Annotated in this window: 46 protein-coding genes; 25 read left to right on the forward strand and 21 right to left on the reverse strand. The window is 62.5% G+C overall.

Features of this window, described 5'->3' with window-relative positions; all coding sequences use genetic code 11:
* Positions 1-202 precede the first annotated feature (202 nt).
* From E7T06_RS14645 to glgP, 3 genes are all read right to left on the reverse strand, one after another.
* Positions 203-1,384 (reverse strand): acetyl-CoA C-acyltransferase, encoded by a 1,182-nt coding sequence (locus tag E7T06_RS14645; protein ID WP_136366521.1) that lies wholly within the window; start codon positions 1,382-1,384, stop codon positions 203-205.
* A 257-nt stretch (positions 1,385-1,641) separates the two neighbouring features.
* The gene (locus E7T06_RS14650; RefSeq protein ID WP_240741084.1) at positions 1,642-2,763 is read right to left on the reverse strand and encodes a glycosyltransferase family 4 protein; all 1,122 of its coding nucleotides are present in this window, start codon (positions 2,761-2,763) and stop codon (positions 1,642-1,644) included.
* A gap of 99 nt (positions 2,764-2,862) precedes the next feature.
* Positions 2,863-5,379 (reverse strand): alpha-glucan family phosphorylase, encoded by a 2,517-nt coding sequence (glgP, locus tag E7T06_RS14655; protein WP_136366522.1) that lies wholly within the window; start codon positions 5,377-5,379, stop codon positions 2,863-2,865.
* Positions 5,380-5,717: 338 nt separating this feature from the next.
* On the opposite strand from glgP, the gene E7T06_RS14660 reads away from it, so the two are divergent.
* Complete coding sequence (locus tag E7T06_RS14660; protein WP_136366562.1) at positions 5,718-6,188, forward strand: hypothetical protein; 471 nt, start codon at positions 5,718-5,720, stop codon at positions 6,186-6,188.
* Positions 6,189-6,673: 485 nt separating this feature from the next.
* Here the strand turns inward: E7T06_RS14660 and E7T06_RS14665 are convergent, their stop codons facing one another.
* The 6 genes from E7T06_RS14665 to E7T06_RS14690 form a co-directional block, all read right to left on the reverse strand.
* Complete coding sequence (locus E7T06_RS14665; RefSeq protein ID WP_136366523.1) at positions 6,674-8,359, reverse strand: bifunctional metallophosphatase/5'-nucleotidase; 1,686 nt, start codon at positions 8,357-8,359, stop codon at positions 6,674-6,676.
* 429 nt (positions 8,360-8,788) lie between these two features.
* Positions 8,789-9,334 (reverse strand): DUF99 family protein, encoded by a 546-nt coding sequence (locus tag E7T06_RS14670; RefSeq protein WP_136366563.1) that lies wholly within the window; start codon positions 9,332-9,334, stop codon positions 8,789-8,791.
* A gap of 17 nt (positions 9,335-9,351) precedes the next feature.
* Entirely contained in the window at positions 9,352-10,572 is a 1,221-nt protein-coding gene (locus tag E7T06_RS14675; RefSeq protein ID WP_136366524.1) for an aminotransferase class I/II-fold pyridoxal phosphate-dependent enzyme, read from the reverse strand.
* Positions 10,573-10,871: 299 nt separating this feature from the next.
* Positions 10,872-11,972 carry a M23 family metallopeptidase gene (locus tag E7T06_RS14680; RefSeq protein WP_136366525.1) on the reverse strand — a complete coding sequence of 367 codons (1,101 nt, stop codon included), beginning with the start codon at positions 11,970-11,972 and terminating at the stop codon, positions 10,872-10,874.
* 153 nt (positions 11,973-12,125) lie between these two features.
* Positions 12,126-12,569: a D-aminoacyl-tRNA deacylase gene (gene dtd, locus E7T06_RS14685; protein WP_136366526.1), complete on the reverse strand. Its 444-nt coding sequence runs from the start codon at positions 12,567-12,569 to the stop codon at positions 12,126-12,128.
* Positions 12,569-12,880, reverse strand: coding sequence for a DUF1844 domain-containing protein (locus E7T06_RS14690; RefSeq protein WP_136366527.1), 312 nt, complete (start codon positions 12,878-12,880; stop codon positions 12,569-12,571). The genes dtd and E7T06_RS14690 overlap by 1 nt, the downstream gene beginning before the upstream one ends.
* Before the next feature lie 306 nt (positions 12,881-13,186).
* Between E7T06_RS14690 and E7T06_RS14695 the strand changes: the two genes are divergently transcribed.
* The 6 genes from E7T06_RS14695 to E7T06_RS14720 all read left to right on the forward strand — a co-directional run bounded on the left by E7T06_RS14695 (position 13,187) and on the right by E7T06_RS14720 (position 19,137).
* Positions 13,187-13,975, forward strand: coding sequence for a molybdenum cofactor biosynthesis protein B (locus E7T06_RS14695; protein WP_240741086.1), 789 nt, complete (start codon positions 13,187-13,189; stop codon positions 13,973-13,975).
* A complete protein-coding gene (locus tag E7T06_RS14700) occupies positions 13,968-14,774 on the forward strand; it encodes a hypothetical protein (RefSeq protein WP_240741087.1) in 807 nt (268 codons plus the stop codon). The genes E7T06_RS14695 and E7T06_RS14700 overlap by 8 nt, the downstream gene beginning before the upstream one ends.
* Positions 14,775-15,200: 426 nt before the next feature.
* Positions 15,201-16,307 carry a tRNA pseudouridine(13) synthase TruD gene (locus E7T06_RS14705; protein WP_136366529.1) on the forward strand — a complete coding sequence of 369 codons (1,107 nt, stop codon included), beginning with the start codon at positions 15,201-15,203 and terminating at the stop codon, positions 16,305-16,307.
* The gene (locus E7T06_RS14710; protein WP_136366530.1) at positions 16,304-16,672 is read left to right on the forward strand and encodes a hypothetical protein; all 369 of its coding nucleotides are present in this window, start codon (positions 16,304-16,306) and stop codon (positions 16,670-16,672) included. Before E7T06_RS14705 ends, E7T06_RS14710 begins: the two co-directional genes overlap by 4 nt.
* Positions 16,669-17,232 carry a DUF3293 domain-containing protein gene (locus E7T06_RS14715; protein ID WP_136366531.1) on the forward strand — a complete coding sequence of 188 codons (564 nt, stop codon included), beginning with the start codon at positions 16,669-16,671 and terminating at the stop codon, positions 17,230-17,232. The genes E7T06_RS14710 and E7T06_RS14715 overlap by 4 nt, the downstream gene beginning before the upstream one ends.
* Positions 17,233-17,292: 60 nt before the next feature.
* Positions 17,293-19,137, forward strand: a complete 1,845-nt coding sequence (locus E7T06_RS14720) for a helix-turn-helix domain-containing protein (protein WP_136366532.1) — start codon at positions 17,293-17,295, stop codon at positions 19,135-19,137.
* 2 nt (positions 19,138-19,139) lie between these two features.
* Here the strand turns inward: E7T06_RS14720 and E7T06_RS14725 are convergent, their stop codons facing one another.
* Complete coding sequence (locus E7T06_RS14725) at positions 19,140-19,928, reverse strand: methyltransferase domain-containing protein (RefSeq protein ID WP_136366533.1); 789 nt, start codon at positions 19,926-19,928, stop codon at positions 19,140-19,142.
* A 143-nt stretch (positions 19,929-20,071) separates the two neighbouring features.
* Here E7T06_RS14725 and E7T06_RS14730 point away from each other — a divergent pair, with 143 nt between their 5' ends.
* From E7T06_RS14730 to E7T06_RS14765, 8 genes are all read left to right on the forward strand, one after another.
* Positions 20,072-20,989 carry a CoA ester lyase gene (locus E7T06_RS14730; protein WP_136366534.1) on the forward strand — a complete coding sequence of 306 codons (918 nt, stop codon included), beginning with the start codon at positions 20,072-20,074 and terminating at the stop codon, positions 20,987-20,989.
* Entirely contained in the window at positions 20,982-21,455 is a 474-nt protein-coding gene (locus E7T06_RS14735; protein ID WP_136366535.1) for a MaoC family dehydratase, read from the forward strand. Before E7T06_RS14730 ends, E7T06_RS14735 begins: the two co-directional genes overlap by 8 nt.
* Before the next feature lie 222 nt (positions 21,456-21,677).
* Entirely contained in the window at positions 21,678-22,289 is a 612-nt protein-coding gene (locus E7T06_RS14740) for an NADPH-dependent FMN reductase (protein WP_136366536.1), read from the forward strand.
* On the forward strand, positions 22,286-23,056 hold the full coding sequence (locus E7T06_RS14745) for an RluA family pseudouridine synthase (protein WP_136366537.1): 771 nt from the start codon (positions 22,286-22,288) through the stop codon (positions 23,054-23,056). Before E7T06_RS14740 ends, E7T06_RS14745 begins: the two co-directional genes overlap by 4 nt.
* A gap of 134 nt (positions 23,057-23,190) precedes the next feature.
* Entirely contained in the window at positions 23,191-24,069 is an 879-nt protein-coding gene (locus E7T06_RS14750) for an alpha/beta hydrolase (protein ID WP_136366538.1), read from the forward strand.
* A 316-nt stretch (positions 24,070-24,385) separates the two neighbouring features.
* A complete protein-coding gene (locus E7T06_RS14755) occupies positions 24,386-24,907 on the forward strand; it encodes a hypothetical protein (RefSeq protein WP_136366539.1) in 522 nt (173 codons plus the stop codon).
* Positions 24,908-25,111: 204 nt separating this feature from the next.
* The gene (locus tag E7T06_RS14760) at positions 25,112-25,789 is read left to right on the forward strand and encodes a response regulator (RefSeq protein ID WP_136366540.1); all 678 of its coding nucleotides are present in this window, start codon (positions 25,112-25,114) and stop codon (positions 25,787-25,789) included.
* A gap of 7 nt (positions 25,790-25,796) precedes the next feature.
* A complete protein-coding gene (locus tag E7T06_RS14765; protein ID WP_240741088.1) occupies positions 25,797-27,119 on the forward strand; it encodes an ATP-binding protein in 1,323 nt (440 codons plus the stop codon).
* Positions 27,120-27,129: 10 nt separating this feature from the next.
* Here the strand turns inward: E7T06_RS14765 and E7T06_RS14770 are convergent, their stop codons facing one another.
* Entirely contained in the window at positions 27,130-28,698 is a 1,569-nt protein-coding gene (locus E7T06_RS14770) for an NFACT family protein (RefSeq protein ID WP_136366541.1), read from the reverse strand.
* A 445-nt stretch (positions 28,699-29,143) separates the two neighbouring features.
* On the reverse strand, positions 29,144-31,750 hold the full coding sequence (locus E7T06_RS14775) for a POTRA domain-containing protein (protein ID WP_168733561.1): 2,607 nt from the start codon (positions 31,748-31,750) through the stop codon (positions 29,144-29,146).
* A 450-nt stretch (positions 31,751-32,200) separates the two neighbouring features.
* Here E7T06_RS14775 and E7T06_RS14780 point away from each other — a divergent pair, with 450 nt between their 5' ends.
* The 5 genes from E7T06_RS14780 (at position 32,201) to E7T06_RS14800 (ending at position 36,283) form a co-directional block, all read left to right on the forward strand.
* Positions 32,201-32,839, forward strand: coding sequence for a YggS family pyridoxal phosphate-dependent enzyme (locus tag E7T06_RS14780; RefSeq protein ID WP_136366542.1), 639 nt, complete (start codon positions 32,201-32,203; stop codon positions 32,837-32,839).
* A gap of 31 nt (positions 32,840-32,870) precedes the next feature.
* Complete coding sequence (locus E7T06_RS14785) at positions 32,871-33,620, forward strand: DivIVA domain-containing protein (RefSeq protein WP_136366543.1); 750 nt, start codon at positions 32,871-32,873, stop codon at positions 33,618-33,620.
* 160 nt (positions 33,621-33,780) lie between these two features.
* Entirely contained in the window at positions 33,781-34,278 is a 498-nt protein-coding gene (locus tag E7T06_RS14790; protein WP_136366544.1) for a winged helix-turn-helix domain-containing protein, read from the forward strand.
* 242 nt (positions 34,279-34,520) lie between these two features.
* Entirely contained in the window at positions 34,521-34,841 is a 321-nt protein-coding gene (locus E7T06_RS14795; protein ID WP_136366545.1) for a transposase, read from the forward strand.
* Between the two features lie 185 nt (positions 34,842-35,026).
* Entirely contained in the window at positions 35,027-36,283 is a 1,257-nt protein-coding gene (locus E7T06_RS14800) for a cytochrome P450 (RefSeq protein WP_136366546.1), read from the forward strand.
* On the opposite strand, the gene E7T06_RS14805 is transcribed toward E7T06_RS14800, so the two are convergent.
* Genes E7T06_RS14805 through E7T06_RS14815 form a run of 3 tightly spaced genes read right to left on the reverse strand, consistent with a single transcriptional unit; the run spans position 36,243 to position 37,991 of the window.
* Entirely contained in the window at positions 36,243-36,959 is a 717-nt protein-coding gene (locus E7T06_RS14805) for a hypothetical protein (RefSeq protein WP_136366547.1), read from the reverse strand. The two genes, E7T06_RS14800 and E7T06_RS14805, sit on opposite strands and share 41 nt — an antisense overlap.
* The gene (locus tag E7T06_RS14810) at positions 36,956-37,750 is read right to left on the reverse strand and encodes an alpha/beta hydrolase-fold protein (protein ID WP_136366548.1); all 795 of its coding nucleotides are present in this window, start codon (positions 37,748-37,750) and stop codon (positions 36,956-36,958) included. Before E7T06_RS14810 ends, E7T06_RS14805 begins: the two co-directional genes overlap by 4 nt.
* 37 nt (positions 37,751-37,787) lie before the next feature.
* Positions 37,788-37,991 (reverse strand): helix-turn-helix domain-containing protein, encoded by a 204-nt coding sequence (locus tag E7T06_RS14815; protein ID WP_136366549.1) that lies wholly within the window; start codon positions 37,989-37,991, stop codon positions 37,788-37,790.
* 324 nt (positions 37,992-38,315) lie between these two features.
* On the opposite strand from E7T06_RS14815, the gene E7T06_RS14820 reads away from it, so the two are divergent.
* Complete coding sequence (locus tag E7T06_RS14820; RefSeq protein WP_136366550.1) at positions 38,316-39,089, forward strand: DUF554 domain-containing protein; 774 nt, start codon at positions 38,316-38,318, stop codon at positions 39,087-39,089.
* 94 nt (positions 39,090-39,183) lie between these two features.
* Here E7T06_RS14820 and E7T06_RS14825 read toward each other — a convergent pair whose 3' ends face one another.
* Positions 39,184-39,594 carry a hypothetical protein gene (locus E7T06_RS14825; RefSeq protein WP_136366551.1) on the reverse strand — a complete coding sequence of 137 codons (411 nt, stop codon included), beginning with the start codon at positions 39,592-39,594 and terminating at the stop codon, positions 39,184-39,186.
* Positions 39,595-39,835: 241 nt separating this feature from the next.
* Between E7T06_RS14825 and E7T06_RS14830 the strand changes: the two genes are divergently transcribed.
* Positions 39,836-41,134: a DUF4384 domain-containing protein gene (locus E7T06_RS14830; protein ID WP_136366552.1), complete on the forward strand. Its 1,299-nt coding sequence runs from the start codon at positions 39,836-39,838 to the stop codon at positions 41,132-41,134.
* Between the two features lie 334 nt (positions 41,135-41,468).
* Here the strand turns inward: E7T06_RS14830 and nspC are convergent, their stop codons facing one another.
* From nspC to E7T06_RS14850, 4 genes are all read right to left on the reverse strand, one after another.
* Positions 41,469-42,674, reverse strand: coding sequence for a carboxynorspermidine decarboxylase (gene nspC, locus E7T06_RS14835; protein ID WP_136366553.1), 1,206 nt, complete (start codon positions 42,672-42,674; stop codon positions 41,469-41,471).
* Positions 42,675-42,763: 89 nt separating this feature from the next.
* Positions 42,764-43,489 (reverse strand): 2-phosphosulfolactate phosphatase, encoded by a 726-nt coding sequence (locus tag E7T06_RS14840; protein WP_136366554.1) that lies wholly within the window; start codon positions 43,487-43,489, stop codon positions 42,764-42,766.
* Positions 43,486-44,172 (reverse strand): ribulose-phosphate 3-epimerase, encoded by a 687-nt coding sequence (rpe, locus tag E7T06_RS14845; RefSeq protein WP_136366555.1) that lies wholly within the window; start codon positions 44,170-44,172, stop codon positions 43,486-43,488. Before rpe ends, E7T06_RS14840 begins: the two co-directional genes overlap by 4 nt.
* Before the next feature lie 126 nt (positions 44,173-44,298).
* Positions 44,299-44,961 carry a YbhB/YbcL family Raf kinase inhibitor-like protein gene (locus E7T06_RS14850; protein WP_136366556.1) on the reverse strand — a complete coding sequence of 221 codons (663 nt, stop codon included), beginning with the start codon at positions 44,959-44,961 and terminating at the stop codon, positions 44,299-44,301.
* 245 nt (positions 44,962-45,206) lie between these two features.
* Between E7T06_RS14850 and scpA the strand changes: the two genes are divergently transcribed.
* The 3 genes from scpA to meaB all read left to right on the forward strand — a co-directional run bounded on the left by scpA (position 45,207) and on the right by meaB (position 48,970).
* Positions 45,207-47,357 carry a methylmalonyl-CoA mutase gene (scpA, locus tag E7T06_RS14855; protein WP_136366557.1) on the forward strand — a complete coding sequence of 717 codons (2,151 nt, stop codon included), beginning with the start codon at positions 45,207-45,209 and terminating at the stop codon, positions 47,355-47,357.
* Positions 47,358-47,433: 76 nt separating this feature from the next.
* Positions 47,434-47,946, forward strand: a complete 513-nt coding sequence (locus E7T06_RS14860) for a hypothetical protein (RefSeq protein ID WP_136366558.1) — start codon at positions 47,434-47,436, stop codon at positions 47,944-47,946.
* A 55-nt stretch (positions 47,947-48,001) separates the two neighbouring features.
* Positions 48,002-48,970, forward strand: a complete 969-nt coding sequence (meaB, locus tag E7T06_RS14865) for a methylmalonyl Co-A mutase-associated GTPase MeaB (RefSeq protein ID WP_136366559.1) — start codon at positions 48,002-48,004, stop codon at positions 48,968-48,970.
* A gap of 127 nt (positions 48,971-49,097) precedes the next feature.
* Here meaB and E7T06_RS14870 read toward each other — a convergent pair whose 3' ends face one another.
* Positions 49,098-50,114 (reverse strand): SDR family NAD(P)-dependent oxidoreductase, encoded by a 1,017-nt coding sequence (locus E7T06_RS14870; protein ID WP_136366560.1) that lies wholly within the window; start codon positions 50,112-50,114, stop codon positions 49,098-49,100.
* Between the last annotated feature and the right edge of the window lie 233 nt (positions 50,115-50,347).

A 50,347-nucleotide genomic window follows, 5' to 3' on the forward strand; every position in this document is an offset into this window, starting at 1 on the left:
CTTTCAGCGTAATCAAAAGCGATATTACGCCAATAGGCTTAACCCGAACTCACGTTTAGAGGGGAGGACAACTGCTTGTGCGCTCCCCTTAAGGGGGCTGGCTGCGCAGCAGACTGGGGGGTTCACCTTCCAAGCCAGCCGTAACCACACAGAAAAAGGCGGAAAGCACCAAGCTTCCCGCCCTCCTCTCCATCAAACTTCTTTACAACACCTCGAACAGGCCCGCTGCGCCCATGCCGCCACCAACGCACATGGTCACCACCACATGCTTTGCGCCCCGGCGTTTGCCTTCTATCAGGGCGTGCCCGGTCAGGCGTGCGCCGCTCATGCCGTAGGGGTGGCCCACGCTGATGCTGCCGCCGCTGACGTTGTATTTTTCGGGGTCGATGCCCAGTTGGTCACGGCAATAGATCGCCTGCACCGCAAAGGCTTCGTTCAGTTCCCACAGGTCGATGTCGGCCACACTCAGACCATGCCGCTTGAGCAGCTTGGGCACGGCGAACACGGGGCCGATGCCCATTTCGTCGGGTTCGCAGCCATGCACGGCAAAGCCCTTAAACAGTCCCAGCGGTTGCAGGCCACGCTCGCGGGCAAGGTCACTGCTCATGACCACGCAGGCCGACGCGCCGTCGCTGAGTTGCGAGGCATTGCCCGCCGTGATGACGCCGCCCTCAATGACGGGTTTGAGCTTGGCAAGTCCTTCCAAGTTGGTGTCAGGACGGTTGCCTTCATCCTGCGTCACAGTCACTTCACGGCTGGAAATCTCGCCGGTGGCCTTGTCCTGCACCTTCATCGAAGCGGTCATGGGCACGATTTCGGCGTCGAATCGGCCTTCACGCTGGGCGGCGGCGGTGCGCTGCTGGCTTTGCAGGCCGTATTCATCCTGCACCTCGCGGGAAATGCCGTAGCGTTTGGCCACCACTTCGGCGGTTTGCAGCATGGGCATATAGATTTCGGGCTTGTGTTGTTGCAGCCACTCCCCGATCAGGCGGTACTTATTGGCGTGCTCGTTTTGCGTCAGGCTGATGCTTTCCATGCCGCCCGCCACGTACACGTCGCCCTGCCCCGCCATGACGTGATTGGCCGCCAGAGCGATAGTTTGCAGGCCGCTAGAGCAAAAGCGGTTAACCGTAACGCCCGAGACGCTCACCGGAAAGCCGCTTCGCAGCGCAATTTGGCGGGCGATATTGCTGCCCGTCGCACCTTCGGGATTGCCAGAGCCGAAAATAATGTCTTCAATTTCGGCAGGGTCAATTCCGGCCCGTTGCACGGCGTTCGTCACTGCATGTGCGCCGATGTCGGAACCGTGAGTGTCGTTCAGGTAGCCCCGGTAGGCTTTGCCGATGGGCGTGCGGGCCGTAGAAACAATGACGGCTTCTGGCATGGGAGAACTCCTTGAAATGCATAGCTGGGCAAAGTTGCCCGTGAGGGGCGAGGAGTGGATTTGGACTGAGTTCAGTTTACGGCTTTTGGATGCAGAACTGGTGCGGTAACGCTGCGGCAGTTCAACCCCCCGTTGCTGGCGCAACGCCCCCCCTTAGACTTGAAAAGCTCCGCAGGAGAGGTGGGGACTTCACAGCTTTTGCACTCTCCTCAAGCGGCGCGGAATCGTCCACCCCACATGCTTGCCAAACCGTGAAATCAATGCAAGTTGGTTTCTGCTGAAATTGCCCCACGCAACACCTCCGCCAACCGCTGCGCCGTAGCTTCCAGCGTGTGCCGCTCCAGCACCCGTGCGCGGGCGGCGGCTCCCAACTGCTGGGCGCGGTCTGGGTGGTCAGCCAGTCGGCGCAGCGCCAGTGCCAGCAGCGGCGGTTGCGGCGATATCAACAGGCCATGCACGCCCTGTTCGATCAGTTCGGCCTGTGCGGGAATATCGGTAGTGACCACAGGCAGGCCCGACGCCATAGCTTCCAGCGTCACCAACGATTGGTTCTCGGCCAGCGTGGGTTGCAGCAGGGCGTCCGAGGCCCGGTACAGTTCGGGCATCTCCCAGCGGCGGCCCAGAAAGCGCACATTCTTTAGCCGCAGCGTGCGCTGAAGCCGGGTGACTACACTCCCCAGCGGCGAATCCATATCGCCCACGAACACGAAGTCTAGGCCGGGAGCATGACGGGCCGCCCGCAACGCCGCCAACTGGTTTTTTTCGGGCGCAAACCGCCCCGGCACCAGCACCGTAAAGCGCGTAAACCCGAATTCTGCCCGCAAGATGGCGCGTTCATCGGGTGTGGCAGGCCGATACCGCTGAGTATCTACGCCGTTGGGCACGTATCCGGCCACCGGGAGGCCCAACTGCTCGGATAAAAAGGCTTGCCCCCACGCCGACACCGTGAGCAGGCCATCGGCCCCGCGGAGGCCCCGGCTCTTTGTGTGGCGGTACACTGTGCGGTACCAAGGGCGCAGGCCCAGCGGATAGTGGTAGTCCAACTGATCGTGAATCATCACCACTTTTGGCTGGGCCAGTGCAGGCAGCACGCGGGTATAGGTTCCGGCATCCCATGCCTGCACCACACGCAGGGCAGATGGGCGGGTCAAGTCGGGTAAGTGGGCCGGGTCGCTGTAGCGCGTAGTCGGCACGCCCGCCGCCCCGAACCGCGACGCCAATTCATTCAACGCCGCGTGTTGGGGCAAAAACACCGCTGGGGCTATTCCAAGTGCCCCCAAACGCGGCAGCACTTCCAGCAGCCACACCTCACTTCCGGCCACGCGGGGAGCGTCGGTGAGGAAGGCAACAGTAAGGGCAGGCAGGGCAGCAACGGACACCGGGCCAGTGTAGGCGAAGAGAAGAAACCGGAGAGGCAGGCTCGTTCGCCCACTTCTCCGGTTCGTTCCTGCTTTGACTCTTAACTCACGCCCACTTGATTAAGCCCATTTAATTAGGCCCAGTTCCAACTCGTTGCTCAGGCCAGCGATTTCGGGCACCATGCGGACGCCGATGGAATACAGGCCGCTGTCTTTCAGGGGCACCTGCGCCGTGTAAGTGTTGTTTTGGGTGTAGGTCAGCGGCACGCGGATTCGGTGTTCGCCCCGCGACAGCACGGCTTCTACCTTCAGTTCTTCGGGGTGGATGCCCGCCGGGTTCACGTTGGCGGTCACGGTGACGGTTTGGCCGGGTTGCGCGGTGGTGGGCAGATCGGCGTTGGCCGTGATCTGGGTATGGGGCCACTGCTGGCGCACCCACGTCTTCCAACCGGCGATTTGGCGGGCACTGGCGCTATTGTCGGCGGCCACTGCTGCGCCGCGCACGCTGAGGGGAATGTAGTACTGGCGCACATAATCGATCACCTGACGCTGCATAGAAAAGCGCGGGCTACAGGTTTCGATGGCGCGGCGAACGGTGTGCGCCCAAGAGTCGGCTCCGGCCAACGTGCCGTAATAGCGGGGCACGATGTCGTTCTCGAGGTGGCTGTACAGGCTGTAGGCGTCGGCGTCGTCTTGCAGGTTCAGGTCGGCGTATTCGCGCTCATCGCCAATGGGCCAGCCGTTGGTGTTGTCGTAGCCTTCGCGCCACCAGCCGTCCAGCACGCTGAAATTGGGGCTGCCGTTAAAGCTGGCCTTCATACCGCTCGTGCCCGACGCTTCCAGCGGGCGGCGAGGGTTGTTCAGCCAGATGTCCACGCCCTGCACCAAATGACGGGCCACATTCATGTCGTAGTTTTCCAGAATCACGATCTTGCCCCGGAATTCGGGTTCCTGCGACACGCGGTAGATTTCTTGAATAAAGGCCTTGCCGGGGTTGTCGGCGGGGTGGGCCTTGCCTGCAAACACGAACTGCACCGGGCGCTCCGGGTTGTTGATGATGGCGTTCAGGCGGGCCTTGTCTCGGAACAGCAAGGTGGCCCGTTTGTAGGTGGCAAAGCGGCGGGCAAAGCCGATGGTCAGGGCGTTTTCGGAGAGCAGGTTCTCGGTGGCGGCCACATCTGCCGCACTGGCCCCGTTTCTGAGCATCTGCTCACGCTGGCTGCTCCGCACGAAGGCGATCATTTCGCGCTTCATGGTGCGCTGCACGTCGCTGAGTTGCGCATCGCTCAGGCCGTCTACCGCCTTCCACATGTCTTCGTCTTCTAGGCGCTCCGTCCAGTCGGCGGGCAGCACGGTTCCCAACAGGTCGCGCATGGCCTGAGAAGTAAAGGTCAGGTTGTGCGCCCCGTTGGTGACGTGGCCGATGGGGACTTCTTCGGGGGTGGCCCCTTCGTACAGGAAATTCCACATTTTGCGGCTGACTTCGCCGTGCAGTTCCGAAACGCCGTTGGCAGCGCGGCTCATATTCAGGGCGAACACGGTCATGGAGAAGCTGGGAACCCAGTGGTTGTCCCAGAACTGATCGTGGCGGGCCAGGCCGTAGAGGTCGTCGCGGCCTGCGTTCATCAGCGCGGGCCACTTGCCGATGTACTTGTCCATCAATTCGTAGGTAAAGGCGTCGTTTCCGGCAGGCACGGGCGTATGGGTGGTAAACAGCGTGCTACTGGCTACCGTTTCTACGGCGCTGCGGAAGTCTAGGCCGCCTTCCACGAATTCCCGAATACGCTCCAAACCCATCAGGGCGGCGTGGCCTTCGTTCATGTGATACACGCTGGCGGGCACGTTCAGCACGCGCAGGGCACGGATTCCGGCTACGCCCAGCAACACGTACTGCTGAACGCGCAATTCCTGATTGCCGCCGTACAAGCGTGCCGTGAGCTTGCGGTCATCTTCGCTGTTTTCGGGCACGTTGGCGTCCAGCAAAATCACGCGGATTCGGCCAATTTGCAGGTTCCACAGGCGCACATGCACGTCGCGCAGGCCAATGTTGACCTTCACGCGGGCCTGCGTGCCATCGGCCACTAGGGCGGGCGTGATGGGCAGCGTGGTCAGGTCAAGCTCATCGTAGGCTTCTTCTTGCCAGCCGTCTTTATTGAACAGTTGCCGGAAATAGCCCTGATGAAACAGCATGCCCACCGCCGTAAAAGGCAAATCGAGGTCAGACGCGCTCTTGCAGTGATCGCCCGCCAACACGCCGAGGCCGCCCGAATAGATCGGCAAAGACTCGTGATAGGCATACTCCATGCTGAAGTAGGCCACCGGCTTCAGGTTCGTGGCGTTTTTGGTGGCCCACGTGTCCTTCTTGTTCATATAGGCGTCAAAATCGGCCATGACCTGCGTGTAGCGGGCCACATAGGCAGGATCGGCGGCCACTTCCAGCAGGCGCTCCTGCGGGACTTCCAGCAGGGTACGAACCGGGTTGCGCTGGAAGCGCTCCCAAGTGGCGGCGTCCAGTTCCGAATACAGGGCTTGGGCGTGCGGAGTCCAAGACCAGTACAGGTTGTAAGCGAGTTCTGAAAGCCGTGCGATGGCCTCCGGCAGTTGAGGCAAGACGGTCACTTTCCCGATAACGTTCATACACTCTGAGCTTACACCATTCCCACCCATTCTCCTGTTTTGCCCAAGCCCGTACCAGACGCATAAAATACACGCTGTCCATACATCTTGGGCTACATGAGGAGATGACCGGGTGTGAAAAACCTCACTGAACTTTGGGGTGTGTCAATTGGCCCCGGCATGACCTTCACTGAGAAACAGCAAGCGCGGTTTGGATTGAGGCCATTTGCTAGGCTATGGGTCATGCGAACTGTTGGGACTCACGGGGAAGGAGCGCAGGTCAGGAGTGATCTGCTTTGCCTGTGTTCCACGCTAGAACGGTGGAATCTTGGGCCGCTCCCCTTGCACACGGGCCGAGCATGACCGCTGCTGGCCCGCCAGACCCCCAAGCCGCCCTGATGCAGGAAGGAGACCGGCTGGCGCAGCAATTGACGCAAACGCTGCGAATTCAGAACGGCGATCAGGAACGGCTGTCGCTGGTGGGCCGTAGCCTCGCCGTGAATCTGATTCAGTCGCTCATTCCCACCATCGAACAAATTACGCGCCATGCGGGGAAACCGCTGCACGCCGTACTGACCACCGACGAACGGGGGCGGGCGTTGGTGCAAACCATAACCCCAGACGGAGAAATCCGCGCCCGCTTGCCCGCCGAAGACCTCTTGGAAGACTTGCTGTACACGCGGGGCCGCCTGCATCCGGTGGTGCAGGCCCACTTACAAGACGCCCTGAGCGGCAGCGAGCATCACGCGACCCGCGCCCTTGCCGACGCCCTCAGGAGCAAAGTGGTGCTGGAGGCGCTCCGGCGCACGTTGACCCGGCTGATGCGGTGAGGTAAGGGTCTAAGGAAGGGCAATCGCTTCGCTCACTTCCCCTCACCCCGCTACTATCGTAGCGCCCCTCTCTGCTGTGCAGCTCTGCGAGTCCCACTAGGGGCGAGGGCTAACGGCAAAAGCCAGAATCTGGTGCTTTTTGCTCCTCACCCTTGAGGGGGGAGGGGGTGAATGAGCAACGCGATTACCCTACCTCCACCTATTGATTCCTGTATATCTGAGCAACAGCCACTGACCGCTAAGCTCGGCAAGCTTTGAGCGTTGGCGATGGCGCGTAAACCCCCCAGTCTGCTGCGCAGCCAGCCCCCCTTGAGGGGAGCGCAAATGCTTTAGTTCCCACCTCTGAGGGGGGCGTTGCAAAGCAACGGGGGGGGTTCACCTTCCGGCTTAACAGTTCAAAGTGTTGCGCAACGAGGCAGGAATCAATAAAAAGAAGGCGAAGGCCTCAGCCCCCGCCCCTTAATTACCCAACTCTTGTCTAACGCTTACTTGGTTTTGATAATCCGGTTCTGTGCGCCGCCCGCCAACGCAGGGTTGGCTTTCACGTAGGCCACAAAAGCGTCCACGTCTACCAAGTTGGGCAACTGAAGCACGTTGGTGCCACTCTTGAAGATGAGGAACGAGTCGCCGCCCGCGCCGAGGAAGGAGTTGGCAACCACGCGGTAGGACTTGGCAGGATCGAGGGTTTCGCCGTTCAGCTTGATGCTGGCGGCGTCCACGCGGCTTCCGGCAGCGGCGGTGGAATCGTAGCTGTAGCCGAAGCCGCTGCTGACCTGTAACATCCGGCTGCTGCCCGCTTGAGGGTTGTCGAACTGCTGCTCCAGCAAGGTCTTGATCTGTGCGCCCGTGAGATCGAGGACGGTCAGGGTGTTGCCGAAGGGCTGTACGGCGTATACATCACCGAAGGTAGCCACGTTGCCCGTAGCGCTGGCGTTCAGGTCGGCGCGGATGCCGCCGGGGTTCATGAACGCGATCACGGTGCCCCGGTCTTTGGTAGCGGCCAGTTGCGAATCGGCAATCACGTCACCCAGCGCACTTTCTCCGGCGGCATTGGCGGTGCGGCTGATGCTGGCGGCGGCCAACGTGCCCACAGGCGTCAGTTTCACGGCGTCGGTCAGGCTCTTGGCTTTGGTCAGCAGGGCGGTCATGCCTGCGTCTTTGGGCATCGTGCGCGTATCCATGACCACGTTGGCGGCCTGAATGCTCAGCAACTTGTGGTTGGCCTTGTCTACGGTCAGGTCAAGGCGCTGAAGCAGGTGGCCGTAAAAGTCGCCCTGAATGACGGGGCGCCCACCGACGAGGCAGTTGTAGCCCTGATGGGTATGCCCGCTGACCACGGCGCTGACGGCAGGATCAAGCTTGTTCATGATGTCCACGATGGGGCCGGTGAGGGTTCCGCAGGCGGGCTGGGCAAAGCCGTCGGTGGCCGTGCCGCCCTGATGGATCAGCACGATGATGGCGTCCACGTTTTGGCGCTTCAGCGCGGGCACGTACTTGTTGATGCTGCTGGCTTCATCAAGGAAGTTGAGGGTGGCAATGCCGTCAGGGCTGACGATACCGGGCGTGTCTTTGAGGACTGCGCCGATAAAGCCGATCTTCGCGCCGCCCACGTTTTCGACGTAGGTGGGCGAGAACACGGGCTGGCCGCTGGTTTTGTCCACCACGTTCGCGCCGATCCACTTGAAGCCTGCGCCGGGGTAAGGGTTCTCGAACTTACAGGCTTTGGAGGCATCGTTGCTGTCACAGCCGCCGTTTTGCATCCGGAGCAGTTCTTTGTAGCCCTGATCGAACTCGTGGTTGCCCAGAGAACTGGCCTTCATTCCCATGCGGCTCAGGGCCAACACGCTGGGTTCGTCGCGCAACAGGCTGCTGGTGATAGGGCTTGCGCCGATCAGGTCGCCCGCACCGACAAACACGAGGTTGGCGTTCTTGGCCCGCTCCTGCGCCAAGTAGCCGCCGATAGCCTCGATGCCGCCCGCCCGCAGGCTCACAGTTTTGGTGGCATCGGCAGGATCAGGAATCTTGACGCCCGCAAAAGACGTGGCCTCCAAGTTGCCGTGAAAGTCGTTCAGGCCGACGACGGTGACGCTGACAGGATCGGCAGGACGGCTAAACAAGCTGCAAGAAGACAGAGTAAGAGCCGCGCCGATGAGCATGAGGTTGGTTTTCATTCACTGAGCAGAGTAGGAGTCTGCTGTCAGAGATGCGTGAATTTTTGGGGAAATGAAGGCTGGATTAAGTTACGGATGGGCAGACATGGGGCTGGGAGTTATTGGGGCGTTGGTCTAAGGGTCGAAGAGTCGAGGGTCTAATACGAGATTAAAAGAGTCCCGAACATAACTTGTTCCCTCTCCACCTGTGGGAGAGGGGCGCTGCACCGCAGCGGGGTGAGGGGGCATGCGAGCGGCGTACCTGCCCCATCTCAAGGGTTCAATTTAATCTCGTCTAAGGTGCTGGGGCGATAGCGTTTTCTTTGGAGCTCCTCTCGTCAGTGGCTCCACCAGTAACACAACGGCAAGGCATACAAGATTGCCCTTACCCTTCTTAGACCCTTCGACCCTAGACCCTTAGACGCCCTTCCCATCAGCTAAACCCCACCCCTACACCCGCTGCCCAACACTACTGCCCCGCGTGACGCCGCCCGCGATCAGGTGGGCGGCCCGCAGCGGTTCGGGAATGCGGCCCGTAAACGTCAGTGCGCCTAGCGCGGCTTCAGCTTCCGGCAAGCTGAGGCCTGCGCGCTGCACCTGTACGCCCCGGCAAGGTTCCATAGGGCCGAGGGCTTCTATTAAGCGCCATTTGCGTGCGCCGCCCGGCACTTGGGTTAGTAGGGCGGCGCGTATTCGGGGCAAATTGGGCGGCTTACGGGCCACGATCAGCACCGGGAGTCCGGTAGCCGCATATAAGGCTGGTGCGTCTACCACGTTAAATCCGGCCAGCGCCACGCCTTGCAGCAAGATCAGATGCAGGTGTTCGGATGCGCCGCTGAGGGCCACCAACCGCGCCAGTTCAGTGGTGCTGTTGCGCCCATCGCGCCGTACCCGCCCACTGACTACCGCGTGCAAGTCCCGGCGGGCAAACACCGTGCCGAACACGGCCACGTTTCCCCGGTGACTCCGCTCGAAGGGGGCGTCGTCGAATCCGATGGCGTGCGAGAACTGCCTTATGCCTGCCCACCGTCCAGCGCGTATTCGAGATCGCCCAGCAAATCTCCGATGTCTTCTATGCCGATGCTGAGGCGCAGCAGATTGGGCGTGATGCCGAGGCGGCGGCGTTCGGGTTCGGGGAGGGCACGGTGCGAAGTGCCCCAAGGCCAAGACAGGGTGGTGATCACGTCGGCAAGGCTGGGAGCCAGCGGAATCCGGCCTGCCAGCGAACGCACGAAGGCTGGGGCGTCGTCTATATCGGCGCTGAGCATGCCGCCAAAGCCGTTGGGGTACAAGTCCATCGCAAGGTGAAATTGGGGGTGATCGGACAGGCCGGGATGGTACACGGCCCGCACGCGGGGATGATTGACCAGCACATCGGCCACTGCCTGCGCATTGCCGCTGTGGGCGCGCATTCTGAGGCCCAACGTTTTCAGGCCTTGCAGCGTCATCCATGCATCGAAGGCGCTCATGCTGCCGCCGTAGCGCAGCAACCGGGTGCGGGCGGCGGCCACCAGATCGGCGCGGCCACACACCACTCCGCCCATCGCGTTGCTGTGCCCACTCAGGTACTTGCTGACACTGTGCGTGATCAGGTCTGCGCCGTGCTGGGCAGGCCGGAACACGGCGGGGCTGGCAAAGGTGTTGTCGACGCTGAGGAGTGCGCCGCGTGCGTGTGCGAGGCGTGCCAGTGCGGGCACAGCGGGCACGGTCATCAGGGGATTGGTCAGGCTTTCTACGTGCAGCAAACGTGTTTCGGGCCGGAAGGCGGCTTCCACTTCTTCCAAGTTGCAGGCGTCCACAAAGGAAACGGCAATGCCGAGACGTGGGAATTCTTCGGCCAGCAGCGCGTAAGTGACGCCGTACACGCGGGCATCGGTAATGACATGATCGCCCGTTTTGAGCACGCCCAAGAACGCCGAACTGATGGCCGCCATGCCGCTGGCCGCCACCAGCGCCGCTTCGGTGCCTTCCAGCATTGCCAATGCCCGTTCCAGTGTGGCTCCGTTGGGCGTGCCGTTGCGGTAATAGAACGCGCTGGGCTGTGCGCCGCTCATGGACGCTTCCAGCGCCTCTAGGTCAGGGTAGGCGTAGACGGTGGACTGATAAATGGGTTCCACCAGCGCCGTACTCCCGTTGGGCCGTGCCACCTCTCCCGCACGGGCGGCCAGCGTGGTGGTGTCGTAAGTCGGATGGGGAGCGGGCGGCTGTGTTGGCGGCTGGGCGGGGTCGGTCATGGGAGTGAGGATAGGGGATGGAATGGCGCGTGAGTGGTCAGTGGTGAGTAGTCAGTGGGAACAACACTGAATCAGACACAGTTTTAATCATTCTTGGCTCGTTTGGTAACGCTGTAGACGAGATTGAGCTGGAAGGTGAACCCCCCCGTTGCTGGCGCAACGCCCCCCCTTAGAGGTGGGGACCTCACAGCTGTTGCGCTCCCCTCAAGGTGGGCTGGCTGCGAACTGGTAAAGCTCCGCAGGAGAGCAGACTGGGGGGTTCACACGGGATCGTCAGTCTTTCAACTTCCCCATATCCCTTATCTGGGCCACAGCCGGTTCATCCAGCCCGCCGGACTGGTGGCCTCGCCGCGCACACGTACCTCTAGGTGCAGGTGTGGCCCAGCGCTCAGGCCTGTGGTGCCCACCTCACCGATTTTCTGGCCCCGTGTGACTTTCTGGCCCACTTTCGCCAACACACGGCTTTGGTGAAAATACATGCTGACCACGCCCGCGCCGTGATCGATGACCACGAGGCCGCCACGCACCGGGTATTTTCCGGCAAGAACCACTGTGCCGTCGTTGATCGCCAGCACGGATGTTCCGGTGGGGGCGGGGTAATCGGTGCCGTAGTGGTAGGCCACCGGGCCGCCCGCGAGGTAGGTACGCGGTTGGCCGAAGCCCGAACTTGTGCCACGCGCCGTTGCCAGTGCCGGGGCGAAAGGCCGTGACCACACCTGCGGCGTGCGGCGGGCATAGGCTTTTTCTACGGCGGCTTCTTCGGCGGCGCGGGCAGGGTCTTGCAGCTTGTTGGTCACGCTGGCGGGCAAATTGAGGTGCTGAATCGGCTGATCGAGGCCCATCACGGGGATCTGCCCGCGCACCAGATCGCCCCCTACCCTGACCTCATAGACCACCGGAGTCGTTTTGCCCAGCACCACGCGCCCCGTCACCAAAAATTCGCCCGCCGCGCCGATGGGTTTCAGCACTTCGTTGGGCCTCCGGACATCCTCACCCACTTCGCTGGGAAAACGCACGGTGGCCTGCCCTGCCCGCGTCCCGCTCAGCCGCAGCGTAAAGCCGTCGCCCATTTTCAGGCTGGCGGGAACGCGCACCGTGACGCCTTGCAAGCTGGATGTTCCGGCGCTGGGCGCAGGAGGGGTAAGGGTAACTGAATTGGACGGAGCCGGAGTTGAAGGAGCCGCAGCAGGCGTGCCGCCGGGCAAGGTCAGGACTTGCCCTACTTTCAACGCCGTACCCGCCAAACGGTTCAGGCGCGTCAGTTCGGCCACAGTGGTTTCGTTGGCACGGGCCACCGAATACAGCGTATCGCCCGCTTTGACAGTGTAAGAAGCGGCCCCAGCAGCGCCGAGCAGCAGCAGGGAAACGAGGATGGCGCGGCGAAACACACGGCGGGTCATGTGTGCATGTTAGGGGGCAAGCGTGAGTGCCGTGTGGAAGGCATGAGAGCAGGCAAAACGGGTTGGCCATGCAGTAATCTGGATTGGGCTGAAAGGCCGTTCAGGTTGGCCTTCAAGCTGGGCAAAGCGAGCAGAAAAAAGACGGAATCCGTTTCATTCCGCCGTATCGAGCATCAGCGTGACCGGGCCGTCGTTGGTCAGGTCAAGAACCATGTGCGCCCCGAACACGCCTTCCTGCACCTCTACCCCGTGTGAGCGCAGGGCCGCATTGAATTCGGCGTACAGTGCGCGGGCATGATCGGGGGCGGCGGCCCCGCTGAAGCCCGGACGGTTGCCCCGGCGCGTGTCGGCATACAGGGTGAATTGGCTGATGCTGAGCACTGCTCCACCTGCATCGGCCAGCGCCAGATTCATCTTGCCCGCCGCATCGTTGAACACCCGCAGCTTCACTATTTTTTGGGCCAAGGCTGCCGCCGTCGCCGCTATATCGCCGGGAGCCACGCCCAGCAGCACCATAAATCCGGCCCCTACTTGCCCCGTGATCTGGCCCTCTACCGTGCAAGTTGCCCGCGTGACCCGTTGCAACACCGCCCGCATCAATTCCCGCTGTTGGGGCCGCCAAACATAGGCAGTTCGGTGGGCGGCGCGGGCTGCTCTTCTAGGCGGGCGCGGAGGCTGCCGATGGCTCCGGTCAGCAGATCGGCTTCTGTGAAGTCCAAGTTGCCACGGGTTTTTTCGGCCAGCATGGTCAGCAGTTTCAGGCTGCGTTCGGCGGTTTGGCGGGCGCGGCTTTGATCCAACAGGCCGTCGCGGGCGGCGCTGGCTGTGGCCGCATTCAGGTCGCCCAGCGCGGCTTCGGCAGTGGCCTGCAACGTATTCACGAGGCCTACAAATTCGGGGTGAGGCATAGCGGGCAGTGTAAAGCATGGGGGAAAAGGGGATTTGTGTAAGGGGATTTGTGTTGGGTGGATTTGGGTTGGAAGGTGAACCCACCCGTTGCTCCGCAACGCCCCCCCTTGAGGGGAGGACAAGGGCTGTTGCGCTCTCCTTAAGGGGGGCTGGCTGCGCAGCAGACTGGGGGGTTCACCTTCCAGCACCAAATGCAACCCCCCAATTCCTCCCCCCACCCAAACCACCCGACTAAGCAAAAAGACTGAACCAAGCGTAAGCCTGTGCCTGTGCGGGCAGGCGGGCCGGGAAGTATCGTAGGGGATATGCCGGATTCGAGCCGCCCGCCCACTTCTTCCCCACTGACCGAATCGGCGGCTGTCCAATCGGTTGCCCAGTCCCCTTCTGGTCAGGGATCAACGCTGCCGGGGACGGTGTCTATTGCCAAAACGGCCCACCACGTCGCGGCGGCGTCTGCGCCTGTGCGGGTGGCCGTGCTGATCGTTTCCGATACGCGCACGCCCGACACCGATACCAGCGGCCAATACCTGCTGGCCGAGTTGCGGGCGTTGGGGCATCAGGTCACGTCGTACCGGATCGTGAAAGACGACGCTGTAGAAATCCGCGCCGCATTGGTGGCCTTCGTGCGCGAGGCAACCATTGTTATCAGCAGCGGCGGCACCGGCATCACCGGGCGCGACGTGACTATTCCGGTGGTGGAATCGCTGATTACCAAGCCTATTCCCGGCTTTGGCGAACTGTTCCGGATGCTGTCTTATGAACAGGTAGGCGGCGCGGCCATGCTGTCGCGGGCGGTGGCGGGCCTGTGCCGGGGCGCGGTGATTTTCGCCCTGCCCGGTAGCCTGAATGCCGTAACCACCGCTTGGGAAGGCCTGCTGAAATCCGAGCTGTCTCATCTGGCCTTTGAAGTGACGCGGCACGGGCAACCCGGCGTGACCGATCTGGGCGGGGCCAGCTTGAGCGGGGCCAACGTGGGCGGGGGCAGACCTGCGGGCAACACGGGATTAAGTGGGACAGCGACTTCTTCCAAGCCCGCTGCACCCAAAGCGCCCGAGCTTGGACGGCACAAACCGGGGGGCGGCACTGGTGCCTGACGTGGGTGGACTGGGCGGATTTCTGGCGGGCCTGACGCCTATTACGCGGGTGTCGGGAGCGTTTGCGGTCATCACAGTGTTGCTGGCGGCCTACTGGCTGCTACGGGTGGGGCGCGAGGCACGGCAGGCGCAGGTACCGCGTGTAGCGTGGTGGAGTGTACCGGGACTGGCGATGATGCTGTTCGCGCCTGTGCTGGACGTACCCGCGCTGTTCGGTATCGGGGCTGCCGTACTCTTGATCGCCGAATACTGGCCGGGAGCGTTTGCCTTTGCCGAGCGCAAACCGGGGGCGGCTTGGCCATTGGTGAGCCTGCTGTTGGGCGCGGCCCTGACGTTGGGCATCGTGCGTGCGCCGGAAGTAGACAGCGTGGCCGTCGGCGCGGCCCTGATGTTGCTGCTGGCCGGAGCAGGCGGCCTGATTTCCTCGGTGCTGTATCCGGCTGCACCTGCCCGCACTCCCGGCTTCGGCGTGCGCTGGCAAAAGGCGCAGTCGCCCGAACTTCCTGACCTGACCGTGACCCTCACCGAACACGGCGCACAACTCCGCAACGTGTCGCGCCGCACGCTGAATCTGGCCGGATGGTCGCCCGCCAGCGTAAATGGTTGGCTGCGGCTACGCGACGAAACCGGGCATCCCCTGAACACTCTGCGGGCAGGCCAGACCGCCTTTTTGCCGCTGGATGGACAGGAATCCGGCGTGCGGGTGTGGTACGTGACGGGCGACAAAGCCGCAAAACCGCTGCTCTTCCGCGCCGACTGGACGCCGCGTGTACATGCCAATTACCGGGTGCTGAACTGAGGACACGGTGATGGCAGGTAGGAAAGGCGTCTAAGAGTCGATGGTCTAAGAAAAGCTCAACACCTAGTCTGAAGCGGTTGCCCTCGCCCCCTTTGGAACTCGCAGCGCTGCGGAGTAAAGGGGCCACCCAGAGGCAAACCCCCCCGTTGCTGGCGCAACGCCCCCCCTTAGAGGGGAGGACAACAGCTTTTGCGCTCCCCTTGCCTGGGACAGCCCAAAGGGAGGGGGGCTGGCTGCGAACTGGTACAGCTCCGAAGGAGAGCAGACTGGGGGGTAGCCCGCAATCGTCAACTCTCTACGCCCCCAAGCTCAGCCGTAGAACGCGTACCAACCGGGATTTATCACACGGTAGCCCCCACTGCGGGCCTGCGCTGCCCCCACCGTTCTCATAACTGTACGCGGGACGGCGCGTATGGTGGCCTTATCGTGAGTTTGGTGTTTGACTGGTCGGCGCTCGCTGCTTCTACGGCAGGGCAAGGCACGGGGGGGACGCTCCGCCGCGTGCCAGAAGACTTCCGTGTAGATGAAGTGCCCGCCTATCTGCCTTCGGGCGAGGGCGAGCATCTGTTTGTGAGGCTGGAAAAGACGGGCCACACCACGTCGCATATGCTGCGCGAACTGACGGCCCATGTGGGCGTGCGTGACCGCGATGTGGGGGTGGCCGGACTCAAAGACCGCCACGCCGTAACCTCGCAGTGGATCAGCCTGCCGGGGAAAGTGGAGCGGCGACTGGAATCGTTTGCGATGGACGGCGTGCGCGTGCTGGAAACGGCGCGGCACGGCAACAAACTGGCGATGGGCCATCTGCACGGCAACCGCTTTGTGGTGCGGGTGCGGGACGCGGAAGGGACGGCAGCCGAGGCCGAGGCTACCCTCAGCCAGTTGGCGCGGGTGGGCGTGCCCAATTATTTTGGCCCGCAACGCTTTGGGCTGGGCGGCCTGAACGCCGAGGAAGGCTTACTGGTGCTGCGCGGAGAATCCAAAATTAAAGACCCCCGCGTGCGCCGTTTTCTGACCACCAGCGTGCAGAGCATGGTCTTCAACCGCTTTCTGAGCTTGAGGCTGGAGCGCGGGTTGTTTACGGCCCTGATTGCGGGCGATATGGCTAAAAAGCATGACACGGGCGGCGTGTTTTTGGTGGAAGACGCCGACGCTGAGCAAGGCCGCGCCGAAGCAGGCGAAGTGAGCGCCACAGGAACTCTTTTTGGCAAGAAGGTGAAACCGCTTACACTGGCCGCTGGAGAACTGGAAGCTGAAGCGTTGGCCGCGTTTGACCTCACGCCGGGGGTGTTCGCCTCGCGCCGGGGAGACCGCCGCCTGACACGGGTATTTTTGCAAGAACCACGACTGACCGCAGAAGACGACGGATTTACGGTGTCGTTCACTTTACCCAAAGGCAGCTTTGCCACCAGCGTGCTGCGCGAAATTATGAAAGTAGATATAGATACGTCCGAGTTGCCAGAAGACGCGGCAGACGAGGCCGCAGACGAAGCGAATCTGGACAGCACTCCGGCAAGCGAGGGAGACGCATGAAACCCACCCTGTTGACGATGATGTTGTTGCTCGGCTCCGCCCTAGCGCTGCAACTGCCCAATGCCACACTTAATCTGCGGCCTTCGTTTGCGGGCGCGGTGCTGGAAGGCCGGATCACCTCGGCCCGCGCCGATGAACTGCTGGGCGTGTGGAGCGGCGCGGGCCGGGGCCGACTGCTGAAATGCACGCCGCGCTGCACGGTCGTGAATACCATTCCGGTCAGCGGAACTGTGCTGATGAACGCCGATTCCGCCTACCGGGTGGCGCTGGGCGGTTCGTTCAAGCCGGGTCAGAAACTGATTTTGGTGCTGAAGTTCCGCGATCAGAAGATTCTGAACGTAAACGCCACCGTAGCGCGGCAATGAGCGAGGAGTTCCGGCCCATCAAATTTATTGCCCCCGAACCAGATCAGGCGCTCAGAGCGGCCTTTTTAGCCACCACCTACGGCCCGGTCTGGCACCGATTTCACCTCGGCACTGAATTGCAGCGCCGCCCCGAAGATGAACATGTGGAGGAGTTGGGGCCAGATTGGGCGGTGGGCCTGCGCTCTTGGGTCATCGTGACCGCGTGGAATCCGCACGGGCAACCCCAAGAGGAATGGGCCAACGCCGAAGCCCACCAACGCTTATTGGCCCGCGTGAGCCGCGCTGGATTGGTGCCCACGTTGGCCCAGAATGGCGACGGCCAATGGCGCGAAACCGCCCTGATTTTGCCGGGCGCCAACTTGCGCGACGGTATCCGCTTGGGCCGCGAATTTGCTCAGGCGGCGGTGCTGTACGGCGTGGGCAGGCGCGTGGCGTTGGTGTGGCTGGGCGCAGACCGCAGGAAAGTCAGCAGAGGCGGCGTAGACAGAAGGAGCGGGGATCGGTGCCGTGTGGAGCGGTACTGGGTGCAGGACGTGAATGCAGAGAATGGAACGCGCTAACCGTCTGCCTCAACTTCCACGTCGTCCACCGTGCCCCGCCGCCGCGTATACTCTGCGTTTGTGACTGCCGACAGCGGGGCCGAGCAAGCCCGAAATGCCATTTCTCCGCTTGGAGTGCTGCCCCCGCCGGGGCCGTCCTGCGTACACCTACCGCTGAATGTGACGCCGCAGGAGTTGGCGCGGTATGCGGTGGGCCTCGCCAATGCGCGGGGCGGCACGCTGCTGGTGGGCGTGGACGCGCTGAGTGGTGGGGAGTCGGTTCGGGATGCGGGCGAACTGCACCCACTGATGGTCACGCACGCGATTTTTGAACTGTCGGGCGGAAGGCTGACGGTGAACGTGCAGCACCATCGCTTGCCGGGTGGAGCGCGGGTGCTGGCCGTGTTCGTGCCCCAAGCGCCGTATGTGCTGGCCGCGCCCGATGGGGCTGTAATTGCGTGGGACGGGGCGCATCTGGTGCCGATTACCCCTGCCGAGGCCGAGCCGGTCGCCGATCAGGATTACACCGCCACCGTGCCTCCTGACGCGAGTTTGGCCGACCTCGACCCGGCAGAAGTGGCCCGCCTGCGGGGGCTGGGACGGCGGGGCAGCGCCTCCAACCTGCCTGATCTGGACTTTTTGCAGGAACTGGGATTGCTGATTCCCAGCGGCGGAGCGCTGCGGCCTACGCTGGCCGGAATCTTGCTGGCGGGCACTCCGGCGGCGCTGCGGGCGCATATGCCTCAGGCCGAAGTGTGCTTTTACCACCATGCAACCACCGACGTAGAGTTTCAGTTTCGGGAAGATTTGCTGCGGCCCATTCCGGCGCTGCTGACCCGGCTGGCCGAACTGATTCAGGCCCGCAACCGCTTTACGCCTGTGCAAGTGGGCCTGTTCCGAATAGAGGTCTGGGATCAGGATGAGTCGGTGTACCGCGAGGCGTTGCTGAACGCCCTGACGCACCGCGACTACACCCTCAGAGACGCCGTGCATGTGCATCATTACCCAGACCGACTGGAGATCATGAATCCGGGCGGGCTGCCGGGAGGGATTACACCGGGCAACATTTTGCGGCATCAGCCGAAGCGCCGTAACCCTCTGTTGGCCGAGGTGCTGGCAAAACTGGGCCTCGTGGAGCGGGCAGGCGTGGGCGTAGACAAGATGTACGGGCTGATGCTGCGGCATGGCAAAGAGCCGCCGGAGTTCACGACTTACCCCGACGCCGTAACTCTTGCGCTGCATTCTCCCGGCTTCGACGCCGATTTTGTGCGCTTCGTGGCCCGCAAGCAAGAAGAGATGCAAACCCTGTCGCTGGACATGCTGATCGTGCTGAGCCTGCTGGCCCGCGAAGGCGAGGCCACCCGCGCAACGCTGGCCCGCGCTCTGCAACTGGCCGAAGACCGCACGCCGAGGTTGCTGCGCGGCATGGAAGAACACGCCCTGATCGAGCGGGCGGGCGTGGGGCGCGGCATCGCGTATACCCTGAGTGCAGAGGTGCGGGCCGCGCTGGGTAAACCTGTGTTGGTTCAAACTGTGCCCGTTCAATACGTGCCACAAGCAGAAATAGTGCCAATGGGAAGCGACGTTGCACAAGAGGCAGAGGAAATTCAGGTCTTAGCTGAGGCTCCAGCCGTACCCGTCCACCCACCGGAATCCCAGAGCCAGCCTCTCCCCCATTCTCCCGCTGCCAAACGCCCCGCCCGCATACCAAAACCCGCCCAAAGCGACGGCCCTTCCGCTGCCGAAGTGCGGGCGGTAGCTTTGGCGTTGGCCCGCGAGCAAGGCAGCGTGCGAAATGTAGAACTCCGGGCCGCATGTGCGCTGACGCCCCAGCAATCTTGGCGGGTGCTGCGGCGTTTGGTGCAAGACGGCCTGTTGCTCAGGCGCGGTGTGGGCAAGCGGGACGCGGCTTACGTACTGGCCTGAAATCAGGGCTGTCCCGAACGCTGCGCCACCACGAAGACCCGCCGGAATGGAAAGGGCGTGCCGTAGGCCTGAGCAGGGTAAGCCCGCGCCAACTCTGCCCTGTATTCGGCCAGAAACTCAGCGGCATCTGAATCATTTAACTGTGCCAGCACGGGCCTTAGCGCCGTTCCTTTCACCCATTCCAGCACCGCATTTCCGCCGTTTGCGGGTCTGGGAAGCAGATGCAGATAGGTGGTCTCCCACGCATTGACCGAAAAGCCGAGCGGAGCCAGAAGCGCGACGTATTCGGCAGGGCCGAACGCGCCCAAGGAGGCCTTATCGCGGGCTTCGGCCTGAAGCGTGTGCCAGCGCGGGCGGGCCAAGACTTCGGCCAGTAGGGTATGGCTGGGGGCGTCGAAGTTGCCCGGAACCTGAAAAGCGAACGTGCCGCCCGCCGCGACAAGTCCAGCCAAACGCGGAATGAGCTGGGCGTGATCGCCTACCCACTGCAGAGCGGCGTTGCTGAAGAGCATATCCAGTGGCGCGGCGGGCTGCCACTCACGCAGATCGGCCTGCTGGAAGGTCAGATTCTTCGTGGCGTAGGCAGCGGCTTTGCTCAGCATCTCCGGGCTGCTGTCGAGACCCACCACATCTGCCCCCGGCCAGCGTTCCGCCAAAGCAGCGGTGAGGTGGCCCGTGCCGCAACCCAAGTCGGCCACCGTTTTTGGCTGCCCCTGCACCTGCGCCAGCAAGTCAAAAAAGGGCCGATCCCGCTCCTGCTGAAACTGAAGGTACTGCTGCGGATTCCACATGTCCTGAGCTTAGGAGTCTGAGCGCGAAGGTATGTGTACTACTTTAGAGACAACATCGAATGTACGCGGCTTGAGTGCTGCCGCTTTACACTGGCTGCCATGTCCTCCCCAACGAACGTTCGTTCCTTCGCCTCAGAGACTCTATGAATCCGGCCCTGACCCGCCCACGCAGCGTGCTGTTTGCCCCCGGCAACCGTGCGGAGCTGATGGCGAAATTGCCCCGCAGCAACCCCGACGCGGTGGTGCTTGATCTAGAAGACGCCGTGCCAAACACACCGGAAGCCAAAGCCGAAGCGCGAATTATGGTGCGGGATGCAGCGCGGGATTTGGTAGCGGCCCATCCCAAGCTGAATGTGTTCGTGAGGATCAACGCGCCCCACTCGCCCTATTTTGCCGATGACCTGCACGCCCTGACGCCCGAACTGGCAGGCGTGGTGGTGCCCAAGCTGGAATCGGGGGCCGATGCGGTGGCGGTGGCGACGGCGTTGGCCGAATACGGGCTAAGCCTGCCCATGATGGCGGGACTGGAAACCGCTTTGGGTGTGTGGCACGCGCACGACATCATGGCGGTGCCTGCGGTGGCGTGGGCCTACTTTGGGGCAGAGGATTACACCACTGACTTAGGCGGCACAAGGCTGTCGGAGCCGTCTGGAACGCCCAATTTAGAGGTGTTGTATGCCCGATCACGGGTGGCACTGGCGGCGCGGGTGGCAGGCGTTCCGGCGCTGGATATCGTGGTCACGCGCCTGAATGATGACGCGGCCTTTCTGGTGGACGCCGCGCAAGGCAGGGCGCTGGGCTACGCGGGCAAACTGTGCATTCATCCGGCGCAGGTGGCCTTATGTCACAGCACTTTTGGCCCCACCTCAGCCGACACCGCCCGCGCCCGCCGCCTGCTAGACGCTGCCCACACCGCTGCCGAAGCTGGACGAGGCGTCATGGCCTTTGAGGGCCAAATGGTGGATGAACCGATGCTGGCAAAAGCGCGGGCTTTAATCGCACAGGCGGAAGCTGAATCTCCTCAAGCGGAAGTTGGGGCACAATCAGGCCACCATGAATGAAGACCTGAACCGTCCTCAAGGCCGATATTTCGAGGAACTGACCCCCGGCACCCTGATTCGTCACCGCGTCACGCGCACGATTACCGAAGCCGACAATGTGTTTTTCACGACGCTGACGATGAATCCGCAGCCGCTCCACTTGGATCACGAGTACGCGGCGGGCACGGAATTCGGACGGCCTCTCGTCAACAGCTTGCTGACGCTGAGCCTGCTGGTGGGCCTCAGCGTGCATGAGTTGACGCTCGGCACGCTGATCGCCAATTTGGGCCTCACCGATGTGGTGTTTCCGCGCCCGGTGTTTCACGGCGACACCATTCACGCCGAATCGGAAGTACTGGAAGCGAGGGCCAGTGGCAGCCGTCCCGACGCCGGAATCGTGACGGTGGAGCACCGGGCCATGAATCAGCGGGGCGAAGTGGTGGCACGGTGTAAGCGGATGGCGCTGATGCAGAGGAGGGGCGTCTAAGGGTCTAGGGAAGGGTAATCGCGTTGCTCATTCACCCCCTCTGCTTCGCAGCTCTGCGAGTCCCAGCCTCCCCCCTCAAGGGTGAGGGAGCAAAAAGCCCCAAACTGTAGCTCTTGCCCTCAGCGCCCAGCAACCGACCCCGCCCTAACACCTTCGACCCTTAAACCCTCAGACCTTCCCACCGCGCATACGCCGCCGCCTCCCCCTGCTACCCTGCCTCTGATGCCCGTCCCGTCTTGCCCCCCGTCTCGCCCGCTGAACTTCACGCTGATTTCCACCAGCCTCGACCCCGACAGCCGCAGTGCTTGGATGATCGGGCACGCAGCGGCGCAGCTTCGGGCGGCGGGCCATGCGGTGACGCAGCTTGATTTGCGTGAAACGCCCTTACCAATGTTCGACAATGCCAGTTGTTACGCGCATCCTAACGCGGCGCTGTATCACGCGGCTATTGCGGGGGCCGATGGCGTGCTGCTGGGCGTGCCCGTGTACAACTGGGGGATTGGGGCGGGGGTCAAATCATTGGTAGAGCTGACGGGCAGCACCGACGAAACGAGGGCGCTGCATGGCGCGTGGTTCGACAAACCGGTCACATTTCTGGTGTCGGGCGGATTGGCGCACGGCTACCTCAGTCACGGAGCCTTTGCCTTTGGGATGATGGTGGACTTTAAGTGCGTGGTGAACCCGCATTTCGTGTATGCCACAGGCGCGGAGTGGGCCGCAGACGGCGTGCCCGGCGAGTGGCTGGCAACGCGGCTGGCCCGCACGGTAGATCGGGCCGTAGACCTGTCGGCGCGTCTGGTGGGGCGTTCTTATCAAAGCGTCTGGGAAGTATGACCGCCCCCCTGCTCACCCCTACCGAAAAGCCCCGCATCGTCGTGGAGCATCCTGATTTTTACGTGGTACACAAGCCCGCGCTGTGGCTGACGCATGCGGTGCGGGCGCGGGTAGAAGTGCCGGACGTGCTGACCTATATGCAGGCCGCCACCGGAGAAAGCATTCTGGCACCGCCGCACCGCCTTGACCGGGAAACCAGCGGGGCACAACTGCTGACCCGCGATACCGACGCTGCTCGCAAGTTTTTTACGCTGTTCAAAACGCATCTGGTGGGCAAAACCTACCTTGCCATCGTGCACGGCACGCCGGATTGGACGCGGCGCACGCTAGACGCCCCGCTGGGCGAATTGGGTTTGGGAGGCCGCAACAAGATCGTGATTCGGCAGGCAGTGATCCCCGATGGACGGCCCGCCATCACCGACTTCCGGGTAGTGGGACAGCGCGGCGGCCACAGCCTGATCGAAGCTTATCCGCGTTCCGGGCGGCTGCACCAAATTCGGGCGCACCTGTCGCATCTGGGCCTGCCAATGGTGGGCGACAAGATTTATGGCCGCGATCCAGACGCCTTTTTGGAGTTTATGGAGACGGGTCAGACGCCAGAGCTGACGGCACGGCTGGGGCTGGCCCGACAAGCCTTACACGCCGCCCGCATCGCCTTTCCTTGGGATGGAGCGCAGTTCAGCGCCGATATTCCACTGGCTGCCGATTTGCAGGCGTATTGGGCCAGTTTGCCAACAGATTCGACTAATTCATTTGACATCGAATAACCCACGGGGCAGCTTGAGCTTGGCTTGAGACGATGTGAAGCGGCCATTCAGGAGGGCAACAGGCTTTCTTGAAGCTTGAAGGCCGGAGCCAAAAGCGGTTCTAGAGTGCAGCCATACACACGGAGGTACTCACCATGAACCGGAACATCAAAACAATGCTGGCTCTTACAACCGCCCTTGCCCTCGCTGCCCCCGCCGGAGCGCAGGCCATTGCCGACAAAGGCACCGTGAACGTGAACGGCGCGAAAGTCTTCTACAAAGCCACGGGCAGCGGTCAACCCCTGATTCTGATTCACGGTTATCCTCTTAGCGGCGAACTGTTCAAGAATAACCGCGCCGCACTCGCCAAAAACTTCCGTGTGATTACGGTTGATCTGCCCGGATTCGGCGGCAGCACCACCACCAGCCGAACCGCCAGCATCGAAAATTACGCCACCACCATGCTTGCTTTTATGGACGCCGTGAAGATTGACAAGGCGATTGTGGGCGGCATGAGCATGGGCGGCATGACCCTACTGCAAATGTACAAGCAGGCTCCAGACCGCTTTAGGGGCCTGATTTTTATTGACACCACTGCCGACGCTGCTGGCCCTGCCGAGGCTGCCAACTGGCGCGGCACCGCCCAACAAGCGCAAATGATGGGCGTGTCTAGCCTTGTGCCCACGCTGATGCCCCGCATGCTGACTGGCAAAAGCCGCATGGAAATGCCCAATCAAGTGGAGTTTTTGGGCGGTCTGATCAAGCAAGCCAGCCTGAACGGAGCCATCGGCGGGGCCAACGCTCTGGCCGCCCGCCCCGACGCCAACCCCATTTTGCCTACCATCGGCGTGCCCACGCTGTTGGTGTTTGGGGTAGAAGACAACGTGACGCCTATCGAGCTTGCCATGAAAATGCAAAAAGGCATCGTGGGCAGCAAGTTGGTACTGATTCCCGGTGCAGGCCACGCCGCCACCTTCGAAAAGGCCGCCGCCGCCTCTGCCGCGATGCTGGACTGGGCCAAGACCATTCGCTAAAAGAGTTGTGCTGGAAGGGCTGGAGCGTTGAGGCGCTCTGGCTCTTTTTTAATTGGCGATGCGTGTAGACCCCCCCGTTGCTAGCGCAACGCCCCCCCTTAGAGGGGAGGACACAAGCTGTTGCGCTCCCCTTCGAGGGGGGCTAGCTGCGAAGCAGACTGGGGGTTCACCTTCCGACGCTGCCGCCCAATTCACACCACATTCACATTCGCTCCGCCTGCCGTTCACGCGCTCAGCCGTACCTTCTCTGTACGCAAGGGGACAGGCCCCACGCACCACACAGAAGGACGCGCTCAGGCGCTCAGGAGCAACCCACATGGACGTCATCATCAACAACGCTACGCCCGCACAAGTTACCGCACAGCCCGCCCAGACCTACGCCCCTATTCAAGGCGTGCCCTACGGCTACGGCCCGCAGGCTTACCAGCAATATCAAGACCGCGACGGCCCCGGCTTCGGGTTCTTTGCTCTGCTCGGCCTAGGCATTTTCTTATTTGCCAAAGCCCGCCGCAAGCGCCAAATGTGGCGGCACCGCATGGGCAGAAATGGAATGGGCATGGGTGGCCCACAGCAAGCCCTTGCCGGAGCAGACTGGGGCAAGCCCGATATGGACAAATCCGAGATGGCCGACGAATGGCGCGAGAACTTCCGGCGCGGCAAGCAGAAGTTTTTTAGCGACGGCGCACTGAGTATTGCCCGCGAACGCTACGCCAAGGGCGAAATCAACGCCGACGAGTACCAGAGCCTCACCAAAACCCTGATGGGCGAGGGCGGCGCGGCAGACAAGGCAACAGACAAGCCTGCTGACGCCAAAGCAGATGCAGATAAGCTGATCTGAGGATTACGGGCGGGGCAAGTAGACGGAGCGCAACAGGTCTAAGGGGCGAGGGTCTAAGGGGTCTAAGAACCCCGTGACTCTTGGCCCCGCTAGGCTGAGGGGATTCAACGAGCGCCGGCAATTGCCCTTCTTAGTCCCTTGACCCTTAGACCCTTAGACCGCCCCCAAGTACACTGCCCTCACACGCCGCAAAGGAGCCGCCCCATGTCCAGCACCATATTGATTGTCGAAGATGAAGTGCGGCTGGCCGACATTTTGGAGGAATATTTGCGGCGGGAAGGCTTTCATACTGAACGGGCGGCGACGGGGCCGCGTGCGCTGGAACTGTGGCGCTCGGCGCGGCCTGCCCTGATGCTGCTTGACTTGATGCTGCCGGGAATGGACGGTCTAGAAGTGGCGCGGCGGGTGCGAGCCGAATCGAATCTGCCCATTATTATGCTCACGGCGCGGGATGAAGAAGTAGACCGGCTGGTGGGGCTGGGGATTGGTGCCGACGATTACGTGGTCAAGCCGTACAGCCCGCGTGAAGTGGTGGCGCGGGTTCGGGCGGTGCTGCGGCGGGCCGGGGGCGGCGTAGACGTGCCCACGTTGCTGCACGCTGGCCCCCTCAGTGTAGACACGGCGGCTTTTGAAGTCCGGCTGGACGGCACGCCGCTGGAAGTCACGGTGGCAGAAGTGCGCCTGCTGGCCGCGTTGGCGCGGGAACCCGGCGTGGTCAGGTCGCGCACCGAACTGCTGGCAGCGCTGGGCGGCCTAGACCGGGGCACCGATGAGCGGGCCGTAGATGCCCACGTCAAGAATCTGCGGCGCAAACTTGGGGAGCGCGAAGGCTTGCTAGACACCGTGCGCGGCGTCGGCTACCGGCTAAGGGCTGAGGGATAGGAGCAGGATGAAGCGGGAGGACGAGCAGGACACGGAGACACGCGGGCCAGAGTGGGCCAAGATGCAGAGTCGCTCGATTCGGAAGTCTTCGCGCACCTTAGAGAAGCAGAGCTTAAAGAAAGGTCACGCCAAAAAACGCAGCCGCAGCCGCAGCGGCCTGCGTGCCCGCCTGACGCGCAGCTTTGCGCTAGTAGCGGTGCTGGCCGTCGTGCTGACTACCTTCGCCACCGTGGACGCGGCCTTTCAAGTCATTGCCAAATTGAACCCGGAACTGGGCCTGATGTCGGCAGATCAGGGCGGCGATCCCATCGGATTTCAGTGGTCATGGCCCGAAGTTGACCCAACCACCGGAGCAACCGGCCTGACCGACGCAGAGGCTTCTGCGCTGGCCCAGCGCCGGGAACTCGTTCGTGAGGCTTCCGCCGAAATTACGCGCAGTGCGGTCAGGTCTGCGTTTTTAAGTGCGCTGCTGGCAGTGATCGTGGCCGCCTTCATGACCCGGCAATTGACCCGGCCACTGGGCAGACTGGTGGTGGGCGCACAGCGGCTTCAGGCGGGAGAACGGGACTTGCAATTGCCTGTGCCGCGCCGCCAAGACGAACTGCATGACCTGACGGCGGCGTTTAATGACCTGACCACCAGCCTCGCCCGCCAAGAAGCATGGCGGCGCGGCCTGATTGCCGATGTCGCGCACGATTTGCGGACTCCACTGGCCGTCCTGCGCTCCGAAATAGAGGCCATGCAAGACGGCGTGCAGCCCACCGACGCCGCCGCCCTGACCCGCCTCCACAGCGAAGTCTTGTTGCTGGCGAGGTTGGTGACTGACCTGCGCCTGCTGTCTTTGGCCGAAAGTGGGGCGCTGAGCCTGAAACCCGTGGCGCTGGACGGGGGCCACATGCTGCACGCACTGGCCGACGCTTACGCGGTTCGGGCGGCGGGCGCGGGCATAACGCTGGAGGTGGTGGCCCCACGCCCCGCGCCCCTGTTGGCCGATCCTGACCGCCTGACCCAAACGTTACGCAACATTCTGGACAACGCCCTGCGTTACGCCGCGCCCGGTTCAGTCATCCTGAGCGCCGTGCAGGACAGGCAACTCACCCGCCTGACCATCCGCGATCATGGCCCCGGCTTCCGCCCCGACGACCTTTCGCGGGCTTTCGAGCGTTTTTACCGCGCCGATGCCAGCCGTACCCGCGATCCGCAGGGCCGCGCCAGCAGCGGCCTCGGCCTCGCTATTGCCCGCGCCCTCACTGAAGCGCAGGGCGGACAGATAGAAGCCCGGAATCATCCGGGGGGCGGTGCGGAGTTTACGTTGACTTTTCCGGTGTGACGGGTTTGAGCTACCCCACTTCCGGCATCGTGCCTTCCACCCACACCGTTTTCTGATCGGTGTAATGCACCTGTCCGGCGGGCGCACCCTTGGGCCGCCACACGTACTTGATGCGGGTATAATCCACAGCCACATTCCCGCCGCCGCGTGCCTTGCTATGTGCGGCGGCGAGGCGGGCCGCGTACAGAATGTCGGGCAAATCCAGTTCGCGCCCGCCACTTCTGACCAGCACATGGCTGCCGGGATAGCCCTGCACGTGAAACCAGAAATCCATGCTGCGGCCTAGGCGGTGTGTCAGGGCGGCGTTTTCTTTGTTGTTGCGGCCAATCAGGACTTCTATACCGCTGGGGGTGGTGTAGCGCGAACCATACGGGCTGCGTTCGGGTTTCTCGCTGTGCAGGGTGGCACTCAGGGCTTCCAACTCTTCCAGCGACGCGCCGTCCAGTTGGGCCACACGCTCTGTGGCGGCGTCCAGTTCCGCCCGTAAGGTGGGTTCGCGTTCGGCCAAGCGTTCGTACACATCCTCGCGGCGGCGGGCACGGGTATATCGTTTTTCGGCGTTCTGCACGGCACTCAGTTGAGGTTCAAGGGCCACCGGCACTTCCCCGCTGCCGTCGAAGGCGGGCAGGAGGGCGCTGGCGGTACCTGTCGGGACGGTATGGGCATAGGCCATCAGCAGGTCGGCCTCGGTGCGGTCTTGGGCGGCCACGTCCAGCCCGGCTTCGGCGCGGGTCACGTCGGCCAGTTGGTGGGTCAGCAGGGTCACGCGCTTGTCTAGCGGCTCACGCAGCACTTTGCGGAGAGCCGCCGCCTTGTCGCTGCGTGCCGCCTCGCGTGCGCCATCCTGCATCACGCCCTCGCTGACGGTGGGATCGGCCACGATAGAAGCCAGCGCTGCCAACGCTGCTGCCAACTCCTGTTCGCCGGGAGCCTGATCCAGCGGCAACCCGGCGCGGCGGGCCAATTCTGCGCCCAGCAGCAAGCCCAATCCATCTATCCGGTCACGCCATTTACCGATGGGCACGCTAGCAAGGCTGGCGGCGTCTTCGGGCGACAGGGCACGCGGATCGAGTTTTTGGTACGGCGGCGGCGGCGTATACGTGCCTCCAGTGCGTACCGTGCGGAAGCGGTTGCGGCTGTTGGTAATCTCGCGGGCCGCCAGCACAATTCTGCCCTCAAACGGCTGGCCGTCTTCCGGCATGGCGTCCAGCACCAGCAGGTTGGCATTGCGGCCCGTGACTTCAAACAGCAGGCGGCTGGCGACTTGATCCACAAAGCCCGTTTCGCCCGCAAAATGCAGCACCAGCACGCGGTCTAGCTTCAGTTGCTCTGCGCCCAACAAGTCGCCGCGTACTCGGTTCGCCAGAAAACGTTGAAAGCCGTTGCGGGGATCGCCGCGCAAGCGTTCTTTGCTGATAAACACCACGGGCTGCGGCGGGCGGTAAGACAGCACCAGATTTCCCACGCCTTCCAGCAGCAGGGCCGCCGTCGTTTCATCGGGAAAAGCCCAGCCCAGCGTCCTCAGCGGCAAGTTGGGCGCAAGCTCGCGCAGCACCCGCGCCAGCATCAGCCCTTCCATGTGTGGCACCCCCAGCAATAGGTCAGGTCAAAGTGAATGGGGGAAAGAATCATGGGAGCCATGCTAGCGCCCAGCGCACGGGGAACCTATCGGCCAAGCGGCTCATGCGAGATTGAAAAGCGTCCCGAACATGGGTTTTTGCCCTCTCCACTCGTGGGAGAGGGGCGCTGTGAAACAGCGGGGTGAGGGGGCGTGTGCGCCGCGAACCCGCCTTATGTCAAGGATTCAATTTCATCTCGTATCAGCGGAGCGGCACAACGGGGAGGCAGTGTGCAGGCATGAAAAGAGGCACAAGCCGGAGCCTGTGCCTTTTGCGGTTGGAGTTGGAAGGTGAACCCCCCCGTTGCTTTCGCAACGCCCCCCCTTAGAGGGGAGGACTAAAAGCTGTTGCGCTCCCCTTGAGGGGGGCTGGCTGCAACGCAGACTGGGGGGTTCGCCCGGAAAATCAGAAGAAATTACCGATACGGAAGTAGAACTTGCCGTTGTTGCTCTGGGGGCTGTAACCGTAATCGAAGCGCAGGTTGGCGAGGCGTGCGCCGTTGAAGCCCACGTTGACCTGCACGCCCGCGCCGATGCCGTACTTCAAGCTGAAGGGTTCGCCCGTACTCCAAGCGTCGCCCGCATCGGCAAATACGACCCCGTATACGCCTTCCGTGATGGCGGTATTAAGGTTGAAATCATAGCGGTACTCACCGCTGGCCGTGAAGTAGTTGGTGCCGAATTCCGAGCTGTCGGCCAAGCCGCGAATCTGCTTGGAAGCAATCGGGGTGCTGCCGCCGCCCACCGAGAAGCCTGTGCCTGTCGGGGCGTTGCCAAACAGTGTTCCGGCATTGGCGCGTACAGCGAAGACCGAACGGGCCGCCTTCACGCCGTTGCCCTTGTCAATCGTGCCACCTACGCCGAAGTAGGTGCTGGCTCCGGTTTCGATGTCTGTCCAGTTCACCGGATTTTCGCCGGAGCGCCCGAAGGAGTAGGCGGGGTCGATATTGGCCCGCACGCCGCTACTGGGGAACTCGGGGTTGTTGGTGGTGTCGTAGCGCAGGCCCAAGTTCACGCGGGTAGTGAGGTTGGTGGGCGACAGCAGCGTTCCGGCCACAGGGTCGGAATAGGGGTCAGGAACAGGGGCAACCTCGTCTTTTTGTCGTGGCTCCAAAAAGTAGGTGCGGTAGTTCAGGCCTACACCCGCGCTGACGCCGAGCGCCTGAGTGATGCTGCGGCCCGCCGAGACGCTGAAGCCTGTGGTACGAACCGTGTAGTCCCGGCCAGTGTCGTAGCTCTTGGATTCCAGAGCAGGGTTGGACTTGTCTACCAACGTGTTGTTGCCCGCTACGCTGCTGCCCAGATTGGCCGACACGCTGGTGCGGTTGGTGCGGAAGTCGGCGAAGTCGAGGTCGAGCCAAGGAATCGTGTAAGACACGTTGCCCACGAGGTTTTGCCCGGCTTGGTTTTGCTGAGCGCCCGCCGAAATACTGAAGTTGTGGCCCAGTCCGAATACGTTGGGATTGCTGTAAGAGGCGTCGCCCGCCAAGCCTGAAACGGTGTCGTAGGCGAGGCCAAGGCTGACAGGAATGCCGCTGCTGGCTTCGGCCAACGTGAGGACATAGGTGATGTTTTCGGGCGTGGCAGGATCGCTGGTGGCCGATTCGCCCACAATGGAAACGTAGCCTAGGCGGCTGATGTTGCCCAGTGCGGCGCGGATTTCGGGGAGTGAGAAAGGACGGTTCACGGCGGGCAGTTCGCGCAGAATCACGCGGTCTTGAGTGCGCTGATTGCCCTGCCACTTCAGGTCATAGCCCACGATCTTCACTTCGCGGGTATTGAAGGTCAGCGTGCCGTTTTCAAAAGTTACGGCGTCACGGGTGCTGATTTCGTAGCCTGCCTTGCGGTAGGCGTCGCGCAGGGCGAGGAAATCCTGCTGGGCCAGTTGCGGGCTGTACACGTCGCCCACTTTGGTGCTGATGGCAGCCTGAAGCGTGGGGGTGGGAACCAGCGTATTGCCCGCAAACACGACGGCTTTTACAGGGCCGCTGGCGATATCGGCTGCCCCGAACAGCACAGTCACGCGGGAAGGATCGCTGGGATCGGGTTGCAGACCGAAGCCCACCGGCTTGCCCGTCTGGTTGGACAGGGTACGCACATCGGCCTGAATGCCCGCCAGCGTGAGGGGCTGGCCCACGCGAGACTGCAACGTGACTTTCGGGTCGCCCAAATCGCTGAGGTCAACGGCGGAGATACGGCCTTCCAGAGCGCGAATTTTCAGCACGCCGTTTTCTAGGCTGCTGCCCTGCACGTCTGCGCCAGCCTGCAAGTACCCGGCAGCGTCGTAGGCGGCCTGTAGCTGCTGAATGGCTGCAAAGTAAGCGGCAGGCGTGAACTTTTTGGCGTCGTAGAGGGGCTTGAAGATGTTGGTGACGGTGGCCGCAGGCAGCAGCGACACGTTTTCCACTTCTACCCGTGTAATGGGCGCGGTTTCGTCGACCACGAAGGTCAGGGCCACCGTGTTGTCGGCGTTCACCTTCTGGGTCACGCTGATGCTGGGCGCGAATGGGTAGCCTTCGGTGCTGTAGTTCTGGGCGAGGGCGTCTTTGGCCTGATCGAGCCGCTGAGAGTTCAGGGTTGCGCCGGGAGCCACGTTGAGCAGGTCGGCGACACTGGCTTTGAAACCGTCGGCGGGCAGGAAGGTCAGGCCGGTGGTGTCGACGGTAGAAATGGTGGGGTTGGGCGTAACGGTAATAGAGAGGGTGTCGCGCCCGCCCACGGTGCGGAGTTCGGCCACCGCAGACTTGAAATAGCCGGTTGCTACGACTTCCTGCTCTACTTGGCGCAAATTGACGCTGGACAAGGCCGCGCCGGGCTGGGTGGTCAGGGTGGCCCGCACAAAGTTGCCGAGCAGTTCGGTGGTGCCCGTGACGGTGATGTCCTGCACGGTTCCGGCCTGCTGTTGAGCGGGTGCAGTTTGGGCGGGTGTGGTGGCGGGAGCTTGTTGGGCCTGCGCCAGTGCCGGAGCAACCAGCAACATTGTCGTCACGGCAAGGGTCATGGGGTGTCGCATTCTTCTCCTAGTGTCGCACAGGCCCGCTAGAGTCCGCCCTATACAGTGAGAATCCTCTAAACATATGGCTCAGGGATAAATTTCACTGTAGCGGGCATCGGCCTGACGACGCACTGAGCTACACCTTCCCGGTTAGGCTGCTGAGAAGCGTGAAGATTCCTTGACTGGAAGATCAGGAACCGGGGCTGGTGCAGTCGCCGGGACAACGCAGGCTTGAGCAGGCCGCCCCGACAAGCCAGAATGCAAGTGTGAAACAAGTGAAGAACGGGTCTGAAACAGGTTCGAGGCGCATCTTAAAAAGCTTTAGCTCTTGTTCGGCTTCGAGCGACAAGCTATGACAATCAAGCGCTTTTACGTTTTGAGAGTCTTAAGTTGGGCTGGACACATGCCCACCACGCCTTTCCCACTCACCGAACGCTGTACGCCCCCCTTGCATTTGGCGGGTAGAGAATGAGCGTGCCAGAAGTGCTGGCCCACTTGCGGGCGCTGGAAACCGAAACGGGGCGGCCCTCCGGCAGCGTGCGCCTTGTGGCCGTCACCAAAGGCCAGCCGATAGAAGCCATTCGGGAACGGGTGCTGGCGTATGGAGAACATGCACTGGGAGAAGGCCGCGCCCAAGAACTGCGGGACAAGGCGGCGCTGATGACCGACGCCGACATCGAATGGCACTCCATAGGAACCTTGCAGCGCAACAAAATTAAGTACCTGAAACCCGTGACGCTGGTACACGGCATAGAGGAAGTCTGGCAGGCCGAAGCCATCGCGCAAGCGGCGGAAGGCTGGGGCCGCGCTCCCGATCTGTTATTGCAGCTTCATAACGGAGAGGAACAAAAACACGGGGTCAGGCCAGAGCAACTGAGCGCCGTCTACCATCAGGTGATGCAGACTGGACTGAAGGTGCGCGGCCTGATGGTGATGGCCCCGGACGACGCCGACGAGGAGGCAACCTTGCGCCTGTTTGAAGACACGGCCCGCCGCGCCCATGACCTCGGTCTGCCGGAACTCAGCATGGGCATGAGCGACGATTATCCGTTGGCCGTGCGGGCCGGAGCCACATTGGTTCGGGTGGGCAGGCGGTTATTTCTATGACAGGTTTAGTCTCTATGATGAGGCTACACCTATGAAACTTTCACCCCTCGATATCCGTCACCATGAGTTTCCGGGCAAGTTCGGAGGCTATGACCGCCTGAGCGTGCGCCAGTTCTTGACCGATGTGGCCGAGGAACTCGAAGGCGTGTTGCAGGAGCGCCAAGCCATGCAGGAGCGCACGCAGGAGCTGGAACGCCGCATAGAGGAACTGAAGACCCAAGAAGACGAAATTCGCCGGACGTTGGTGGCCGCCGAACGCATGGGCCACGATCTGCGCGAAACGGCGTCGCGTGAAAGTGAAGTCATTTTAGCGCAGGCCAACGTGTTCAGAGACGCCATCCACAACGACGCGCAGGCCCGCAGCACCGAATTGGAAGCCGCCCACCAAAGCCGCATCAGTGCGCTGGAACTGGCCTTCCGGGGCCGCTTTGCCGACCTAGAGCGGGAGCAGCACCAACTGATTCTGGAACGCGAGCGGGCGCAGGCCGAACGAATGGCCGAACTGGAACGCACTTTTTCGGATCGGCACAGCGACCTGACGGCGCGGCTGGCAAGTGCTCGGCAGGAATACGCCCAGTTTCTCAGCGGCTACCGCGCCCTCGTCTCGTCGTTCGGGGAACTCTCGGCCCGCCACATCCTGCCCGAAGAATCGACCCCGCTGGAGCGCCCGCTGCTGCCCACGACACCGCTGCCGACGATTGAACCGGGTCTGCCCGAATTGCCCGCCGGCACACCGGAAGCGCATGAGCCGCCGCGCATCGAGGAGCAGCAGTTTTTGTAGAGCCATTGAGTGAGAAGGGCGTCTAAGGGTCTAGGGTCTGAGGGTCTAAGGAGGGTAATCGCTGGCGCTCATTCACCCCCTCTGCTGCGCAGCTCTGCGAGTCCCAACCTCCCCCCTCAAGGGTGATACGGACTCCGAATAGAGACGCCATACTGGGAAGATGAACAAGTTCTATTCTCCGGTAGAGTTTCAGCATCAAGCTGAGGAGTTTTGGGCGATTTACCGCGTGAGTACCTCTGCCGTCGAGCGACGACGAGCGCAATTTTTTGCGCTGCTGGCCGAAGGTCGAAGTGAGGGTGATGTCATGGACATCACCCGATACGCTGTGCGCTCAGCTCGATACGTGATTGAGCGCTACCACCGACTCGGTTTGGACGGGTTAAAGGATGGACGACGAGACAATCAAGGGGCACCGCGCGTCTTGACCGCCGAGGAACAGCAAGTCCTTGCAGCTCAGTTGCATGCGGATTTCGAACGGGGCGTGGTCTGGGAAGGCAAGCGGCTTCAGGAGTGGATTAGGGAGCAGTTTGGCAAAGAGGTGTATCTGGGCCGCACGTATGAATTCATGCGTGCGGCCGGGTTCACTCCCCAGAAACCCCGTCCACAGCATGTCAAAGGCGATCCAGCCGCCAAAGAGGCGTTCAAAACAAAGAGCTAGGGGAGGCGCTCCGCCAGGCGGAGCGTCTCCACCCTCGCGTGTCGCTGTGGGCGATGGATGAACATCGTCTGGGCCTTAAGCCCATTCTCCAAAAAGCATGGGCACCGACCGGGCAACCGTTCATTTGCCCAGTTCATCCCCGCTATGAATGGCTCTACATCTATGCCTTTGTCAACCCAGAGACCGGTGAAAGTCGCTTCTGGATTGTTCCCACGCTCAATCAACAGGCGTAGAGGGTCGTGATGGCTGCTTTTGCTCGCAGTGTCGAGGCGGGGCCAGCTCATCACGTGCTCGTCGTCGAAGACAACGGCGGCTTTCATGTCCCTGCATCGCAGGGACATCCACCAGGCATTGAGATCGTGCGTTTGCCCCCCTATGCCCCAGAACTGCAACCCGTGGAGCGCGTCTGGCAACTTACCGATGCCACCATCGCCAATACCTGCCCAGAGAACCTTGATGCCTTGGAAACAGTGGTGGGTCAGCAGTGTGCTTGGCTGGAAACACAACCGGACCTGATCACCCAGCACACCCTCGTTCACTGGTGGCCCTTGTGTCAGAATTAATCGGAATCTGTATGAGGGAGCAACATAAGGTTTTTTGCCCTTGCTGTTGGCCCTCGCCCCTTGCGGGAGAGGGGCGCTGTGAATACAGCGGGGTGAGGGGGCAATTCAGCAACCGAACCCGCCCCAACACCTTAGACCTTTGACCCACCCCCGTAGCCCCTCCCACACCCGCTACCCTGACACCCATGCCCCTGCCCACCTTGGCACTCCCGCTGACCGCCCCCGAATTCGTGCGCGACCCCTACCCCCTGCTGGCCGAGGTGCGCGAGCAGACACCCGCCTTCCGTGACCCGCACCTGAACCGCGTGTTCCTGACCCGGCACTCCGACATTTCGGCGGTGCTGAGGGACAAACGCTTTGGCCGCAGCGTGCTGCACCGCTATTCCCGCGACGAATTGGGCTGGCCCTTGCCCGATCCCAAGCAGGCGAATTTTGACGCCTTTAATGGGAATCATATGCTGGACAGCGAAGGTGAAAAACATGCCCGCCTGCGCTCGTTGGTGGGGATGGCTTTTACTCCCCGGCGTGTGGAAAGCCTGACGGGGCGCATAGAAACGCTACTGGCCGCGCAACTGGAAGGACTGCGGGAAGGCGGGGCATTCGATTTGGTGTCGGCCTATGCCGAGCCGCTGCCCGTGACCGTGATTGCTGAACTCTTGGGTGTGCCGGAAGCGGAGCGCGGCAGCCTCCGCCCTTGGTCTGCGGCCATCGTGCGGCTGTACGAACCCACCCACACGCCGGAAGATCAGGCGGGGGCAGAGCGGGCCGTGCTGGAATTCGGGGCTTTGCTGCGGGATTTGGCCGCCCAGCGCCGCCGCAACCCGCAAGACGACCTGATTACGGCGCTGGTGCAGGCCGAACAAGACGGTGACCGCCTGACCGAGCAAGAACTGATCGACACCTGCATTTTGCTCCTGAACGCGGGCCACGAAGCCAGTGTGAACGGCCTCTCGGCGGGCGTGCTGGCGCTGATGCGGGACTTGGAGGCGGGGGGCCAATGGTGGCAAACGCTGGTGCAGGCCGCCCCACACGCGGAAAGCCTCCCTCTCTTCCGGCGGTCCATAGAAGAATTGTTGCGTTATGACACGCCGCTTCCCATGTTCGAGCGGTTCGCACTAGAAGACACCGTGCTGCACGGCGAATCTCTGAAAGCGGGCGACAAGGTGGCGCTGCTGTACGCCAGCGGCAACCGCGACCCCCGCCGCTTTGATGCCCCCGATGCTCTGAACCTGAACCGCGACCCCAACCCGCACCTGACCTTTGGGCTGGGCAGCCACTATTGTTTGGGTGCGCCGCTGGCCCGCCTAGAACTGGCACTGAGCCTGCGTGCGCTGTGCCGCGCCTTACCAGGGCTGCACTTGGCCGATGCTGCTGTGCCTGCCGAATACGTAGGTGGGTTCGTTATTCGTGGTCTGGCGCGGTTGGATGTGGCGGCAGAATAAACGGCAAAAGCCAACGCTCGTCTAATTCTCCGGCTGAGGCTTCGGCATAGGCCTGTTCTGATTGACCGAGGGCGAGGAGCGCTACCACACGGGCTGGGCTGCGCAGCGCAGCCCAGCCCAAAGCTTTCTCAGCGGTGCGGCGGGCTTTTTCGGCTCCGCCAACTGCGGCTTGAACGTGCGCCAACACTGCCAACAAGTGCGCGTCGGCGGCCTCGCCTGCCATTTCTGCCACCTTGAGGCCCTCAGCCAATGTGCGCAGGGCGGCGCGGGGGTCGGTGGGCAGCAGGAGTTCTCCCAGCAAGGTGGCAGCGGCAGTGAGAGCGGCAGCGTCGCCCTCCGCACGGGCTAGGGCGCGGGCATGGGTAGCCTGTGGCATGGCTTGTGCACCGGATTCTAGAGCCAGAAACCGGGCCAGAAGCAATGCTACACGCGGTGAATCGGGCAGTGGGGCGAGAGTTTGGCGGGCCGTTTCAGTGTGACCCAATCGCAGCAAGGCCGCCGCACGGGTCAAAGAATCTGTGGCCCACTGCACTGCCAAACTGGGCCGCCCCAAGTGCAGCGCAAGCACCGCGCAGGCTTGGGCTTCGGCTGGTGTGGGCTGTAAACCGCACAAGAGAGCCAACGCCGCCACATCATCACCCGCACTCACGGCGGCTTGCAGGGCTGCAAGCGTCATGCTTCTTCCCCCTTGGCCTCTCCCCCATTCGCATAAGTCCAGAACTCGTCCAGCACGGCAGGAAGGTGAGCAGCCCAAGTTTTCTCGTGGTGAATTCCGCCGGGAAGAATGCTCAGTGTGGCCTGTGCCCCAGCTTGCACCAAAGCCGCGTGTAGGGCGCGGGTCTCGGCCACTTGCTCGGCGCTGCCTTCCTGCGCCCGGCCTTCCTGGTCACCTGTGCTGACGGCGTAGTGCTGATCTAAAGGCAGGGAAATCGCGGCTACATCACGCAATACGGCGCGGTCTGCCCACCACATACTGGGCGACAGCACGCCCAAAAAGCCGAATGTTTCCGGTTGCTGCATCCCGCCGTACAGCGCCAGCAATCCGCCTAAGCTGCTGCCAATGAACGCCGTGCCAGCCGCATCGGTTCGGGTGCCGTAGCGGGAATCGATCAGGGGTTTAAGGGTGTGGGTCAGGCAAGCCAATGTGGCTGCACCGTCTCCCCCGCCGTGTTCCGGGTCAGGCTGCATGGTGTACTCAGCGATGCGGTCTGGGCCGTGTGGGACGGCCACCAATACCATTCGCTTGCCCTGACTCGCCAGCGCCGAGGCTGCCTGTGCCGCCTTCCAAGACCCCGGCCAGCCCCGCTCCGGGATGTCTTCGTCTCGCAAAAACACATTTTGACCGTCTAGCATGTAAGCGACAGGCAACCGCTCGGACGGCTGGAAATCGGGTGGCGTCCAGATCAGGGGGGCAGGAAAATTGCCATCGCCTAAAGGCAACAGTTCTGGCACAAAGTGGGGCGGCATCTCCGGGTCAGAATAGCCGCCGTGTGTGCCTTGATTCTTAGGCGCTGAGGGCCAAATCCAGTCCGAGGAACCGCCAGAGGGCGCGGCGAGACACGCGCAGACCGCTGGGATGCTCTAACGCCACCAATCGTCCATCCCGAATCCAGCGGCGCACAGTGCGCTCGTGGGTACTCGTAAAATCGGCCACTTCACTGATCTTCAGGAGCTTGGGCAGGTTTTCGAACTGGTTAGAGAGAGTCAAGGTACGCCTCCAAAAAGCAGGCGGGGCCACCCAGAGGCAGCCCCGCACAACGATGTATGAATTTGATTTCCTGCACGCCTATTTCACTGGACTCGGCAGCCCCACCAAAAGGGCCAGCCGCGCCGCCTGCACTCCAACCGCCGCCCGTAGAGGGTGCAGTGGCCTTAGGCCCAAGCTGACGAACAGAGAACCGTTTCAACTTGCGGGAACTTTACCACAGGCCATGTCAGGGCCGCGTCAATGTTCAGTGAATTTAAAGGACACCCTCAATGGGGGCATCGGCGCTCGGTTGCCTGCCAAACAAATGCTCTACAGTGCAGCCGAATGTCTCTTTTTACTCAACTGTCGGGCACGTTTATCAATGTGGGTGCGGTGCTGCTGGGCACGCTGTTGGGGCTGCTGTTGGGGGGCCGCCTGCCCGAACGCACCCAGCGCACGCTACTGCAAACGCTGAGTCTGGTCACGCTCTTTATCGCGCTGGACATGGCGAGCAGCCTGAACCGGGTCACGGGTGGGGCCGCGCCGGGCGTCATTCTGGCCCTGATCAGCCTCGCGGTGGGCGCGGTTGTGGGCGAAGCACTGGGGATAGAAGAGCGGCTGGCACAGTTGGGAGACACCCTGAAACGCAGATTTAAGGGCGGCGGGCGCTTTACCGAAGGCTTCGTGGCGGCCAGCCTGCTGTTTTGCATCGGCCCGATGACGGTGGTGGGCGGCCTGCAAAACGGCTTGACGGGCGACAATTCCACCTATGTCCTCAAAAGCACGCTGGACGGCATCGCGGCGCTGGCTCTGGCAGGCGCCTACGGCATCGGCGTAGGTTTCTCGGCCATCACGGTACTGCTGCTTCAGGGCGGGATCAGCCTTGCTGCGGGCGGATTTGCCGCCGGACTACTGGGCGGGGCCAGCCCGGAGATTCTGAAAACCAATCCATACGTGTTGCTGATTACGGGCGCGGGCGGCTTGATGATCGCGGGCATTTCTTGGAACCTGATGCTGGCCGGGCTGGGCTGGGAAGACCGCCGCGTGCGTGTGGGAAGCATGTTACCCGCACTGCTGATTGCGCCGTTGGTGCTGTGGCTGGCAACTCGGCTGGGGTGAGGATTTGGAGTGGGCAAGGGGCGTCTCAGGGTCTGAGAGGGGCTTGCAACTTAACGTCAAACCGTCTCACCACAAATAATTTCGCTCCTTCCCCCTACCGTGCTGCCCCTACTTGTGCACTCCACCACGTCTTGACCCAGCCGCGAAAGTCGGTGTATTTGCCCGCTAGACTCAGGCGCACTTTGCGGTCTTTTTCGGCTGATAGGCGGGCGATTTTGGCGTTCAGGGCGGTGGCCTCGTCTCGCCCGAAGACTTGGCGGCCTGCTTGGGCATAAGCCGCCTCACTACGGGCCAAGCGGCGAAGTTCGGCGGTTTGGGCGGGAGTCAGGCGCAGGTCTTGAATCAGGCGTTGCCCATCGGCGCGGCCCGAGGGCAGAGAAAACAGGCGCGTGAGAACAGCGCTGCTGGGCCATGGATCGGCGGCTTGGGGCGCTGCGGCAGAGGCAAGGGGCAGACTGAGCGCCCAAGCCAGAGACAGAGCCAGAAAGGATCGGGTTCGGTTCATTGCAGCAGCCTAACCGCCGTTCATGTTGCGCTTCAACGTCCCGGATGTGCACGCCGTCACGTTTGAATCAGGCCCGTCTCATGTGGCGGCCACATGGAGGAAATGTCCTTGAGATCACGTTCATAGGCGGCTAGCACACCGTTTAGAGTCGCCGGGGGTCAGTGCTTCGTCAGGTTCGCGCCCTACCTTGACTCCACCAGAAGGCCAACCCTTAGCCCCAATTCATTACGGAGGTTCCCCCATGAACACCAAAACCATGACCATGATGACCCTACTGCTCGGCCTCGGCGCGGCTACCGTTGCGAGCGCCAGCCCCGCCAAAATTAGCGCCCAGAGCATCATCGTGAACCCGGTGGAAACCAAGCTGAATGTACAAGTGTGGGTGAACAAAGACGCCAGCGGCAACCAAAATCCGGTGTACCGCAAGGGCGAAAAAGTCAGCGTGGGCCTGAAAACCAATGGCGACGCTTACGTGTATCTGTTCAACGTGAACGCCAACGGCCAGATCGACCTGTTTTTCCCCAACAATTACGAAGAAAGCAACTTCGTGCAGGCGGGCGTGACGCGGGTGTTTCCGGCGCAGGCCGCCAAATACACCCTGACGGTGGCTGGCCCCAACGGACAAGACCGCCTGTTGGCCCTTGCCAGCAAGAAAGAGCTGAACTTAGACGATGTAGCCCGCTTCGTGGGTGATGAAGGCTTTGCACAGGTGCGTCTGCAGGGGCAGGAAAACTTGGCCCGCGCCCTGAGCATCGTGGTGAACCCGCTGCCCGCCGATGCATGGGTGACGGACGTGGCAACCTTCCGGGTAGGTGCAGGCGGGCAAGGCGGCAACGGACAAACGGGCGGCACTGGCACGACGGGCGGCGCAACCGGAACCGTAACAGTCACGCCGGGAACGGGCACGACGCCACAACCCAACCCCCAGCCCGCACCCCAACCCACGCCTCAGCCCCAGCCCCAGCCCACCGCAAAAATTCAGCCCGGGCAGAAGCAGGACGGCTCCTTCGATCAGGCGATGGTGGAAGCCTATGACCGCCTGAAGGGCAGCGAGTCTTTGGGCAACGCGACGACTTACGCTGTGCCTTGGGCTGACGGCTTGTGGCAAAAATTTAACGGTGTGGGCGCATACGGCGACGCTGCCCTTCTGCACGCCAACGGCAGCAGCCGCTCTTACTCGGTGCATGGCCGCCTGCTGGAACGCTACATGGCATTGGCACAGGCAGAAAACGGCGCGACCCGCCCGCCCACGCGCCTCGGCTGGGCCGCTGGCGACGAAAAAGTCATTCCGCGCAACACTTACGGTACCAGCGGCCTCTACGGATTCTTCCAAAGCGGCGCGCTGTACAGCACCGAAAAATACGGCACCTTCTGGCTGGTCGGTAGCGTCCTGAAAACCTATCAGGGCCTCGGCGGCAGCGGCTCTTTCCTCGGCTTCCCCACCCGTGACCAGTACCTCATCGGCGGCGCGTGGGCAGCAGACTTCGAGGGCGGCACCATTCGCACGGTGAACGGTGCGGTGAAGGTCTACCGCAAATAAGGCATTCCGGGCTGAAGTGCAAGCTGCATAGCCTTTAGCCCGACTGATCGCAAAAAGTACCCTCCCCTGCACTCTCCCGGAACCGGGCAGGACTGACGGCCAACATTATAGACTCGGCGTCCCCTGCTCGGCCTCTTTTCTCCCGTTTTTCTGGTGGCACCCTCCGCATCAGAACGGGTCTGAATGACGGCGCTGGCGCGGGCTGAACACCCCGCCTCGGCACAGGCAAACCGCCCATCCCCAGCAGTAAAAATAAGAGCGTTGAGATCAGAAACGCGCCCGCACCGGAAGTGGTGTCGGGCGCGCTTCTGTGATTTCCGAACAAGCCAAAGCTTTAGCTCAGCTTCGCCTTAAATTCCTCGTAGCCGAAGCTCTTGACCACTTCGTAGCGCCCACCTTCCCGCAGGATGCCGATGTCGGGGTGCTTGACGCCGTTGAAGAATGACGTTTTGACCATCGTGTAGTGAATCATATCGTCGAACACCACGCGGTCACCCACCTTCAGCGTCTGCGGGAAGGCGTATTCCCCGATCACGTCGCCCGCCAAGCAAGTCGTGCCGCCGATGATGTATTCCTGCCCAAAATCGCCCGGATCGCCTGCACCCAGAATGCGGGGGCGGTAGGGCATTTCCAGCACATCGGGCATATGGGCACTGACCGAAATATCGAGCAATGCAGCCTGTTTCACGTTCCGCACTACGTCCAGCACGCTGCTGACCAGCCAGCCGGTTTGCCAGCCGAAGGCGCTGCCGGGTTCCAGAATCACGTGCAGGCCATAGCGTTCACGGAAGCTGCGAATCACGCGGATCAGGCGGGGAATGTCGTAGCCTTCGCGGGTCATCAGGTGGCCGCCGCCAAAGTTGACCCATTTCATGCGCGGCAGGAATTCGCCAAACTTTTCCTCGAAGGCTTCCAGCGTGCGCTCTAGCGTGCCAGAGTCGTTTTCGCAGAGGCTATGAAAATGCAGGCCGTCCACGCCGTCCAGCAAGTCTTCGCGGAACTCGCGGCGCGTGACGCCTAAGCGTGAAAAGGGGCCAGCCGGGTTGTACAAATCGGTTTCGACTTCGCCGTATTCGTGATTCACGCGGATGCCCACATGCACGACTTGTCCGGCGGCGCGGGCGGCCTGCACCTGCGGCCTAAAGCGCTCCCACTGCGAAAAGGAATTGAACACCAGATGATCGGCCAGCGCCAGAATCTGCGGGAATTCGCTGTCGCTGTAGGCGGGCGCGTACACATGCACCTCGCCCTTCATTTCCTCGCTCGCCAACCGCGCTTCATTGAGGCTGCTAGCAGTAGCCCCGGTGATGCCGTATTCGCGCAGCATCGGGAAGGCGCTCCACATGGAAAAACCCTTGAAGGCCACGATGATCTGTGCGCCGCTTTCCTGCTGCACCCGCGAAATCAGGGCCAAGTTGCGCCGCAGCCTCAATTCGTCCAGCACGAAGGCGGGGCTGGGAATGGCCGCCCAATCCACGGATTCTATGGGCGTCACGTCGGGCAGGGCAAAGGGCAGGGAGAGGGAATCTGAGGCCGTCATGGGGAACAGGGTAGCGGGTCTGGGGGCGGGGAAGGGTCAGCAGGCCCTCAGTCCTCTTTAGCCCGTGACAAGGTTCAGTCCAACACAGTTCAGCCCGCCACGAACCGCAGCGCACCAGCCACGTCGCTGCTGTCGGCCAATGTGGGCACCAGTGTACTGGTACTCAGTTGCGCGGCGTAGCGCACGTCTTCGCCTAAGCCGAGGCTGGCGAGCCGCGCCCCGTGTCCGGCACTGCCTAGCGCCTCTATCGGGTTTCCGGCGTTGCGGCGCATAGTCAGGGCGATGCGTGCGCCGTCGTCGATGGTAAATTCGCCCATTGCCAACAGATATTCGGCCAGCACACCCGCTGCGTATACGTCTTCTAGGCTCACGCGCTCATCGGTTCCGGCGCATACCAGCGCAATTTCCTCGGTGGCAATGGCGCGGGCGCGGCGGGCGGCGGCGTGGGCATTGGTGAGGGCCGCCAACAAGATGTGCTTGCCCGTTTGCGCGGCGATGTGGGCGGCTCCGGTGCCGTTGGTGGTATTCATGACTACCGTTTTGCCCGTGAAGTTTTGGGCGGCGGCTTCCACGGGACTGTTGCCGAAATCGAAACCGGGAATAGGCAAGCCGCCGCGTTCGCCGCCCAAGAGCAGGCCAGAATCTGCCTGTTCAGAGCGCAGGCCCAGCGCCACTTCGGGAGAAGAAGTGAGCAGCAGGGCGTCTGCACCGCGCTCTAGGTACGCGACGGCAGTGGTGGTGGCCCGCAGCACATCAATCACCAGCACCACATCGGGGTAATTGCCATGTGGCAGCAGGTCAACGCGCAGCCTCATACGAGCGCCGCCCGTAACCGCTGGAGGCCCGCCGCGCCGCCGTCTGGCCCAAACACGGCGCTTCCGGCCACCAGCACGGTTGCGCCCGCATCGGCTAGGGCGCGTGCATTGGCCGGGGTCACGCCGCCGTCCACTTCTATTTCGGCGCTGCTGCCCAGTTCATCCAGCCAGCGGCGCAAGGTTCGCACCCGGTCTAGGCTGGCTGGAAGGAACTTTTGGCCGCCAAAGCCGGGGTTCACGCTCATGACCAGTACCAGATCCACGTCGGCCAGCACGGGACGCACGGCCTCCAGCGGCGTGCCGGGGTTGAGGGTCACGCCCGCCCGCTTGCCCAGTTCGCGGATAGATTGCACAGCGCGGTGAATGTGCTGGGTGGCCTCCACATGCACCGTGATTCCGTCGGCCCCCGCCTCGGCAAAGTCTCGCAGATAGCGTTCAGGACGCTCGATCATCAGGTGAACATCCATAAAGAGGGAACTGGCCCGACGCGCCGCCGCCAAAATTGGCAGGCCGAAGCTGATGTTGGGCACGAATGTGCCGTCCATCACGTCCACATGCGCGTAATCGGCTCCGGCAATAGCCTGCAACTCCTCGCCCAGCCGCGCAAAATCGCAGGAGAGGATGCTGGGGGCCAGCTTAACGGCATGGGGAAGAATAGGATCAGATTGGGCGGGAACACTCACGCCGCCTAGTCTAACATTCCTCACGTTGTTGGGGAACAGAACGGCCAGTCGGAGTTAGATTGGGGCAGAATATTACGGCGAAAAGTGGCCCCTTCACTTCACTGAAGGGGCTAAAATTAACCGGATTTAGCGGCTGTAGAACGCAGTGAGATTGGCTTTGGCCAGCGTAATTCCGTTCAGGTTGAACCCGAGGAAGGCGGGGCTGGCGGTGGCGGGCACATCCAGCGTTTTGCTAAGGGCGTAGAGCGTGAAGACGTAACGGTGGGGCGCGTCGCCTACTGGTGGGCAGGCTCCCACGAAACCGGGTGCGCCGCCGTCGTGGTTCAGTTGCAAGGCTCCGGCGGGCAGCGTGCCGCCCGTGTTGCCTGCACCCGCCGCGAGTCCGGTGGCGGTGGCGGGAATGTTGTACACGCTCCAGTGCCAAAAGCCGCTGCCAGTGGGCGCGTCGGGATCATACTTGGTCAGCACGAGGCTCTGCGTTCCGGCGGGCACACCCGTCCAGTTCAGCGCGGGGCTGGTATTGGGGCCAGTACAGCCAAAGCCGTTGGCGACATGCTCGCCGGGATACACGCCGCCGTTGGTAAAAGTAGGGCTGGTCAGGGTCAGGCCATTAGCGACAGCGGTGGGGCTGGGTTGAGCAACCGTGAGGCGCTGCGAGATATTCAGGCCCGCATTCACATCGGTAGCGGGCGCGGGCTTGGTGGTGGGCGTGCCCATCATGGAGGGGGCGCAACTGGCAAGGCTCAGAGAAACGGTGGCAAGGGCGGCGAAACGCAGAGAATTGAACATAGGAAAACCTCCGAAGTGGGCAGTCAGGCGGGCAGTTCATCCTGATGACGAAGCCGAGTGCCCGATCAAATCGTTTGACATTAAGTGTTGAATTGTGCGCGGCGGCTTGGTGCGATCCCACAATATGAATGTTTGGCTAATGCGCGGGGCGGCTTCTCCCCTGCCCCGCGCCCCAGCCCCGTACTTTTGCCCAAACGCCCGTTAGGGTTCGCGTGGCATCATGTCGGCATACGGAGGCATCCACCATGACCACCCCCACTGACATCACCGCCGACCTGAGCGCGTGGAAGGCCTTGGCCCGCAAAGATTTGCGCGGCGCAGATCCAGAAACGCTGAACCGCACCACCGCCGAAGGACTGGTTCTCAAACCGCTGTATACGCGGGCCGACTTGCCGCCGCAGGCCGACACTTTGCCCGGACTCCCGCCCTACACGCGTGGCCCCCGCGCCACCATGTATGCGCAGCGCCCGTGGACGATTCGGCAGTACGCCGGGTTTTCTACCGCCGAGGAATCCAACGCTTTTTACCGCCGCAACCTCGCCGCCGGACAAAAAGGCCTGAGCGTGGCCTTCGACTTGGCGACCCACCGGGGCTACGACTCCGACCATGCGCGGGTGGTGGGCGACGTGGGCAAGGCGGGCGTGGCCATCGACAGCGTGGAAGACATGAAGATTCTCTTTGACGGCATTCCGCTAGACGAAATGTCGGTGAGTATGACCATGAACGGGGCTGTATTGCCTGTGCTGGCCGCTTTTATCGTAGCGGGTGAAGAACAGGGCGTGCCGCGTGCCCAGTTGTCGGGCACCATTCAAAACGACATCCTCAAAGAGTTTATGGTGCGCAATACCTACATTTATCCGCCCACGCCCAGTATGCGAATCGTGGCCGACATCATCGCATTTACGGCCCGCGAGATGCCCAAATTCAACTCGATTTCCATCAGTGGCTACCACTTGCAAGAAGCGGGCGCAAATGCCGCGCTGGAACTGGCCTACACGCTGGCCGATGGGCTGGAATACGTGCGGGCGGCCCTAGCAAAAGGGCTGGATGTAGACGAATTCGCGCCGCGCCTGAGCTTCTTTTTTGCGATTGGCATGAATTTTTATGTCGAAGTGGCCAAACTCCGGGCCGCCCGCCTGCTCTGGGATGAAATCATGGCCGGATTTGCCCCCAAAAATCCGATGAGCCGCGCTCTGCGAACCCACTGCCAAACCAGCGGCTGGAGCCTCAGCGAGCAAGACCCCTACAACAACGTGGTGCGGACGACGATAGAGGCGATGGCGGCGGTGTTTGGCGGCACGCAGAGCCTGCACACCAACGCCTTTGACGAAGCGATTGGCCTGCCCACCGACTTCAGCGCCCGCATTGCCCGCAATACGCAACTGGTGCTGCAAGAGGAAACCGGCATTCCAGACGTGGTTGACCCTTGGGGCGGCTCCTACCTGATGGAGCGCCTGACCGTAGATTTGGCCGATAAAGCGCGGGAACTGATGCGCGAAGTGGAAGAGTTGGGCGGCATGGCAAAAGCCATTGAATCCGGCGTGCCCAAGCTGAGAATTGAGGAATCGGCGGCCCGCAAACAGGCCCGCATAGACCGGGGCGAAGACGTGATCGTGGGCGTGAACAAGTACCGTCCCAGCGAACCGACACCCGTAGACGTGCTGAACATAGACAATGCCGCCGTGAGGCTGTCTCAGATTGCGCGGCTGGAGCGGGTGCGGGCGCAGCGGGATGCGGGGCAGGTGCAGGCCGCGCTGGACGCACTGGAAGACGCCGCAAGAACTGGTGAGGGGAACTTACTGGCCCTGAGTGTGGCCGCGATGGAGGCACGCGCCACCGTAGGCGAGGTCAGTGACGCGCTGGAGCGGGTCTGGGGCCGCCACGCCGCCGAGGTTCGTACCTTGTCGGGCGTGTACGCGCAGGGCTACGCCGGAGATGAAGGCTTTGCCGCCCTGCAAGGCGAAATCGAAGCGTTTGCCGAAGCCGAAGGCCGCCGCCCCCGCATGCTGGTGGTCAAGATGGGCCAAGACGGCCATGACCGGGGCGCGAAGGTGATCGCCACGGGCTTTGCCGACTTGGGCTTCGACGTAGACGTTGGCCCGCTGTTTCAGACGCCGGAAGAGGCGGCGCGGCAAGCGATTGAAAACGACGTGCATGTGGTGGGCGTCAGTTCTCAGGCAGCGGGCCACCTCACCCTCATTCCGCACCTGATCGCCGCATTGAAGGCCGAGGGCGCGGCAGAAATCCAGGTGATCGCGGGCGGCGTGATTCCCCAACAAGATTACGCGGCGCTGCGGGCGGCGGGCGTGGCAGGCATCTTCGGCCCCGGCACCCCAATCCTGACCAGTGCGCGGGAAGTCTTGCGCCTGATTCGGGAGGCGGGGAGTGGGGTGTAGGTTGAGCTTCCCCGAGCTAAACCCACCATCAGCCATGTTCAGCCTTTCCCTCACCAGCGCGGGATAAAACCAGAGCATGACCCGCCCCTTTGCGTTCACGCTGACGGCTTGCCTCACTGCTGCCGTTGCCCATGCGGCCACGACACCAACCCAAACGGCTCCGACTCCGGCCCAGAACGCGGCGCGGGTGGCGGTGGCCCGCGAAACGGCGCAGGTGCGGGCACTTCAGCGAAACGGCGGCCTGAAAGCAGTGAAGGTGACGGGAAGCTGTGCAGGACGCGACAATATTCCACTTCTGAAAGTCTGGGCCGACGCCAAAGGCACGCCGAGGCTGGTGCAATATCAACGGTTTTACCCGGACAATTCCCAGAGTTTTACGGGCTATTACGACGCGGCGGGGCGGCTGCGGTATGCCAAAGCCAGCGCCTCCGGGTTTATCGGCCTGCTGTACAACGTGACCACCGAATATGACGCGGCGGGCCGTCAGGTGGCCGAGTCCGGCACGCGCCGCCCCGGTTGGACTCAGGACTTGCTGCGGCTGCCGGGGCTGAATCCGGATTTACTGAAGCGGGGAATTTGCACTAGGTAACTATCACCGTTCGGCGCTGATTCCAGCCGTCCCACACGCTCTATACTCTGCCCCTATGCCGCCCGCTGCCCACCCCCTCACCGCGCCCTTGCTGGCCGGAAACCGCCGGGCGCTGGCGCAAGCGATTACGCTGGCCGAAAGCACCCGGCCTGACCATGAGGCGCAGGCGCAACAGCTTTTGGCCGAAGTCGCGGGGCAGGGAAAACAGACCGTGCGCGTGGGCCTGACCGGGGTTCCGGGCGTGGGCAAAAGCACTTTTATAGAGGCGCTGGGCGTGCAATTGGCCGATGCGGGCCACAGAGTGGCGGTGCTGGCCGTAGACCCCAGCAGCGCCCGCACCGGCGGCAGCATCATGGGCGACAAAACCCGGATGCCACGCCTGACCGTGCATCCCAATGCTTTTATCCGGCCCAGTCCCAGCGGCGGCACACTGGGCGGGGTCACGCGGCGCACGCGGGAAGCCCTGCTGCTGTGCGAGGCAGCGGGTTACGGCGTGGTGCTGGTGGAAACAGTAGGCGTGGGCCAATCCGAGACGCAGGTGGCCGCCATGACCGACCTGTTCGTGCTGCTGACCCTGCACGGCGCGGGCGACGAACTGCAAGGCATCAAGCGCGGCATTATGGAACTGGCCGACGTATGCGTGGTGAACAAGGCCGACACCGACCCCGCCGCCGCCAACCGTGCCCAATCGGAACTGACGGCGGCCCTGAGTTTGCTGACGCTTCATAGCGCCGTGTGGCAACCCCGTGTGCTGCAAGTTTCATCGGTATCCGGGGCAGGCGTAGGCAGCGTGTGGGAAGCAGTGCAGGCTTACACGGCTACGGTAGACATTCCGGCCAAACGCCGCACCCAGACCGCCGCGTGGTTCGACGAATTGCTGCGCGAAGTGGCGTGGCGGAGCTTTTTGGAGCGAACGGACTCGGCAGCGCTAGCGCGGTTGCGGGCTGAGGTTTTAGAGGGGAAATTGACGCCTGTGCAGGGGGTAAAGGCGCTGGGTGGTTTTGCTGCTAGCGTTGACGTGTGAACCCCCTAGTCTGCTTCGCAGCCAGTCCCCCTCAAGGGGAGCGCAACAGCACTTGTCCTCCTCTTGACGGGGGGCGCTGCGTGAGCAACGGGGGGTTCACCTTCCAACTTCGCCTAAAAATCCCCACCTACTCGTTAAATTCCGCCTCCGCCGCTCGCTTAATCGGATTCTTCTGAGTGATCTGGCTTTCGGCGTCTTTGCCCACAACTCCCCTATCACTCGGCGTGGGCCGGGGCAAAAAGCGGTTGCCCAGCGCCATCAGATCGGCGGTGAGTTGCGGGGCGATGGCATGCGCGGTTCGCAGCAGCACGGCGGGGCCACCGATCATGGCTTCGGCGTCGCCGCGCACGGTGGCGTTCACCATGCGGCGGGCGGCTTCCGGGGCGGCCATAGAAATCACGGGCAAGTTGTCCAGCGTGGCAAACAGGGCGTATTCGCGGGCGTGCTGACCCTTCACGGTGGCGTTGCGGGCGCTTCCGGTCTGCATCAGGCCGGGGCAAACGGTGGTCACGGTAATGCCTTCTTGCGCCAACTCTGCACGCAACACCTGCCCTAACCCCACCAACGCAAACTTGCTGACCGAGTACGGCGCGAGGTGAGGAATGCCCACCTTGCCGCCCACCGACGCAATTAGAAGCACTCGCCCCCGCACGGCCCGCAAGAGTGGCAGCGCAGCGCGGGTCATTTTCAGAGGGCCAAACGTATTGACTTCCATGATCTCGCGGAAATCGGCTTCGGTCATGTTCGCCAGCGGCCCAGTTTGAATAATGCCTGCCACGTTTGCCAGCACGTCCAGCCGTCCGTATTCGGCTTCGGTAGCGTCTAGGACGCGGGCAATGTCGGCGTCTATGGTCACATCTCCGGCTACGGTGAGGACTCGTGCGCCCCGGCCCCGCAGATCGGCGGCGGCCCGGTCAAGCTCTAAGGCGTCGCGGGCCATCAGGGTCAGGTGTGCGCCCCGTGCGGCGAATTCACGCCCCAGCGCCAGCCCCAGCCCCCGCGATCCGCCCGTAATCAGCACGGATTTGCCGGTCAGGTCTGCGGGCGTGTTCAGGGCGCGGCGGCCCACCAACGCGGCCAATCCCGCCACCAACAGCAAGCGCTTGGGCAAGAGTCGTGTCAGAGAAGTCTTCTTGCGGCTCATGCCCAGAGTTTGGCGTGCATAGGGTGGGAAAGGGCGGCACATGAGGGAAGTGCAAAGGCGGGATGGGAAACACAAAACGCGGGCCGCCCCTGTGATGGGATGGCCCGAATTTGGCAAATTTGGTTTGGGTTTTGTTGCTGTTGACAGGATGTTGGGGAGATTGAGTTGGAAGGTGAACCAGGGCTACCGCAAAGTCAGGGCTAGGATGAAGCGTGGCTTTTCCTCACCCCAAC

It is taken from the genome of Deinococcus sp. Arct2-2, from assembly GCF_004801315.1.
Classification (GTDB): domain Bacteria; phylum Deinococcota; class Deinococci; order Deinococcales; family Deinococcaceae; genus Deinococcus.

Coding starts and splice junctions, on each gene's coding strand:
- E7T06_RS14645 (WP_136366521.1), bottom strand. CDS start 1,384: ATGCCAGAAGCCGTCATTGTTTCTACGGCCCGCACGCCCATCGGCAAA.
- glgP (WP_136366522.1), bottom strand. CDS start 5,379: ATGAACGTTATCGGGAAAGTGACCGTCTTGCCTCAACTGCCGGAGGCC.
- E7T06_RS14660 (WP_136366562.1), top strand. CDS start 5,718: ATGACCGCTGCTGGCCCGCCAGACCCCCAAGCCGCCCTGATGCAGGAA.
- E7T06_RS14665 (WP_136366523.1), bottom strand. CDS start 8,359: ATGAAAACCAACCTCATGCTCATCGGCGCGGCTCTTACTCTGTCTTCT.
- E7T06_RS14675 (WP_136366524.1), bottom strand. CDS start 10,572: ATGACCGACCCCGCCCAGCCGCCAACACAGCCGCCCGCTCCCCATCCG.
- E7T06_RS14680 (WP_136366525.1), bottom strand. CDS start 11,972: ATGACCCGCCGTGTGTTTCGCCGCGCCATCCTCGTTTCCCTGCTGCTG.
- dtd (WP_136366526.1), bottom strand. CDS start 12,569: ATGCGGGCGGTGTTGCAACGGGTCACGCGGGCAACTTGCACGGTAGAG.
- E7T06_RS14690 (WP_136366527.1), bottom strand. CDS start 12,880: ATGCCTCACCCCGAATTTGTAGGCCTCGTGAATACGTTGCAGGCCACT.
- E7T06_RS14695 (WP_240741086.1), top strand. CDS start 13,187: ATGCCGGATTCGAGCCGCCCGCCCACTTCTTCCCCACTGACCGAATCG.
- E7T06_RS14710 (WP_136366530.1), top strand. CDS start 16,304: ATGAAACCCACCCTGTTGACGATGATGTTGTTGCTCGGCTCCGCCCTA.
- E7T06_RS14715 (WP_136366531.1), top strand. CDS start 16,669: ATGAGCGAGGAGTTCCGGCCCATCAAATTTATTGCCCCCGAACCAGAT.
- E7T06_RS14725 (WP_136366533.1), bottom strand. CDS start 19,928: ATGTGGAATCCGCAGCAGTACCTTCAGTTTCAGCAGGAGCGGGATCGG.
- E7T06_RS14730 (WP_136366534.1), top strand. CDS start 20,072: ATGAATCCGGCCCTGACCCGCCCACGCAGCGTGCTGTTTGCCCCCGGC.
- E7T06_RS14735 (WP_136366535.1), top strand. CDS start 20,982: ATGAATGAAGACCTGAACCGTCCTCAAGGCCGATATTTCGAGGAACTG.
- E7T06_RS14740 (WP_136366536.1), top strand. CDS start 21,678: ATGCCCGTCCCGTCTTGCCCCCCGTCTCGCCCGCTGAACTTCACGCTG.
- E7T06_RS14745 (WP_136366537.1), top strand. CDS start 22,286: ATGACCGCCCCCCTGCTCACCCCTACCGAAAAGCCCCGCATCGTCGTG.
- E7T06_RS14750 (WP_136366538.1), top strand. CDS start 23,191: ATGAACCGGAACATCAAAACAATGCTGGCTCTTACAACCGCCCTTGCC.
- E7T06_RS14755 (WP_136366539.1), top strand. CDS start 24,386: ATGGACGTCATCATCAACAACGCTACGCCCGCACAAGTTACCGCACAG.
- E7T06_RS14760 (WP_136366540.1), top strand. CDS start 25,112: ATGTCCAGCACCATATTGATTGTCGAAGATGAAGTGCGGCTGGCCGAC.
- E7T06_RS14765 (WP_240741088.1), top strand. CDS start 25,797: ATGAAGCGGGAGGACGAGCAGGACACGGAGACACGCGGGCCAGAGTGG.
- E7T06_RS14770 (WP_136366541.1), bottom strand. CDS start 28,698: ATGGAAGGGCTGATGCTGGCGCGGGTGCTGCGCGAGCTTGCGCCCAAC.
- E7T06_RS14775 (WP_168733561.1), bottom strand. CDS start 31,750: ATGCGACACCCCATGACCCTTGCCGTGACGACAATGTTGCTGGTTGCT.
- E7T06_RS14780 (WP_136366542.1), top strand. CDS start 32,201: ATGAGCGTGCCAGAAGTGCTGGCCCACTTGCGGGCGCTGGAAACCGAA.
- E7T06_RS14785 (WP_136366543.1), top strand. CDS start 32,871: ATGAAACTTTCACCCCTCGATATCCGTCACCATGAGTTTCCGGGCAAG.
- E7T06_RS14790 (WP_136366544.1), top strand. CDS start 33,781: ATGAACAAGTTCTATTCTCCGGTAGAGTTTCAGCATCAAGCTGAGGAG.
- E7T06_RS14795 (WP_136366545.1), top strand. CDS start 34,521: ATGGCTGCTTTTGCTCGCAGTGTCGAGGCGGGGCCAGCTCATCACGTG.
- E7T06_RS14800 (WP_136366546.1), top strand. CDS start 35,027: ATGCCCCTGCCCACCTTGGCACTCCCGCTGACCGCCCCCGAATTCGTG.
- E7T06_RS14805 (WP_136366547.1), bottom strand. CDS start 36,959: ATGACGCTTGCAGCCCTGCAAGCCGCCGTGAGTGCGGGTGATGATGTG.
- E7T06_RS14810 (WP_136366548.1), bottom strand. CDS start 37,750: ATGCCGCCCCACTTTGTGCCAGAACTGTTGCCTTTAGGCGATGGCAAT.
- E7T06_RS14820 (WP_136366550.1), top strand. CDS start 38,316: ATGTCTCTTTTTACTCAACTGTCGGGCACGTTTATCAATGTGGGTGCG.
- E7T06_RS14825 (WP_136366551.1), bottom strand. CDS start 39,594: ATGAACCGAACCCGATCCTTTCTGGCTCTGTCTCTGGCTTGGGCGCTC.
- E7T06_RS14830 (WP_136366552.1), top strand. CDS start 39,836: ATGAACACCAAAACCATGACCATGATGACCCTACTGCTCGGCCTCGGC.
- nspC (WP_136366553.1), bottom strand. CDS start 42,674: ATGACGGCCTCAGATTCCCTCTCCCTGCCCTTTGCCCTGCCCGACGTG.
- E7T06_RS14840 (WP_136366554.1), bottom strand. CDS start 43,489: ATGAGGCTGCGCGTTGACCTGCTGCCACATGGCAATTACCCCGATGTG.
- E7T06_RS14850 (WP_136366556.1), bottom strand. CDS start 44,961: ATGTTCAATTCTCTGCGTTTCGCCGCCCTTGCCACCGTTTCTCTGAGC.
- scpA (WP_136366557.1), top strand. CDS start 45,207: ATGACCACCCCCACTGACATCACCGCCGACCTGAGCGCGTGGAAGGCC.
- E7T06_RS14860 (WP_136366558.1), top strand. CDS start 47,434: ATGACCCGCCCCTTTGCGTTCACGCTGACGGCTTGCCTCACTGCTGCC.
- meaB (WP_136366559.1), top strand. CDS start 48,002: ATGCCGCCCGCTGCCCACCCCCTCACCGCGCCCTTGCTGGCCGGAAAC.
- E7T06_RS14870 (WP_136366560.1), bottom strand. CDS start 50,114: ATGAGCCGCAAGAAGACTTCTCTGACACGACTCTTGCCCAAGCGCTTG.